We start from the raw sequence: 57203 nt of genomic DNA, 5'->3' as shown, positions 1-57203 counted from the left end.
CCAGGCGCTGGGCATCATGCGCGAAAGTGGCGAGCACATCACCAGCATCCTCTCCGGCCTGCTTGACATCTCGCGCATCGAGGCCGGGCGGATCGAACTGCATGCCGATACCATCGCCCTGCCCGCCTTTCTGGAATCCGTGGCCCAGATGATCCGCCCGCAGGCGCAGGCGCGCGGGCTGGAGCTGGCATGGCGGCCCGGCTACCTGCCCGCCGTCGTCACGTGTGATGAGCACCGCCTGCGCCAGATCCTGCTCAACCTGCTGTCAAACGCGGTCAAGTTCACCCGGCAGGGCACGGTCACATTCGGGGCGAGGTGGCAGGGGCAGATTGCGGAATTCATCATAGAAGACACCGGCCCCGGCATTGCTGCGGAAGATCATGCCCGCATTTTCGAGCCCTTTGAACGCGGCGGCGCCAGCGCGGGCGTGCCGGGCACCGGGCTGGGGCTGACCATTACCCGGCTGCTGACCGAAGTCCTGGGCGGCGAACTGACCTTTACCAGCACGCCGGGCAAGGGATCGCGCTTCAGGGTGCGGCTCATGCTATCTGACCGGCAGGTGGAGCTACCGCCCCGCCTGCCCGCCTTCCCCACCGGCTATGAAGGGCCACGCCGCACGGTGCTGGTGGTGGATGACAATGCCGAGCACCGCCTGATCATGCGCGAAATCCTTGAACGCTGCGGCTTTGCCTTTGAAGGGGCGGAAAGCGGGGCGGAATGCCTCGACCGCCTGCCGCTGGTACAGCCCGACCTGCTGCTGCTCGACCTGTCCATGCCGGGCATGGACGGGCGCGACCTTGCCCTGCGCATCCGCAACTCCCCCCATGCCCGCGTGCCGATCATGTTCCTGACCGGCAACCTGGTGGAAAGTGCCAACCGCCATGTCCCCTCGCTTGAGGACTGCCCCGTGCTGGGCAAGCCGGTGAACCTGTCGGTTCTGGTCACAAAAATGGGCCAGATGCTCGGCCTTGAATGGATCTTTCCCGCCACCGGGGCTGACAGTGCGCCACTTCCCCCGCCCGACACACCCGCCACCCTGCCCGAGGCGGAGCGCGTGGCTCTGCTTGCCCTGCTTGATGGCGGCAACCTGCGCCACCTGCGCACCCACCTGGCCACCCTGCGCGCGCAGCACCCGGCCCTGGGCGGCGCGATCGAACCGCTGCTGGCTCTTGCCGCGTCCTACCAGCTTGAAGCCCTGCGCCACCACCTGGAGCGACCCACGCCATGACCGTGCCCGATCCATCCCGCAAATCCGTTCTTGTCATTGATGATGACCCGGCCGTTCTGGGCCTGATGGACGAGAAACTGACCGATGGCGGCTATACGGTGCTGCTGGCGCAGTCCGGCATGGCAGCGCTTGCCGTGGTGGCGCGCACGGTGCCGGACCTGATCATGGTCGATGCCCTCATGCCCGGCATGAACGGGTGGGACGTGTGCGCGGCCCTGCATGACGACCCGCGTCTGAGCCTCGTGCCCATCATCTTCATGACCGGCCTGACCGAGACCGAGCACGTGATCCGCGCGTTTGAGGCCGGTGCCGCCGATTACGTGACCAAGCCCCTGCGGCTGGAGGAAGTCATGGCCCGCATTGGCGTACGCATGGAATCCGCCGCACGCATCCGCGCGGCCCATGGGGCGCTTGACCATGCGGGCCGCTTCCTGCTGGCCACCAGCCAGGCGGGCGACGTGCTGTGGGCCACGCCGCAGGCAGGACTTGTGCTGGGCGAGCTTTCAGGCCCCGGCGATGCGGGCGCGGCCCTGCCCCTACCCACGCCCCTGCCCGCGCCCGGCAGCGTGCTCATGCGCCATAATGTGGGTGAAAACGAGCTTGTGCTGACCCTTGTGGGCATGAGCGGACCCGATGAACTGCTGCTGCGCATCAGCCGGCAGCCACTTTTCCCCCAGCGCATATTGCAAGACAGGCTGGGCCTGAGCGCGCGCGAGGCGGAAGTGCTGCTGTGGATCTCGCGTGGGAAGACCAGCCGCGACATTGCCGATATCCTGAAGGTCAGCCCGCGCACGATCGACAAGCATATCGAGCAGATCTACAACAAGACCGGACTGAGCACGCGGGCGGCTGCGGCGGCTACCGCATCGCGCCTGCTGCAGGAGCGCTAGGCGCGAAAGGTGCCGCCCTTTTTCAAAAAGGCGGTGTTTCCTGAAGCTTTTATATTTTAGGGCACGGCCCTTGCCGCATCATCCGAAAGGCGGTCCTGCTGCATGTCGGGCGTGCCGATTTCAGGGCACATTTTGCGCTGTTCATGGCCACGTATCACGGCCAGTTTCTGGCGTACCTGGTCAAGGCTGCGCTCGGTGGCATCCTCCCGGATCGAGTGGCCCGCTGGCGTAAGCGTCGCCCCTTTCATGATGCCAAAGCCCGGCACGGGATCGAATTTGACAAAAAAGCCCTTCTCCGCCGGGGCTTTGTCCTGCGCTTCGGCCTGGGCTTCGCTGTGGCTGAGGGCCGCCAGCCGGTCCGACAGGCGCACATCCTCGGCCAGCAGGTGGCGACAATCCATTTTTTCAGGCGCGGGGGCGGCCTGTGCCAGGCCCGCGCCCATGATCCCTGCCAGCAGGGCAAGGCCATATGCGGCGTTTCGCTTGAGGGTCAGCATTCCGATCTCTCCTGGCGGTGGGTCAGCCCTGCCGCCTGATTAAATGACATGAACAGGCCAGCCGTTTTCAGTACTGGAACTGCATGCCCAGCAAAAAAGCCCCCACCGCGCGCGTGCCCATGGCCTTGTAGCGCACGTAATCGAACGTAAAGCGCAGGTTGTGGCCATCCATGACATAATTGCCGCCCACATCGAACTGGGTGGTCTTTGGGTGGCCGGGACCGTACATGTCCTTCTTGAAGCGGAACTGCTGGTAACGCACCAGCGGCTGGATGCGCCCCCAGCCCAGCCGGTAGGGAATGAGATACGCCGTGCTGGCCAGGAAGGCCGTGCCATCGTTCACGCCACCCACATTGCCATAATCGGCCGAGCGCTGCCCGTAGCCTGCCGCAATGTCCTTCACGCCGCCGGTATAATACTGGTAATACGCGCCCTCGAGCGTATAGACGCCGTATTTCGCACCCTCGCCAATGCGTTTTTCAAACAGGCCATCAACATTCCACGCCTTGTAGTCGCCCTTGTCCTGCGCGGTGCCCACGCCATCGGTTTCGTACTGGCCTGCAAGGCCAATGGCCAGGATGTCAGCCTTGCCGTAATACGTACTGGCCGTATAGTAGGCAGGCGACGGCTCGGGATCGAGGAAGTTGTATTCCATGCGCGCGGCAAAGAGCGGATGCTCGCCATAATTGGAGCCGCCGCGCACCCAGTTATGCCCGCGATAGACACCCGCCACGTAGCGGAAGCGATCCTTGAGCAGCCTGCCCCACACCGAGATGCCATCATCACGGCCCGACCACGCACCCGGATACTGCGATACTATTGGAAAGGCATAGGTGCTGAGGAAGTATGGCCCGTCAAGGTTCGAGCGGTCACTTGGCGTGAGCATGCGCCCGCCCCAGACATTGAACGCCTTCCACCGCTCGACCTGCAGGACACCGTCAAGCACGTTCCAGTTGCCATCACGCAGGCGCTCGAGGTTGAGCGTTGACTTGACGTATTTGTGGAACTGCGCGCCCATGTAGATACGCAGGTCACTGGCACTTGCCGCATCCTTGTTGCCGGGCATGGTGGTGTCGTGGCTCAGATACTGCGCCCGCACGCCCAGGCCCAGCGTAAAGAACTGGTCCTTGCCAAAATTGACCGTGGTGGCCGCGCGGGCATGGGGCATGCTGGCACCAAGCGCCACGCAGGCCGACAGGATACTGCCGCAACGCAGCAGCTTCTTCTTCCGGCTCATCCTGAACCGGGACACAAGCGCAATCATGAACATCCCCTTGTGGCTGCGGTCACCGACCGGCGACAGGGAAACATTACGCAATTGCACCATCAGGACGGGATGCGTGAAATTACTTATAATGGCCGTTTATGAGCTTATTCATGCCACCAACGCGGGGCAGCGCATGCCATCGTGCAATGATCGCTGGCACGCAGATACCAAAAAAGCCGCCTTTTTGAAAAAAGGCGGCCCGCAGGAATATTCATTATTTCAAAGAAATGTTTTTACAGGCCGCCCTGTTCAATGATGAAACGGGCAATATCCTCCACCCCCTCGCCTGCGCGGACATTGGCAAACACAAAGGGCCGCTGCCCGCGCATGCGCCTGCTGTCGCGGTCCATCACCCCAAGGTCAGCGCCGACATGGGGGGCGAGGTCGATCTTGTTGATGACCAGCAGGTCGCTGCGCGTAATGCCGGGACCGCCCTTGCGGGGGATCTTGTCCCCTGCCGAGACATCAATGACATAGATGGTCAGGTCAGCCAGTTCGGGGCTGAACGTGGCGGCAAGGTTGTCGCCGCCACTTTCCACCAGCACGAGGTCCAGCCCGGCAAAGCGCTCCGTCAGTTCCTCAATGCCTGCCAGGTTGATGCTGGCATCCTCGCGTATGGCCGTGTGCGGGCAGCCACCGGTCTCGATGCCCATGATGCGCTCGGGCGGGAGCGAGCCCGCGCGGGTCAGGAACTCCGCATCCTCGCGCGTGTAGATATCGTTGGTGATGGCGGCAATATTGTAATCATTGCGAAAGCGGCGGCACAGCGCATCCATCAATGCTGTCTTGCCCGTGCCCACCGGGCCGCCAATGCCCACACGCAGCGGGCCGTGCTTTGCCTTTGTCATGTTCTGAACAACCTCGTTTCCTGGGTTTCGTGATGCATGGCGGCGAGGTCGGCGGCAAAACAGGCTCCGCCCACATCGTCCAGCGTCTGGTGCCTGGCCTGCGCTGCGGCCTGTGCCAGTACGGTTTCAAGCCGGGCCAGCGCGTGCAGCCCGTCCGTCTGGCCCAGCGGCACCAGCCGCACGGCAGCCGACACCAGGGCCGCCACCGCCGCATACCCGCCCGACAGCACGGCCTGCCCCACGGCCACGCCGCCACGGCGAAACACCAGCCCCTGCACCACCGGCAGCGGCCAGCGCGTGCCTGCCAGCATGGCCTTGGGCGGCACGACATGCCACACCGCCGCCGCCCGCAAAAAGGCCTCGCCCTGATACACCGTCTCCTCATACCGCTCGCGCGAGGCGGCGGAGGCGCAGGCAAAACGGGCAATCTCGCGCAGGCGGGCATCATCCTCACCCGCCTGCCATGCCGCATGCACAATGATCAGGTCATTGCCAAGACTGCCATGGCGCAGCAACGCGCCAACCCACGCGCACAGGGTTTCCACATCACGCACGTCACCGCGCTCGACCGCCCATTCCAGCCCGTGGCTGTAGGCATACCCCCCCGTGGGGAAAGCGGGCGACACCCATGAGAGCAGCCGCAGGAAATCCTGCCCGGCCAGGCCAGCGGGTTCAGTCATGCGCGTGGTGGTGGCCGCCATGCTCATGCGTGTGGGCATGGTCGTGATGGTGGTCATGGCCGTGTGCTGTGCTGCGCCCTGCATAGGCCCCGCTTTCGGGGTCAAAGGCTGCCCTGACGTGGCGCACATGCCCGCCAAGGCCCGTAATCATGTCGGCAATCACATGGTCATGCCGCACGAGGATGCGCTCGGCCCCAATAGCGGCGGGCAGATGCCGGTTGCCCAGGTGCCACGCCAGCCGCAGCAGGTGCAGCGGGTCATGGGCGGTGACCTCCATCAGGTCTTCCGGCAGGGCTTCGACGCGAACGATGCGGCCATCATCAAGCACCAGCCCATCGCCATCAGCCAGCAGGCGGGCGTGCTCAAGTTCAAGCAGCACGCGCGCACCCGAGCGCAGGGTGAGCATCATGCGCCTGCGGTGGCGGCCTTCATAATCGGCGGCGAACACATCCGCGGCCTCGGCCACGGGCCAGCTTCCCGCTGGCAGGATTTTGGTGACACGGGTCATCAGAACAGGAAATACCTCTGGGCCATGGGCAGGATGTCGGCGGGCTCGCATGTCAGCAGCACGCCATCGGCCCGCACTTCATAGGTTTCGGGATCGACCTCGATATGCGGCATGGCATCGTTATGGATCATGCTGCGCTTGCCAATGCCGCCGCGCGTGTCCGACACGGCGGAAAGGCCCTTCTGCAGCCCCAGCCTGCGCCCGATATCATCCTCCAGCGCCGCCTTTGACACGAAGGTCAGGCTGGTATGGGTCCGCGCCCCGCCGTAGCCGCCAAACATCATGCGGCCATGCACCGGCTGCGGCGTGGGGATGGAGGCATTGGGGTCGCCCATCATGGCATAGGCAATCGCACCCCCCTTGATGACCAGATCGGGCTTGACGCCAAAGAACGCAGGCTCCCACAACACAAGATCGGCCAGCTTGCCCACCGCGATCGACCCCACCTCATGCGACAGGCCGTGGGCGATGGCGGGGTTGATGGTATATTTGGCGATATAGCGTTTGACGCGGTTGTTGTCGGCCACGCCATCACCGGGCAGCGGGCCGCGCTGCTGCTTCATCTTGTGGGCGGTCTGCCATGTGCGCAGCGGCACCTCGCCCACCCGGCCCATGGCCTGGCTGTCGGATGACATCATGGACAGCACGCCCATGTCATGGAAGATATCCTCCGCCGCGATGGTCTCGCGCCTGATGCGGCTCTCGGCAAAGGCTATGTCCTCGGGCACCCTGGGGTCGAGGTGATGGCAGACCATGAGCATGTCCAGGTGCTCATCAAGCGTGTTGCGCGTATAGGGCCGCGTGGGGTTGGTGGAGGATGGCAGCACGTTGGGCAGCCCGGCCACCCGGATGATGTCGGGCGCATGCCCGCCGCCCGCGCCCTCGGTATGGAAGGCGTGGATGGTGCGGCCTTCAAAGGCTGCGATCGTGTCCTCCACGAAGCCGCTCTCGTTGAGCGTGTCGGTATGGATCATGACCTGCACGTCCATCCGGTCGGCAACACCGAGGCAGCAGTCGATGGCGGCGGGGGTCGAGCCCCAGTCCTCATGCAGTTTCAGGCAGCTTGCGCCCGCGCGCACCATTTCCTCCAGCGCCTCGGGGCGCGAGGCATTGCCCTTGCCCGCAAATGCGAGGTTGACCGGAAAGGCATCCGCCGCCTGCAGCATCCGCGCTAGATGCCATGGCCCCGGCGTGCAGGTGGTGGCCGCCGTGCCCGTGGCAGGCCCCGTGCCGCCGCCGAGCATGGTGGTGATGCCCGAGGCCAGCGCCTCCTCGATCTGCTGGGGGCAGATGAAATGGATGTGGCTGTCAATGCCGCCCGCGGTCAGGATCCTGCCCTCGCCCGCGATGATTTCCGTGCCCGGCCCGATGATGATGTCCACCCCGGGCTGGATATCGGGGTTGCCCGCCTTGCCGATGGCGGCGATGCGCCCGTCACGCAACGCCACATCCGCCTTGACGATGCCCCAGTGGTCGATGATCAGCGCATTGGTGATGACGGTATCCGCCGCCCCCTCCGCCCGCGTGGCCTGTGACTGGGCCATGCCATCGCGGATGGTCTTGCCGCCGCCAAAGCGCACTTCCTCGCCATAGATGGTGAAATCCTTTTCCACCGCCACCAAAAGGTTCGTATCGGCCAGCCGCACGCGGTCGCCGGTGGTGGGGCCGAACTGGCCTGCGTAATCATGCCGGGTCAGCCGCGTCATTGGTCCACACTCCCCATCACATCGCCCCTGAAGCCGATCACGCGGCGCAGGCCCCGCAGCGGCACCAGTGTGACGTCACGCTCCTGCCCCGGCTCGAAGCGCACCGCCCCGCCCGATGGCACGTCAAGCCGCCAGCCCAGCGCCTGCGCGCGCTCAAAGCACAGGGCCGGATTGACCTCGGCAAAATGATAATGGCTGCCGACCTGCACGGGGCGGTCGCCGGTATTGGTCACGCGCAGGGTGCGCCGGGGCTGGCCTTCATTGAGGGTAATCTCGCCCCCATCGGTCAGGATCTCGCCGGGTATGGCGCCTTCGGGCAGGGGGTCAGCGTATCGGGTCATGGACTGTCACCAGTTTCGTGCCATCGGGGAAGGTCGCCTCGACCTGAACATCATGGATCATCTCGGCCACGCCGGGCATGACCTGCGCGCGGGTCAGCACATGGCCGCCACTGGCCATGAGCTCGGCAACACTCAGCCCGTCGCGCGCGCCTTCCACCACATGGTCGGTAATCAGGGCCACGGCCTCGGGGTAGTTCAGCCGCACGCCACGCTCCAGCCTGCGGCGGGCCACGATGGCCGCCATGGCGATGAGCAGCTTGTCCTTTTCCCTTGGTGTCAGCTTCATGTCGTGCTCCGCCTCCTTGCCTGCCTGTGCTGTATCATGACCGCCATGTGGAGGGCATGGGCCGCCCCGCCCGCAATGCAGGCAGGATATGACGCAGCGCCCCCTCAAGCGCCCAGCCCCCCTTGCCCACGCCACGCACCACCAGCATGCCGTTCCACGCGGATGCGGCAAAGCCCGCGCATTGGGGCGCTGCCAGCCGTTCGCGCACCGGGGCCAGCAGGTCCATCGCCTGCGGGCTGGCCAGCACCAGTGTGGCCACCGCGCCCTGCCCCGCAGCCACGGCGGGCTGGGCCAGCAGGGCCGTGACAGTGGTGTTTTCCAGCCGCAGCATGTCTTCGAGCAGCAGTTCGCCCGCGCGCCTTATGGTCAGCCGGTCGCGCACATGCAGGCTAGAAAGCTGCTCGCCCGCGCCAAGGCGGCCGAATATCCGGCTCTCGAGAAAGAGGAAGGTGGCGGACTGCGCCATATCCACCACCATGTGGCGGCGCAGGCGGCTGCCATCAAAAAAGATCGTGCCATGCGGCAGCCATTCCAGCCGCGCCCCGGCATCGATATGGCAGGAAACCGCCATATCCGCCGGACTGTCTTCGGGGCGGGCGCGGTAGATCCGCTCGGCCGCCTGCGATGTGACCAGCAGCTCCGTGCCGGGACCACAGGACAGCCGCCCGTTGATACGGTCACCCGCCGCGATGCCGCCCGATATATTGACCGTGGCGGCTTCCAGCCCGTTGCCCTGCACGCGCGGAAACAGCAGGCGGCAGCAGCCTGCCTGCACCAGATCGGCCATGCGGGTGCGGGCGCCATCAGCCCTGACTTCCAGCCCGAACTGCCCCCTTGCGCGCTGGAGTGGGATTATGCCCGCGTTCATTTCCGTCCTGACAGCATTGGGGCCATCGTAGCAGCCGGGTGCGATACGTCCATTGCGTAGAATTACGTAATCCGCGCCACACGGCCACGAGCATGCTTTTTTTCAACAAGGCCGCGTTTTTTGAAGGCTTTTTTTAAGTCTTCACCAGAAACTTTTCCATGCACGCGGTCAATCGGGCTGCGCGGCCTGAACCAGTTGGCCAAAGCGCATCATGTCCACATTCCCGCCCGATACAATCACGCCAATGCGCCTGCCCTGCCACCGGGGCGCTGCGGCAAGGGCGGCTGCCACGCCAAGGCATCCGGTGGGCTCGACAACAATCTTCATCCGCTCGGCGACAAGGCGCATCGTGGCGACCAGGGCCGCGTCATCCACCGTGACAATTTCGCGCAGATAACGGCGCATGATGGCAAAGGTCAGTGGCGAGATGGCGGTTGTCTGCGCACCATCGGCAAGGGTATGGGGCACCGGAATCCGTACGATATGCCCAGCAGCCAGTGACTGGCGCGCATCATCGCCCGCTGCCGGTTCCACGCCGATCACGGCGCAGTCCGGTGCGACCGTACTGGCCACGAGCGCGCAGCCCGAGGCCAGCCCGCCGCCACCAACGGGTACGAACAGCGCATCAAGCGGGCCGGTTTCCTCAAACAGTTCGAGTGCTGCCGTGCCCTGGCCGGCGATGATGTCGGGATGGTCGAAGGGGGGCAGAACGGTGGCCCCGCGCTCGTTGGCAATGGCAGTGGCTATTGCCTGGCGGTCCTGCGTGTAGCGGTCATAGAGAACCACTTCCGCGCCATAACCCTGCGTTGCGGCCCGTTTCATGGCCGGGGCATCTTCAGGCATGACGATGATGGCGGGTATGCCCGCATCACGCGCCGCACTGGCCACGGCCTGCGCATGATTGCCCGATGAAAACGCCACCACACCGCGCTGCCTTGCGGCCTGCGGCAGGGCTGCGATGGCGTTTGCCGCGCCCCGGAACTTGAAAGCCCCCACGCGCTGGAAATTCTCGGCCTTGAAAAACAGCGTCGCGCCGCTTGTGCTATCGAGATACCGCGATGTCAGGACCGGCGTGCGATGCGCCTGCCCTTTGATCCGTGCTGCCGCCGCGACCACATCTGCAAATACCGGTAGTGACTGCATCGCTCCCTCTCCCCCAACATGGCTAGGCCATCAGCATGGCCCGGTTCTGTCGCGGCAGCCAGAAGCAATGTCAGGACGGCCGCCCCCATCGCATGACGGAAGCGACCGGCGCCTGATGGCTCAGGGCGTATGGACGAGCTTACGGTTCAGGAATTCCTCGATGCCGAATTCCGAAAGTTCACGGCCATAGCCAGAGTTCTTGATGCCGCCAAACGGCAGGTCGGCCGCCGAGCCGGTCGCGCTGTTGATGAATACCATGCCCGTATCGATCCGGGCGGCAACGCGGCGGCCACGTTCCACATCGCTGGTCTGGATGGAGCCGCCAAGGCCATATGGCGAATCATTGGCCAGTGCTACGGCTTCATCCTCACTATCCACGGAATGGATGATGGCGACGGGACCAAAGATTTCCTGGTAGAAGATGGGGTTGTCCTTGGTCAGGTTGGTCAGGATCGCGGCCTTCATGAAGAAGCCCTCGCGCTCGATGCGCTTGCCACCCACAACAAGGTTTGCCCCGTGCGCCACGGCCTTTTCCACCTGGGCTACGGCATGTTCCATCGCCACCTGGCTGCTCATCGGGCCATGGGTCACGCCCTGCTCGAGCGGGTCGCCGTATTTGAAATCATTGATCGCCACCTTGAGGCGCGAGGTGAATTCCTCAACGAGTGACTTGTGCACGATCATGCGCTTGGCTGCCGTGCAGACCTGGCCGTTATTGGACATGCGTGCCTGCACCGCAAGCGGCACGACCGTGTCGAGATCGGCATCATCAAGCACGATGAACGCATCGGAACCACCAAGTTCCATCGTGCTTTTCTTGAGCGCGCGGCCTGCCTGGCCAGCCACGGCGCTGCCGGCGCGCTCGCTGCCGGTCAGGGCGACGCCGCGGATTTCGGGGCGCCCGATCAGTTTTTCCGACTGGTCATTGGTAATGAACAGGTTGGTATAGGCCCCTGCAGGCGCACCAGCCTCACGGAACAGCTCTTCAAACGCCACGGCGCATTGCGGCACGCCCGGCGCGTGCTTGACCATGACCACATTGCCCGCCATCAGGTTGGGGGCTGCCACGCGGGCGAGCTGGTAATAGGGGAAGTTCCACGGCTCCACGCAGTAGATGATGCCCAGCGGCTCGCTGGTTACACAGGCATGACCCTGCGACACCGGCAGTTCGCGCGGGGCGAGGAAGGTCTCGGCCTTCTCGGCGTAATAGGCCAGAATATCGGCCGAAAGCGAGATCTCGGCAATGGCTTCGGGCAGGATCTTGCCCATTTCGATGGAAATCAGGCGCGCATGCTTTTCCTTGTCGCGGCGCAGGATCTCGGCCGCCTTGAGCATGATGTCACGACGCTGGGCGATGGTGCGGCGGCGCCAGTCACCCTCCCAGAACTGATGGGCGGTTTCGAGCCGGGCCAGCATTTCCTTGTCATTATGCAGGTCAAAGACCTTTTCCGTCTTGCCGGTGGCGGGATTAATGGTGCGATAGGGACTCATGTCATCATATCCTTACAGGGTGCGGGCATGGATGGCGTTATAGCCGGGCAAGGGTTGGTGTTGTGTGAACGCACCAACGGATTGCCACTCTTTGGTTGCAGATTGCGCCATGCCCTGCGTGTTGATGCAATGCTCCCTGTATCGTGACTATATTCCGCCGTAGCGTGTCAATGTCCGCGCCTGACAGGGCAGCCCTGCGCTCATACGCCTGTAAACGGGCTGGAATGGCTGGTTTCAGGGGGCTGGGCGGGCGCTTGCAGGGCGCATGGTGCGAGGTGGCATCACAAGAGTTTGAAGATGAGGGCAGGATCAGCTTGTTTCCTTCGCCTTACACGGTGACACACTGCACACGGTCCATTACGGAACTGCTACTAGTTTTCAGTAAGGCATCACGGATTGGTGGCTTTGGCGGGGACGTGGAATGTCCGATATTGGACAGTGAGATCAGAGAAATTACTATTCACGATTGTATCGATCTCGGTACAAAAACGGCGATGAAAAAATTATATTACGATATTTATTCGTCCTGAATCATCAGTTAAAATAATCAGATATGATTTTTAGGTTGGACTCGAAGGTTCTGATGGCTCTCTCACAGATACAGATTATCCGTTCGCTTGGAGATGCTTTAGGTTGGCTTGAAAAGGAAATCCAATGGGGAGTCAATCCTGCTGAATTACGGCATTTGACCGGACGAATTGGTGAATTGTATGTCGCCATGAAAACGCGTGGCCAGATGGCACCTGAAGTCAATCAGAAGGGCTACGATGTCGTTTCAGCCGAAGGAGAGCAGATATCTGTAAAAACAGTAACGTCTACCCAGCATATTAGATTTAACAGAAACACTTTCGATGTTGTTCATCGTGTCGTTATTCTGCGATTGAATTTTGATGATGATGACATATCAATTGAGGAGGTCACTGATATGTCTGCATCTGATTTCCTGCCCTTATGCCGTGAAGCGGAAGGCGTCTACATCTACTCCCCGCGTCAACAGAAGGCATTCGTACCCATAGATGACCAGAAGATCGTCAGGGAAGCTTCCTACGGTCCTTACAGAGTTATCGAATACGAAAGCGGTACAATCCAAGTGGAAAAGGACGGCGTTCCTGAAAGGGTTACAAAGCCTGCCTTGCGCGAACTAGCTGCATCATTGGGTGTCAGTTTTCTCAACAATACAGGCAATAAACGAAATACCCATCAGCTTGGATCTGAAGTGATTTCTGCTATCACAGCCTTGGAGAAACCATAAAATTAGAGGAATCATCGATATTGATAGCTAACCAAAACCGAATGGGTGGCTGAGAAAAAGACGGTCGGGCATCTATCGTTGCGCGTGACGACAGATGCCAATGCTTGCAGACTGAGCGTCGATCGGCAATCAAAGTCTCAACCTGATGAGCGGATAGTCCAGGTACGACTGCGGATGACCTGATTGTGTTCCTGCATCAATAACCATTCCGGGCGGTTTATCGCGCACCCAATATTATCCCGAATGCATTCGCGTACACAGTTCACGAGATCATCCGATCGACTGAACTAATGAGATGCCGACATAGAGACTGTTGTTTGAAATAATCTAGAAATTTCAAATCATATGAGTAATAAATATTTATTGTTCACAATAATATCTTCATGCAACGATTATTTTTAAAGAGAGTCTGTCCAGTATGAGGCGTAAACAGACCTTAATGTCACTCCTATCAGCAATTAAAAATCAGATGCCCGTTACAATCCGCTTTCATTTTAGCAGAGCCTTGCCTTCCCATATAGCCTTGGGAAGCGGCAATCCCAGATAAGAAATGACGATTTCGCATCAGTTCGTCCTACCCACCCGGCAACCGGGTGGGTTAAACAAAACTGATCAGGGCGCAGGATTGCAATGCACCTGATGGATCGCGTTGATCTTGGCCTCGAGTTCCGGCGTAATGACCAGATCAACCGAACCGAGAATGGTCCTGAGCTGTTCGATACTCGTGGCGCCAATGATGTTCGAGGTCACGAACGGTCGCGACGTGACAAAGGCAATGGCCATCTGCACCGGGTCGATCCCTTCCGCTTTTGCCAGCGCGATATAGGCGCTGACCGCTTCTTCCACGCCCGGCTTCTCGTAGCGCTGGGCGCGGTTGAAGAGCGTGGTGCGCGCACCTGCCGGTCGCGCGCCGTTCAGGTATTTGCCGGTCAGGTAGCCCTGCGCCAGGGGCGAATAGGCCAGCAGGCCCACCTTCTCGCGCAGGGCGATCTCGGCCAGGCCGATCTCAAAGGTGCGGTTGATAAGGTTATAGGCATTCTGGATCGACACCACGCGCGGCGCGCCGTGGCGGGATTCGGCCAGATATTGCGAAACACCCCATGCCGTCTCGTTAGAGAGGCCGACATGGCGGATCTTGCCTTCGCGCACCAGGTCGCCCAGCACGCCCAGCGTCTCGGCAATGGGCACCTCGTCAGCCTCGGGCAGGGCGGTGAATGTAGTGCCCCCTGCCCCGAACAGCCCCAGCTTGCGGTCCGGCCAGTGCAACTGGTACAGGTCGATGTAATCCGTGCCAAGCCGGCGCAGCGAGCCATCAAGCGCGTAACGGATCTGCCTGGGCGTCAGCCGGGTTTCCTCCCCGCCGGGGCGGAACCATGGCGATGTGCCCCGACCCACCACCTTGCTGGCAATGACCAGCCGGTCACGGCCGCCACGCGCCCTGAGCCAGGTGCCGATGATGGTTTCGGTAGCACCCTGGGTCTCGGCACGGGGCGGGATGGAATAAAGCTCGGCGGTATCGATGAAGTTGATGCCGTGATCAAGTGCGAGATCAAGCTGGGCGTGGCCTTCGGCTTCCGTATTCTGCTGGCCGAAGGTCATGGTGCCAAGACAGATCTCACTGACCATGATGCCAGTGCGACCGAGTTCACGTTGCTGCATGTAAAAAACCTGCCTGGTTGGTGGGGCGCGGCACGGGCCGTCTGTCAGGGCAAGTGTTGCAAAAGACAGACGGTAGCGCAATCACGCAGGGCCAGGCAGGGATCAGGCAGGCGCTTCAGTCAAACGTGCCGCCACGGGGGCGGATGATGGGCAAGATATTGCCGGTAACAGAGTAATAGACGCGCTCGGAAATATTGGTGGCGTGGTCGCCAATGCGTTCAAGGTTCTTGGCAATGAACAGCAGGTGGGTGCACGGGCCGATATTGCGCGGGTCTTCCATCATGTAGGTTACGAGTTCGCGGAAGAGCGACACATAGAGTTCATCCACCGCCGTATCGGACTGCCAGACAATGCGCGCGAGTTCGGGGTCGCGCTGGTCCATCGCATCAATGGTGCGGCGCAGGTTTTCCTGCACCAGCCGGCCCATGCTGTGCAGCCCCGTGAGTGATATGGGGCATGACAGCAGTTCGTTGCGCATGGCCCGGCGCGCGATGGAGGCCGCACAATCCCCGATCCGCTCAAGGTCGCCCGACATTTTCAGCGCCGCCACCACCTCGCGCAGGTCGCCCGCCATGGGCGCGCGCAGAGCCAGCAGGCGAATGACCAGCGCCTCGGTCTGGCGTTCGAGTTCATCGACATGCGGGTCCATTTCTGGCGCGTCCAGGGCTGCGACCTCATCATGCTCGACCACCGCCGTAATGGCCTGCGCCACCTGGCGCTCGACCATGCCGCCCATCTTGTTGATGAGCGAACGAAGCTGTTCAAGTTCCTGTTCGTAACTTTGAACAGTGTGCATTGATTCCTGTGGCATCATCACGTCTTTCGTCATCAACCGAAGCGGCCGGTAATGTAATCCTGGGTGCGTTTTTCATGCGGTGCGGTGAACATCTTGTCCGCCGTGTCCACTTCAACCAGTTCGCCCATATAGAAAAAGGCCACGCGATCCGCGCAGCGGGCCGCCTGCTGGAGGTTGTGGGTGACGATGGCAATCGAGAATTCCTGCTTGAGCTCATCAAGCAGTTCCTCGATCCGGGCAGTCGAGATCGGGTCGAGCGCGCTGGTCGGTTCATCCAGCAGGATGATCTCGGGCCGGGTGGCAATGGTGCGCGCAATGCACAGGCGCTGCTGCTGCCCGCCCGACAGGGCGGCGGCGGAGGCATTGAGCCGGTCCTTGACCTCGCCCCACAGGGCCACGCGGCGCAGCACGTTCTCCACGCGCTGGTCCATGTCAGCGCGTGAGAGGCGCTCATGCAGCCGCACGCCAAAGGCGATGTTGTCATAGATCGACATGGGGAACGGCGTGGGCTTCTGGAACACCATGCCAATGCGCGAGCGCAGCACGTTCACGTCGATGCCGGGTGAGAGGATGTTGCGACCATCGAACAGCACCTCGCCCATGGCGCGCTGGCCGGGGTAGAGGTCATACATGCGGTTGAGGATGCGCAGCAGCGTTGACTTGCCACACCCCGAAGGCCCGATCATGCCGGTCACCTGCCGGGTGGGGAAATCAAGCGAGATGCCGCGCAGCGCATGGTTTTCGCCGTACCAGAAATCAAGGTTGCGGATGGCGATGGCCGGGACCGACGACTGTGCCGGGGCGGGCCTGTTATCCATGGTGAGGGTATTCATGATGATGCGGTTCCATTACGCGAGAGCCACCAGCGGGCGAAGATGTTGGTTGCCAGCACCGCAACCGTAATCAGCAGCGCGCCGGTCCAGGCCATCTGCACCCAGTCATCATAGGCCGAACCGGCATATTGATAGATGGTGACAGGCAGGCTCGCCATCGGCGCGTTGAGGTTGGTGGACCAGTTCAGGTTGCCAAGCGAGGTGAAGAGCAGCGGCGCCGTCTCGCCCGAGATGCGGGCCAGCGCCAGCAGGATGCCGGTCATGATGCCGCCGCGCGCCGCGCGCAGGCAGATGCTCACGATCACCCGCCACCCCGGCGCGCCCAGCGCATAGGCCGCCTCGCGCATGGCGCGGGGCACGAGGTGCAGCATGTCTTCGGTCGTGCGCACCACGATGGGAATGAACAGAATGGCCAGCGCCAGCGTGCCCGCAATGCCCGAGAAATGCCCCGCGGGCTCCACCACCACCAGGTAGACGAACAGCCCGACAAGGATGGAAGGCACGGACAGCATCATGTCCGACACAAAGCGCACGAACGAGACAATCTTGCCGTCATGGCTGAATTCCGACAGGTAGATGCCGGTCAGCATGCCAATGGGCGTACCGAGCAGGGCGGCGAGCAGGGTCTGCTCGCAACTGCCGATAATGGCGTTGGCAAGCCCGCCCCCGCTGCCGGGGGCTGCCGTGCTGTGCACGAAGGTTGCAAGCGACAGCCCCGCCGCGCCGCGCGTGACCAGCGTCCATAAGATCGAGAACAGCAGGAACAGGACAACCACGGTGGCGATGGCGCACAGCACGTTGACCAGCCGCTCGACAATCCTGCGCCGCACGGCCTGCGCGCCACCGCGCTGCCACCCGTCGGTGGCCACGGCCTGTACTTTCTGGGCTGACATGTAAGGCTACTTCCCTAGTTCTTTATGCCGCGCTGGAGGAACATGCGCGAGCAGGCCAAGGTAATGAATGAAATGACCATCAGGATCGCGCCCAGCGCCAGCAGCGCGGAGAGCTTGAGGCTGCCAGCCGAACTTTCGGGGAACTCAAGCGCAATCAGCGAGGCGATGGTGTTGCCCGGCGCGAACAGCGACCAGCCCAGCCGGTTGCTGTTGCCAATGACAAAGGTCACGGCCATCGTCTCGCCCAAAGCGCGGCCCGTACCCAGCATGATGCCGCCCATCACCGCCTGCCGCGACCACGGCAGCACCACCTTGCGCATCACCTCCCACCGGGTCGCCCCCAGGCCAAAGGCGCTTTCCTTCAGCACGGTGGGGATGGAGACGAACACATCGGCCATGACCGAGCAGATGAAGGGCGTGACCATGATGGCCAGGATGAGGCCGCCGGTCAGCAGCCCCGTGCCATAGGGCGCGCCACGGAACAGCAGCCCGATGCCCGGCACATGGCCCAGATAGTGCGTGGCCACCGGCTCGACATAATGCGCCATGAACGGCACCACGATGAAGAACCCCCACATGCCGAAGATGATGGACGGCACGGCGGCGAGAAGCTGCACGGCCGTCTCGATCACGCGGGCGAGTGCCGGGGGCGCCATTTCAACCAGCCAGAACGCCACGCCAAAGGCGAAGGGCACGGCAAACACAAGGGCTACGACCGTTGTGACCAGCGTGCCGAAAATGGATGTCGCCGCGCCAAAATTGTGCGTAATGGGGTTCCATGCCTTGCTGGTGACGAACCCCGGCCCGAAGGTGGCAAAAGCCTGCCACCCGCCACTGACCAGCACGATGATGATGCCCGCCATGACCAGCAGGATGGACCACCCGGCCAGCCGGGCCAGCACGCCGAAGGCGATATCGCCCGCATTGCCCCCTGCGTTGCGCCCGGAGGCGGCCGCGCCAGGGCCTGTGGTGGTGGATGGCACTTCCATCATGTAGTTCCTGATATGCATGACATGAATGCAGCACTAAGCGGATTAACTGACTCGTGACAATAATAACGTGTGGCATTTTTCATGAAGTTTTTATGACACCTGCCATTACATGCATGTATGCCTGATATCTACTTGCGGCACGTCATATAAAGTTCACATATTTCGGGTTGAAGCCGCGCGGAAAAATGCGGCATAGCACCCGCAACGGGAAGGCCGGGAAAGACGGGCTGCCCTTAAAACAACAGGCAGGAACGAGCCTCATGTTTGAATCCAGCGTTATTGAAATCGATGGCGTGTTCATTGGCATCGTATTTCAGGATGGCCCCGATGCGCCCTATACCTTCCGCGCCATGCACGAACGCGTGACCCAGATGGATGGCGATATCCTCCCCTCCTATGAAGATGCGGTGGCCCGCGCACGCACGCGCTTCCGCCTCGGGCGCTGCAAGCCTGCCCGCGGCATGGACGCCGCCCGGCACTATGCCTGAAAGCAGTATTCCATATTCATAAATATGAATATTATATTAAATAAGAATGATTATTATTTATTTTAAGGAACTTTTTATTTAAATTGGCATGACAATAACTTCTGGTGTTGTTTCATGCTTCATTTCGCACCCTATTCAACCTTTTCCATCCTGGCGCTGGTCGTGTGCTTCGCGCTGGTGTGCGTATTCGAATTCGTCAACGGTTTTCATGATACGGCCAACGCGGTCGCCACCGTCATCTACACCAAATCGCTCAAGCCCCGCACTGCGGTGATCTGGTCGGGGCTGATGAACTTCGTGGGCGTGGTGCTGGGTGGCATCAGCGTGGCCTACGGGCTGGTGGAACTGCTGCCTGCCGATGTGCTCTCGCCCCCCAATGGCGACCCGGCGGTGCCCATGCTCATCGCCTTGTTCGGCACGGCGCTGGCGTGGAACCTGTTTACCTGGTGGTTCGGCATCCCCAATTCCAGTTCGCACTGCGTCATTGGCGCGCTGATCGGCATTGCCATTGGGGATGCATTGCTGCACACGCGCGCCATTGGCAACAGCGTTGACTGGTCACAGATCTGGAAGATCCTGCGCGCGCTGGCCATCTCCCCCCTGCTGGGGCTGATTGGTGCGGGCGGGCTGTATTTCATCCTCAAGCACCTGGTGCATGACCCCGAACTGTATCAGCCGCCGCAGGGCGACAAGCCGACCCGCGGCTGGGTGCGCGGGCTGCTGATCCTGACCTGCACCGGGGTCAGCTTCTCGCACGGCAGCAATGACGGGCAGAAAAGCATTGGCCTCATCATGCTGACCATCATCGGCATCCTGCCCGCGACCTTTGCGCTCGCCCCTGACAGCAAACCCCAGATCAGCCATATCGCCCAATACGCTACCGACGCGGCCCCCCTGATCACGCAATATGACCATGACGGCCTGCGCGAGGAAGCCATCGCCTCGGTCAACCGCCTGACCCAGACCACGCCCGATACGGTCGTGCCCTCGCAGCTGCGCGCCGACCTGTATGAGGTCGTAGCCGGGCTGAAGGCCGTCTCGCTCAACACGCAGGCCTCCGCCCATGACCGCGCCACCGCCAAAACCCTGAGCAACCAGATGCGCCCGGTAGTGGAATACGCGCCGTGGTGGGTGCGCCTGCTCAGCGCGCTGTGCCTGGGCATTGGCACCATGATTGGCTACAAGCGCATCGTGCACACACTGGGCGAGAAGATCGGCAACACGCACCTCACCCCCGCACAGGGCGCCTCGGCCGAGCTGGTGGGCGCGGGCCTGATCGCAACGGCGGGCTATACCGGGCTGCCGGTCAGCACCACGCACATCATCACCGCCGGCATCGCGGGCACCATGCTCGGCTCGGGCTCGGGCATCAACCGCGGCATGCTAGTCAAGATTGCGCTGGCATGGGTCTTTACCCTGCCTGTCACCATCACCATCGCCGCCGGCCTGTTCTACGTGCTGAGCTGGTAAGGCGCACTGCAAATGGGAACGCCCCCTGACATGAACGACACCTGCAAGACCCCGTCAGACCGCGACCGCCTGCGCGAGGAGGTGCTTGATGACATTGACGAGGAAATTGAACTCGAACTCGATGATGCCCGCCTCGGTGCGGAAAACGGGGCGGACAACCCCGATTTCAGGAAAACCTATTTCCGCGAACTGCTGCGCCTGCAGGGCGAACTGGTCACGCTGCAGGACTGGGTGAAGGAGACCGGCCACCGTCTGGTCGTGATCTGCGAAGGGCGTGACGCGGCGGGCAAGGGTGGCGTGATCAAGCGCATTACCCAGCGCCTCAATCCGCGCATCTGCCGCGTGGCCGCCCTGCCCGCCCCCAATGACCGCGAGCGCACACAGTGGTATTTCCAGCGTTATGTGGCCCACCTGCCCGCCGCTGGCGAGATCGTGCTGTTTGACCGGAGCTGGTACAACCGCGCGGGCGTCGAGCGCGTGATGAATTTCTGCACGGATGAGGAATATGACGAGTTCTTCCGCGCCGTGCCGGAATTCGAGCGCATGCTGGTGCGCAGCGGCATACAGATTGTGAAATACTGGTTTTCCATTTCCGATGACGAGCAGGAACTGCGCTTCCGCGCCCGCATGGAAGACCCGCTGAAGCAGTGGAAACTCAGCCCGATGGACCTTGAAAGCCGCCGCCGCTGGGAATCCTACACCCTGGCCAAGGAGATCATGCTCGAGCGCTCGAACATTGATGAAGCCCCCTGGTGGATCGTGCGCGCGGACAACAAGAAGAAGGCCCGCCTCAACTGCATCAGCCACCTGCTCTCGCAGGTGCCATACCATGAGGTTCACAAGCCTGAAGTGCGGCTGCCCGAGCGGGTCTACAGCCCGGACTACATCCGCCAGCCCGTGCCCGAGACCATGTTCGTGCCGGAGAAATACTGAAAGTTTTTGGGTGCCGCCTTTTTTCAAAAAGGCGGCGTTCTTCGAAGCTTTCTGAAAAAAGCTTCACCAGAAACTTCTTTATGATTCCTGTATGTTTTCGGGGCCAACTTTTTAAATAGTCTATAAAAGATGCAGCCTTTTAATAAAAAAGGCTGCATTTTTATTACGCTGGCTTTACAGGATACCGCCTGCAATCGGCAGGTTGACGCCGGTCATGTAGCTGGAATCATCACCAAGCAGGAATTCCACCACGCCGGGAATTTCCCTGATATCGCCATAACGGCGCATCGGCACGGAATTGATCATCTGCTCGGCCACGACCTTGGGGTCGGTCGAGAAATACTGGCTGCCCGCCTTGGCCTGAAGCTCCACCTGCCGCTCCCACATGAAGCCGGGGCCCATGAAGGCGGGGCTGATGGCATTGACGCGGATATTATAGGGCGCCAGATCTTTCGAGGCCGTCTGGGTCAGGCCGACAATGGCGAATTTCGAGGCCCCATAGGCCGCCATGTTCGGCGGGCCGCCCACGCCCGCCATGCTGGCCGTGTTGACGATACGGCCGAATTTGCGCGCCACCATATGGCGCGAGACCGCGCGCAGCACATGAAACGCGCCACACACGTTAATGGTCATGACGCGGGCGAAATCCTCCACCGGGTAATCCTGCACCGGCGCGAAGGCACCCTGATAGCCCGCATTGTTGAACAGAAAATCGATCTGGCCAAAATCAGCCGCCACCCGATCCACCACCGCCTGCACGCCTGCTGCATCCGTTACGTCGCAGCCATAGCCGCGTGCCGTAACCCCGGCAGCGGCTACCGTGCGCACGGCCTCGTCAAGCTTGTCGCCCGCAAGGTCGAGCAGGGCGATGGCCGAGCCTGATGCCGCCAGCCGCTGCGCCGTGGCCAGGCCAATATTGCCTGCCCCCCCTGTTACCAGCGTGACCTTGCCGCCAAACCGTTTGCTGTCTGTCATGTGCCGTGCTTCCTCCGTTCATGCATCTGGCAGCACGGCATGGCGCAGGTCCTGCGTGCTGCCTCGTGGCATCCATCATAGCGCTTTGGCTCCACGCGGGTTCAACAGCTTTTTCAATGCTGACCTGCCGGGCTGGCAACAGGCGGGTTTACGAAGGCATCACGTTTTTTACAGATCGGCGCTGATCGAGAACTTGAAGGTCTCCGGATCACCCATGACCAGATCGCTCTGGTAAACCGAGGCCCAGTAGCGCTGGTTGCCGATGTTATCGACCTCGAAACGCGCGGTCAGTGGTTTCTTCGCCGCAAGGAAGGTATAGCGCGCGCCAAGGTCGAAGCGTGACCATGCCGGCAGGTGCGTCGTGTTCATGCTGTTGAACTGCTGCTTGCCGGTGCTGATGACGCGGCCCACCAGCGTCAGCCCCTTCACGAACGGCACGTCGTATTCAAGGTTGCCGTTGATGGTATAGTTCGGCACGCCGATCACGGTCTTGCCGTCATACGCGCCGCCTGCGGTATGCATCTGTTTGGCGTCGATCAGTGTCAGCCCACCATTGAAGCGCAGGCCGCGCAGGATCTCGCCATTGAAGGTCAGTTCCATGCCCCGGTTCCGCTGCCTGCCGTCCTGCGTGTAAATCTCCTGCCCGGTATTTCCGTAGGCTTCGGTCATGCCCTGTGGCATGGCAGTCTGGAAAAATGCGACACCGGCCGCGAAACGACCCACGTCGTACTTGGCGCCGACTTCGTACTGGGTGCTCTGGTACGGGGCGAAGACCTGCCCGGCATTGACGTAAGTCGCCCCCACCGTCTGCCCCGCCGACAGGCCCTGAATACGGTTGAAATACAGGGCGGCATGTTTGACCGGATGGATGACAAGGCCAATGACGGGCGAGAACGCCGCCGCATCGTAATGGGTGCTCAACGTGCCGGTGCCATAGGCAAAGGAATCCGACAGGATATCCTGATACCGGAAGCCCCCCGTCAGCGCGATGCGGTCGTGCCAGAACGTCATGGTATCGGACAGGAACAGGCTGTACAGCTTGTTCCACGCCACCCGACCAGGATTGTTCAGGATGCCACCACTATAGGTTTCCTGCGGGGTAAACTGCGTGGGGTGATAGATGTTGCCCGCCTGTGACGTCAGACTCATGGAATAGGCGGCGTCTGATTCTTCCCATATCGCGGACCCGCCAGCATTGATCTCGTGCTTGATGGGGCCGGTGGTGACATGCGCATGAATGCCGGCCTGCGTGGCCTCGTTCATGACGTTGTACGCATCCGCCATGGCCCCCACCCCACCGGCTCCGGTGCGGGAGTTGGTCAGCGTGGTGGTGGCGTAATTGCCCATTTCATTGCCGCCCTGCGCACCGAATTTGCCGTAAGCGGTAATGTGGCTGCCAAAATCATGTTCGATGTTCAGCGTGCCGAACAGGTAGCTCAGATCGGTATAGGCCCAGCGCTGCCCCCAGTTTTCCGACGGCGCGGTCGCCTTTGGCGCGGGCATGCCATCCGCCAGGCTGGAGACGATGATCGCGCTGCGTCCGCCATAAACCTGCTGTTTCTGGTAATTCATGTTCATGTCGATGCGCGTATCGTCGTTATGCCAGTCTAAGGCCGCGCCAAGGGCTACGTCATCACGTCGCTCGCCCTTGATCGGGGTTTCCCCATCCATGCCGGCGGCATTGAAACGGAAACCAAAGGCATGGTCCTTGCCAAACCGGCGGCTTATGTCAAACGCGCCACCGCCCTGTCCACTACTGGTGTAATCGCCGGTGATGCGTGTGATATCCGTTGCCGTCGCCCGTTTGGGGATCAGGTTGACATTGCCGCCAATGGCCGAGCCACCAGGGGCAGCGCCATTCAGGAATGCGCTGGCACCATTGAGCACCTGCACTGAATCATAAAGCTGGGGCGAGACAAGCTGGCGGGGGGTGACACCATACAGGCCATCAATCGCGACATCATCGCCATACAGCGTAAAACCACGGATCTGGAAGAGCTGGGCATAGTTGCCGTAGCCCATGGTGGTGCGCACGGTGGGGTCATTGAGCAGCACATCGCCCAGTGTCTGTGACTGCTGGTTGAGGATCAGGCTGGAATTGTAGCTGCGGATGTTGAAGGGCACATCCAGCCCCTTCTTGTTGCCCAGCGCGCCAAGATCGCCCCCGCTGCTGACATACATGCGGTTGCGGCGCGCGGCGGTCACGACCATGTCCTCATGCCGCGCTGTTTCAGCGCCCGCATCGGGCGTGGGGCCTGGCGTTGCCGCGCCGTTCTTTTTGTGCACCGGGGCCGGTGTGACACCGGTTCTGCCCGCATCATCCGCCACGACGCCGGGCTGGTCCGCCGCCCGCGCCGCGGCCATGAAAACCGCAGGACCATAGCCCGCCGCCAGCAGCGGGGAGGCACAGATCGTGGTCAGGCATAGGGTGCGAAGACTCATTTCAAAGCTCACAAGGTCACGTTTCATACCCGCCTTATCAGGCTAATGATAATGAATTGCAATACATATGTACATGAATTGCATTCTCATAAACCATAGGCAAAACGCAGCCCCGCCTTTGGGAAAAGGCCAAAATACCCTGAAAAACAGAAGAAAAATTCTGACGCGGCTTTCCTCAAAAACCTTCGAAAAACCTCATTTTTTTGAAAAACGACGGCCCCGGAAACTTTTATCAAGCCAGGGCATCACCCCTCGCACGCCATCCCTTTGACAATCTCGGCATCAGGAAAGCGGATGGATATGAGAAAGCCCCGCTCCTGTTGCGGCAGGGGGGATGCAATATGCAGTGCGGCATCCATCTGCCCGGCAATGTTACTGGCAATGGCAAGACCGAGCCCACTGCCATCCGTGGTGGCTGAACCGCGCACGAACGGGCTGGTCAGCCGCGCCAGGACAGGCCCCGGCAAGGGCGGGCAGTCATTGGCAATATCCACCGTGCCGTCATCACGCAGGCTGATGCGTGCGCAATCTGCCCCCGTGCCATGCAGCAGGGCGTTTTCAATCAGGTTGCGGAACAGGATGCCGGTGGCATCCATGTCGCCATGGACAAATATGCTTTCGATGTCCCCCGCCTCGATTTCCACGCGATGCGGGCCTTGTGAAGCATTGTCCATGTCATCAAGCAGAATGTGAAGAACAGCCAGCAGGTCAAAGCGCTCGCGCCTGAACGCCACGCCGGACATGGCCCTTGAAAACTGCAACAGCTTTTCCACCGTCCGGCCCAGCTGCCGGGTGCGCCCGGCAATGACCTGCACACGCGCCGCCATGGCCGAACCCGGCGCAAGGCTGGCTTCGAGCAGCTGGATCTGTGCCTGCAGCCCTGCAATGGGGTTACGCAGTTCATGCGCGGCACTGCCCGCAAAGGCGCGCTCGGTTTCCAGCGCCTTTTCTAGGCGGAGCAGCAGGGTGTTGAGCGATGTCTGGATGGAAATGAGTTCCACCGGCAGGTCAAGCGGGGGCACGGGGCGCAGGTTCCCGCTGCCACGTGAGTGCATCTCGGCATTGAGCCGGTCGAGCGGCTGCAACGCGCGGCGCACCGTCAGGCGCACCAGCAGCCAGATAACCGGTATGAAGATGGGAATGGGCAGGAGATGGATGATCATGGCCCGCCGGATTGCCCCATGCCGGTGGCGCATCGGCTCGCCAATCATCACCCGGTAGGATGTGGCATCGGGCCCCGCCACATAAACACGAAAGTGCTGCGTATCGGCAAAGCCCGCCTGCGCGGGCCATACAAAAGCCGCCACCGGCGCATTTTGCGAGCGCAGCACCACATGGCCCCCGGCATCCACGATCTGATAGGCCAGCGCCCATGCCCCTGCCCCCGGCACCACCGCAACCGTGCCGGTAGGGGCCGCATGAAGCTGGGTGACGATCGCGCTCTGCAACCGCTCCGACACCTCCTGCAGCGAGTTGTCCAGCCGCTCGATCATTTCATGGTGGGTAAAAAAACCGATGGCGACGCCAAGGGCGAGCAGACTGATGATGACAACAGCCAGCACGCCGCTGATGATGCGGTTGGCGAGGCTCCAGCTTTTCATGCCGGCGTTCCCACAGCCAGGCGGTATCCGCGCCCGCGCACGGTGCGGATGACCGTGTTGCCCACCTTCTTGCGCAGGCGGCTGATGAACACCTCGATGGTGTTGCTCTCCACATCATCGCCAAACGCATACAGGGCGGTCTCGATCTGGCTGCGCGAATGGATCATGCCCGGCCTGCGCGACAGCAGTTCCATGATGGCCCATTCCCGCGCCGTCAGTTCAAGCAGCACGCCATTGCGCCGCACCACGCGGTTCTGCCGGTCAATCGCAACATTCTCCACGCATATCGGCGCTGCGTGCTGGCGTGGCGCGAAGCGCCGGGCCACGGCGGTGATCCGGGCCACGAGTTCATTGAGGTCGTAGGGTTTGACGATATAGTCATCCGCCCCGTCAGACAGGCCCGCGATGCGGTCGCTGATCTGGTCCTCGGCGGTGGTGATGAGCACTGCAATGTCGAGGCCGCGCGCCCTGACCGCGCGCAGCAGATCACGCCCGTTGCCGTCTGGCAGGCCGAGATCGAGCAGTATGAAGTCATAGGCCACCGTTGCCAGGGCGGCGCGTGCCTCCTCGATGGTGGCAAACCAGTCCACCGCATGGCCAGCCTGCCGCACGCGCTCGAGCACCGCGGCCCCCAGATCGGCTTCATCTTCAACAACGAGGATACGCATCAGCCCCGATCCTTCCCGCCCATGACCCGCGCAAGGAGTGGTGGCAGCAGGGCCAGAAATGTGGAGAAGACCAACCCGCCATTGGCATCCACCACGCCGGGCACGAGGCGCATCTGCGGCTTCACGGTCCAGTTCATGATGCGGTTCAGATCCATCAGCGTGCGACCCTTCCCCTTTATCTGGAACTGCATGATCTCGCCCATGCCTGTGGCCAGCGCCCTCATGCCCAGGCTCACGCCGGGCACCGAAATGGCGCCACGGGCCTGCTGCAGGCGCCCGTTCACGTGGGTGCGGTCAAGGTTGATGTCCATTTTCATTGAACTGCACATACACCACTGACACCCCTCAGCACGAAACGGAAAGCAGGTCGGGCATGCCCGGAATGCCACTCAGCCTGCCCTCGACGGGAAAGGTGATGCGCTTTTCCACCGCCTCGGTAGCAAGGCCGGGCACAAAAGCGATACCGGGCGGCGCATGCCGGGCCAGCGTTCATGGTGCAACGGGGCCTCCTGCCTTGATGCGGGCGGCCAGATCATCCCACATGCGCTGGGTGGCGAGGTTGATGTCATTCGAGACCGCAAAGGGCGACTGGCTGCGCGACAGGACGGACAGGCCCATCCGCTCCCCGATCACGAACTGCCCGCGCGAGAACAGCATGACCGAAATCGACCCCTGCTGCCCCTGCCCGATGGGGCGGATGACCGACACCCGCAGGTGCGGGGCGGGCTGCGCGATCCTGCCAAAGGCCGCCTGCGCATCGGGGCCCGTGGGGCAGGCTACGCTGCGCAGCACCGCCTGACGCAGGACGGAATGGGGATAGCCGCCATACAACCCATCAACATGCAGCCTGACCCCTGCCGCCTGGCCCGCGCAGACCAGGTCCGTCCTGGCTGCTGCAGGCGCGGCCCATCCCCACGCCACGAAGGAAGCCAGCAGAACCGGGAGATAACGTAGCTTTACGCGCATGATGGCCTGTCAGGCTCCCTCTGTCGATCAATGGTGCCGGGCACCGGTCAGGACAGTTTTAGGGCGCGAAGCTGACGTGAACCTGAACGCGGGCTGACAGGGGCGCATTGCGCGCCCGGCCCGGCCGCGCGCCTGGCCCGATTGGTGGCTTATGACAGATTATAGCCCCAGATCGGAAAGCCCCGGATGATCATCAGGGCGGCGACCGCCTGACCAGTGAAACAGCCGGTCAGCCGCCATAATCGGCAGGTCATTGATTGACGCGAAGCGGTACTGCATGAGTCCCGCCGCATCGAATTCCCATAACTCGTTGCCATAGGACCGAAACCACGCGCCCGTGGCATCATGCCACTCATAGGCGAAACGGACGGCCATGCGATTGTTGCGAAAACCCCAGAGTTCCTTGATCAGGCGGTACTCGTGTTCCCGGCTCCATTTGCGGGTCAGGAACGCGATGATGTCATCGCGCCCATGGATGAATTCCGTGCGGTTGCGCCACTGGCTGTCCGGGGTATAGGCCTGGGCCACCTGCGTGGGGTTCTGGCTGTTCCAGGCATCTTCGGCGAGCCGGACCTTAAGGGCTGCGGTCTGTGCATCAAACGGTGGCAGGGGAGGACGTGACATGCGGAAACTCCTGTATTCAATACAAAACAAGTGCGTGGGATGAGTGTGGTTCCTGAACCACATTGACGAAATGACAATGATCCCTCATTTCAGGCCATGACCCGTTCCATCGGCTTTGTGCTCTATCCCGATTTCCAGTTGCTTGATGCCGCCGGGCCTGCCACGGCGTTCGAGCTTGCCGGGCGTATCAGCGGGCAGGACTACGCGCTCAGAATGCTGTCGCGCCATGGCGGGCTGGTGCAGTCCTCTTCCGCAATAGCCGTGCAGACGCTGCCGCTCGATGCGGCGGAGGTATTTGACACCCTCATCACCGTTGGCGGGGAAGGCCACGGCACGGCCATGCACTGCGCTGACCTGCACGCCTTCCTTCAACGCCAGGCCCGCCGCACGCGGCGCATGTGCAGTGTCTGCTCCGGCGCGTTCGTGCTGGCCGCAGCAGGCCTGCTGCGGGGCCGGCGCGTGACCACGCATTGGCAGCAGGCGCAGAAATTCAGCCAGATGTTTGCCGATATCAGGCTCGAGCCTGACGCCATCTTCATCCATGACGGTCCTGTCTGGACCTCGGCCGGCATCAGTGCGGGCATCGACCTTGCCCTGGCACTGATAACACAGGACCATGGGGAAGATGTTGCCCGCCAGACGGCGCGGCAGATGGTTGTGTTTCATCGCCGCCCCGGCGGCCAGTCACAGTTTTCAGCCCTGCTGGAAATGGAAGGGGGCGCCGCGCGTTTTGATGCCCTTCTGGGCTGGATACGCGCCCACCTGTCGCAACGCCTGACCATAGAGGTACTGGCAGAGCGGATGGCCATGAGCCCGCGCCATTTTTCCCGTGCCTTTCAGGCCGCCGTCGGCACCAGCCCGGCAAAGGCGGTTGAACGCCTGCGTGTGGAGGCGGCGCATGAACGGATCGTGCATTCCACCACACCAATCGAGGCCATTGCGATCGCCACGGGGTTTCATGACCCCGAGCGCATGCGGCGGGCGTTCGTGCGTGTGTTCGGGTTGCCGCCACAGGCCATCCGTCGCGCGGCACGATGACCGGGGTTCCTGCGGATGGACATCGTGCATAAAAGACAGTTGAAGTGAGAGACGTTTTTTACAGTCCCCCTCCCCCACCCCAACCAGCCCCACCGGGACATCCGATGCGACAAGCCCCCCGTCTCGTGATCGTGGCACTCGCCTGTCTCGCACTGCTGCCAGCCGTGGCATATGCGCATGATCGCCCCCACCGGGACATGCCAGCCTTCAGCCCGGACGGGGGCTGGAACGAGCGGGTTTTCAACCTGCCGCTGAAGGATGGGGAACAGGTACGGGTGCTGTTGGCCACCCCGGCCCGACCGCGTGGGATCCTCGTCATGCTGCCCGGCGGGGCGGGTGATGTCGGCCTGGAAGCAGATGGCAGCATCCGGCACGGCGACAATTTTGTCGTACGCACGCGCAGCCTGTGGAACCAGCACGGTTACGCCGTGCTCATTCCCGATACGCATGACCATGCCAGCCTCAGGGGCCAGCGCAGTTCCCCCGCCTATGCCCGCATCATCACGGATCTCGTCGCCTTTGCGCACCAGCAGGGACCACAGGCTGTTTTTGTGCTGGGCACGAGCCAGGGCAGCATCGCGGCCGTCAATGGCGCGGCCCATGCACCGGCAGGCAGCCTTGCCGGTGTCGTGCTGACGGAATCCGTGTCCGTCATGGGAGGCAGCCGGGAAACAGTTTTCAGCGCCGACCCGCAAGACATCCGTACGCCTGTTCTTGTCGTTGCCAACCATGATGATCGGTGCAAAGTGGCGCCACCCCAGGCCGCCCGGCAGATCGCGGATGCCATGACGGCCAGCCGGGACGTGCATGTGCTGATGGTGGCGGGGGGTGCGACCCGATCAAAAAAAGACTGCGGATCGCTCACCCCGCACGGCTATTTCGGCATTGAAGGACAGGTGATTGACGCCATCAGCCACTGGCTTGATGCCCATGCCGGATAATGCGTGCCGGCATGCCCGGATGCTGCTTCCGGGCAGCTTGAAAATCATCCGGCGATCTGGGGTTAGGCCTTGATTTCAGGGCGAAATCAACTACCCGAAAAAATGCAGGGCGTCATATGAAATCAGCTGCAGAAAATGCATGACTGGATTTACCGACAAGCGCTGGTCTTTCCCTTCCTGAATCCATATCTGCGCCTGAATAATTTTTTCGTGAGCAATGCGGATGAAGAATACCGGTCTTTCGGCGGGGATGATGCTGGCGTTTGCGGCATACGCTTCGTTTTCGATCAGTGATGCCTATTCCAAGCTGCTGGCAGGCCGGATCGACCCGTTTGAGGTCGCGTTCTTCGGCGGTGTTTTCGGCCTGCTGCTCATTCCCTTTATCCGGGGGAAAAACGAATCCTACCGTGACCTGTTCGTGGTCCGGCAGCCGGTCTTGTGGCTGATGCGGGCAGCCGCCACCTTTGCCGCCACGGCAGCGAGTGTCGAGGCCTTCATGCTCCTGCCCATGCCGGAGGCCTTTTCGCTCATTTTCCTCATGCCGCTGTTCGTGACCGTGCTTTCGGTCGTGCTGCTGCGCGAGAAAGTGTCCACGCTGGGGTGGCTTTCGATCATCGTGGGCTTTATCGGCGTGCTGATCGTGCTGCGGCCCGGCCTGCGCGCGTTGCAGTTCGGGCATCTGTGCGCCCTGATCGCGGCTGTGGCCAACGCCGTGGGCGTCATTGCCTACCGCCTGTCGGGCCACAACACGCCGCGCCTGTCCATGTTCAGTTCCAGCCTGTGCGGCCCGCTGCTGGGCAATGGCGTGCTGATGGCAGCCCATGCAAGCTGGCCGCAGGGTGCCACGGTCTGGATGTTCCTGTTCGGCTATGGCTTCCTTGCCGCACTGGGGCAGTTGCTGATGATGCTGTCCGCCACCCGCGCCACGGCCAGCGCGATCGCCCTGCCGCAATACAGCCAGATGCTGTGGGCCGTGGCCTTCAGTTTCTATGTCTTTCATGAGCCGCTTGATAGCTGGACCTTTGTAGGCATTGCGGTCATTACCGCGTCGGGCCTGTTCAAATGGGCCTATCCGCGCCTGATTGGCCGGATGGTGCCCCTGCGGCACCAGCAGGCTGCGCAACCCCTATAAAAACCATTTGCAAACCACGCATTGATCAAAATTCTAGGGTGCCGCCTTTTTCACAAAAGGCGGCATTTTTCATGGTGGCGTGCCATGGGCTCTGTCGCCAGCAGCGGGACTGCTGCGCTCCCGGCATTTTGGCTCTTTCTTCTGCGCGGACGCCATCTTTCCAGACACGGCGGCGCAACCGGTCCCGCCCTGCGCGAAACGGGCAGCCTGCCCATGCATGCCCACAGGGCCATCACCTGTTCCGACAGCAGGCAGGACGTGGCTCGTCCTGGCGCCAAGCTGTTGCAGGATACCAAACGTATCCTGGCTGATCTGTCCTGCCTGTATGATCACAGATCCTTAGCCATTGCCTATACGCTGCACGCAATACCCGACCCCGGCCTGGACATTGACGCGAGGCTGCCCCCGACATTGCGCCTGCTATGGGAAATCATGAACGACATGCCGCCAGAAGCACAGGCCAGGCCAGAAATACACAGGTCGCAATCATAACGACCTCCGTACCTCATAATATGTGGCCAGGATAATTGATCAGGGTTTCGGAGCCTCGTCGCCCAAGCATGAAAATACGTATCTCCGCATCGTGACGCAGGCGCAAATACTGTGCAGGCAACAGGGAGATGTTGTTATACCGGAAAAAGGCGGCATGCCCGACATTATGAATAACAGGACAGCAGGATGAAAAAGCAGCCTAGGAAACATTCCGTCCTGCCCAAAAAAAACGCCGCCCTCAAAAGGCGGCATCCTGCAGCTTCTGTTATTTTTAAATCATCTCATCAGGCAAAAAGCTGACAACCAACTTTCCCGGACTGGCGCGCAAGGCAGGGGTCATGAAACCCCTGCCCTGCTCCGTATCAGATGCTCCTTGTGTTCCGATACGATGGCTCAGAAATCGAGCGACGTCTTGACGTAATACATGCCGCCATTGAACCCGTAGGGGGAATAGGACGCGTATTTGGCAAGGCCCAGCTGCGACTGGGCAATGCCCGGGGCAACGCGGGTCGGGTATTTGTTGCCAAGGTTGTTGGCGCCTACGCCAATGGTCCAGCGCGGCACGGGCTTGTAGTCAATTTCCATGTTGGTGATGAGGGCGGGGTTCTGCTCGAACGGCACGTCACCCGGGCCCGTGGGGGCTGCCATGTAGGTCATGGAGCCATAGCGCATTTCCTGTACGAAGACCGACCACTTCTTGTACTGCCAGTTTACGCTGATCTGCTCGCGGTTTTTAGGTGCCGCATGCAGCACCATTTCCTTGGTGTATTCGTTGACCAGGTTGCTCTTGCTCGAACGGATTTCGTTATCCGAGAAGTTGATGCCCATGGCAAAGCGGAACTTGCCGTAACGGTGGGTATTGAGAGTGTAGTCAGCGGTCAGGTCACCACCAAATGTCTGCGTATTATACAGGTTTGCATAGTAACTGATCGACGACACGGTACCCAGACCGTTGATATACTGGTCGACATCAAAACTCCTGGAGCTACCCATCCGGTCATTAATGGCGATGTAATACAGGTTACCTGCCAGGTGAAAACCATCTACGGGTGTTGCATCAATACCAATGGTATAGCTGCGCGAATACTCACCCTTCAGAGTGGTCGCACCATAGGACTTGGCCAGGGCACTGTTGGAGGGAACCTGATCCACGGTATAACCGGGATAGGGCGCCGAATAGAAGTACGAAATCTCACCCAGCGTCGGGGGGCGATAGCCGGAATTGATGTTGGCGCGGATGGCCCAGCGCTTGTTGAAGTTGTAGCGCGTGCCGACCGAACCGGTCTCGACGGTCGCCATGTTGCTGTAGTTGGAAACACGGCCGCCCAGGGTCCATTCCCACTTCTTGGTCACATAGAAATCAAGGTTGGCAAAACCTTCGTACACGTCACGGTTCGTGTTCGAAACGGCCAGCGCCGGGTTGCCGGGATGATCGGTTGCACCCTGCCCGCTCCATGAATTGGTCTCACCTTCGGTCATCTGGAAGGTATCGTGGCGATATTCCGCACCGAACCTCAGGTTGATGTTCCTGGGCAGGAAACCGGTATGGAACGAACGTGACCCCCTGAGCCCGGTAGTAAGCTCGGTCGAGATCGACTTGCCATCATAGAAGGACGTCTGGGTCGGGTCGTATGCATATCCGCCGCCAGACGCCAGCGAAGCGTTTTCTGAATCCTTGGTGCCGTATGTCTGCTGGTCGCGCCCGAATGTCACGTACGCATCCCATGCAAAGCCGAATTTGCGCGTACGGATGCCGTTATCGGTCTCGAAGTCGTACTGGTCCATGGTAATGTAGGGCTGGTCACCATTGGGGTAGAGCGACGGGTTGACCCATATATTATTATCCGCATTGGCGCGGAAGGTTTCAGCCACGTTGGCGCGACGGTGCGAGAAGGTCGACGTGCTGTAAAAGTTGAATCCATCCCCCAGGGGCACGGACATGTTTTCGCTCAGGGTTTCAAGCGTGCTCTTGGGCAGGCCCAGGCCACGCTGCACATTGCGGTCTGCCGTATTGTTACGCGCGCCATCGAACAGGTCGCCATAATAATCGCCGCCGCGCGTCGTGGGCAGCTGGTGGGTCACCTGTGCCGCAAGGTCAAGGTAGCCGCCCTTGTTGCCCAGCGCCATGGCGTAGCTGGCCGAGCCATCAAGCGCCTGGCCATCGCCCGCGTAATAGCCGCTGTTCTTGAAGTTGATGGTGCCACCATGCGTATCGCGCTTGAGCACGATATTGACCGCGCCCGCAATGGCATCCTGCCCGTACAGCGCGGAGGCGCCTTCGGTCACCACTTCAATATGGTCGATCGCGGTGATGGGAATGAGCGAGATGTCGGCCGGCTCGCTGCCCCAGTTGGTGCCTGCGTTGGCGTTGAAGTTGGCGCCAATATGGCGGCGATGGCCGTTCACCAAAATCAGCGTATCATCGGGCGACTGGCCACGCAGCTGCATGGTCTGCACGAAGGAGCTGGCACCGCCACCGGGCAGGGCTGCGGTGGTAATGGCAGGGTTGGCCTGCGCCAGCGCGGACAGCACGTTGCTCTGGCCGGTCTTGAGCAGTTCCGCGCCTGTTACGACCGTAACCTGCGTGGTGCTGTGCTGTGGCGTGCTGGGGGAAAAGACGGAATTTGTCTGGTGGCCGCCTACATGGATCTCTTCAGGGTGGCTCGAGGCCTGCAGGGCTGCGGGCATGGCGTGCCTGGGGGCGGGCGCCTTTTTATCGGCGGCAATCCGGTAGTGTTTTTGCGCCGACGAAACGGTAGCGGTCGCGGCATCACCCACGGCCGGCACGAATGTACCAAATGCCACCCCGGCCACCAGATATAACTTGCGCTTTGACAGGCCTGACATCTGCCTCTCCCCCCTGAAACTCGACCGAACGTTCCGTAATGAATATGTGCGATCTTATGATGCGCGTGCGTTATGATTTGGCGTCATATGAATTATTGATATGTTAGGAACCCGGATTGGTTCTTACTTTCACATGACAAATTATATAACTGAAAACGCTCTGATTTTTGCGAACGTGTTGCTTTTTTGCATAATAGTTTCAAGTATCAGGAAGCATGGCCGCACAGGCCTGCATGGGCCCCTGCAGCACCCTGCCGCGCCACCGGCCATATAGCCCGCATATGGTACAATATGTTGACAGTTAAAGAAAAATCCCTAATGTCAAGGTTATAAATTCATAGCTAATACATTTACGGAGTTCCCGTTGGATATACGCCGACTACAGGCTTTTATTAAGATTATCGACCTTGGCAGCATTTCGCGTGCGGCTGACCTGCTCAATATTGCCCAGCCCGCACTGAGCCAGCAGCTCGCCACACTCGAGAATGCTTTCAAACAGAAGCTTGTCATCCGCAGCAAGAGCGGCGTAACCCCCACCACCGCCGGGGCGGAACTGTACCGGCATGCACAGACCCTGACCAAGCAGTTCGACCGGGCCATGGTTGAAATCAGCCAGGGTGCTGGCCCGCTGGTGGGCAAGGTCTCGGTCGGGCTCTCCCCCTACAGCGCAGGGTCCACGCTTTCGGTCAAGCTGCTGCAGCTCGTACGCGAGCGCCTGCCCGACATTACCCTGCACCTGACCGAAAGCTTTGATGACATATACAGCGAACTGATCATGACCGGGCGGCTGGACATGGCGGTGATCCATGGCGCAGGCCCCATCAAGGGCGTTATTTTCACGCCGCTGATGAAGGAGGAATTCTTCCTGCTCGCGCCGCATGGCCTCGAATTCCCCCAGAATGAAAATGGGGCCGTGCAGCTTGCCGACATCGCCGACATTCCCCTCCTGCTGCCGCCCAAACATAATTTTGTCCGCAAGAGCGTGGACATGGCCTTCATACGCAAGCAGCTTGAACCCCGCATCGTGGCCGAAATCGAGGCGCTGATCACCCTGCAGGGCGCCATAGAGCAGGGCATTGGCAGCACCATCCTGCCCTGGTCCGTTGCCAGCCGCATTGTCGTGCCGGGCAAGTCACGCATCTTTCCGCTGCACAACCCCGTCATTCAGGAAGACGTTTCGCTCTGCATTCCTGAAATCATTCCCGAGACCGAGGCCTCCGTGGCCGTGCGCGAACTGCTTATCGACCTCGCCAAGACCATGGCCGCCTCACATAACTGGCCGGGCGCCCAGCCTTTCGGCTGAGAGGGCTCAGACCACAACACGCCCGATATTGGGGCGGGTCAGCGCATCGGGCTGCAACAGGGTCGCAAGCTGTTCGGGAGAAAGCAGCCTGTCCTCCACGATCAGGTCCGTCACCTTGCGGTCTTCGGCCAGCGCGCGCCTGGCAAGGGCCGAACAGGTATCATACCCCAGCACCGGCACCAGCGCGGTAATGATGCCGATATTCAGGTCAAACAGATACTGGCACCGCGCCCGATCAGCATAAATGCCGCTGATGCAGCGGTTGGTCAGGGTTTCGATGCCGGCGCGTAGTGTCGCGATGGACGTAAACAGGCAATAGCCGATCATCGGTTCAAACGGATTGAGCTGCAACTGGCCGCCATCGGCGCACATGGTAATGGTCAGGTCATGGCCCACGACCAGATAGGCCACCTGGTTGACCGCCTCGGGTATGACGGGATTGACCTTGCCCGGCATGATGGAAGACCCGGCCTGCACCGCCGGCAGCACGATTTCACCCAGGCCCGTGCGCGGCCCGCTGGAGAGCAGGCGCAGGTCGCTGGACATTTTTGACAGTTTGAGCGCCAGCCGCTTGAGCGCGCCCGAAAACAGCACGAAAGCCCCCACATCCGATGTCGCTTCAATCAGGTCGGGCGCACTGCTCATGGGCCGCCCAGTCAGGCCGCGCAGTTCCTCCATGACAGCAGGGGCATAACGCGGGTCGGTATTCAGTCCCGTGCCAATGGCCGTTCCGCCAAGATTGACCTGCTCAAAGGCCGCGGCATGGGCCCTGATGCTCCTGATTTCACCCGCCACCGCCGTGCGGAACGCCCCGAATTCCTGCCCCAGCGTCATGGGCACGGCATCGCGCAACTGGGTGCGGCCAACCTTCAGGATGGCATCAAACGCCTTTGCTTTTTCATCCAGCGCCGCGTGCAGCCCTTCAAGGGCCGCCACCAGCGGATCAACCGCGAGCAGCAGGCCCAGGCGGAGCGCGGTGGGATAAACATCATTGGTGGACTGCGCCATGTTGACATGGTCATTGGGGTGCAGCACGCCGTAGGCGCCCGGTTTTTCACCCAGCAGCCCCAAAGCGACATTGGCAATGACCTCATTGGCATTCATGTTTGTCGAGGTGCCTGCCCCGCCCTGCATGGCATCCACCACAAACTGCGCGTTATAGGCGGGGTCTTGCAGTATCTGCTGGCAGGCACCGTCAATGGCATTGGCGCGCGTGGGGTCGAGATGGCCCAGCGCAAGATTGGCCCGCGCCGCCGCCTGCTTGACCACAACCAGCCCCTGCACCAGTTCGGCAAAACTGCCGATCGTGATGCCGCTTATGGGAAAATTGTCCAGCGCACGCTTGGTATGCACGCCCCACAGCACGCCGGGGGGCAGCGTAACCTCGCCCAGAAGGTCGCGCTCGACGCGGGGGCCGAACTGCCCGCTCTCCACCGCCACAGGGCTGGCCTGGCCCGTCTGGGTGCAGGTCGCGTGATCTCGCGCCGGAGCGGGCATATTAATCATTTCGGTCTGTCCACGTTAAGAATAATGCCACGACGCGGGCGGAGCAGAACCCGCGCCACGCCAGTATTCGCATGTCATGACACGACATCAGGCCAGAAAAACGCGACGGATACGACCGGCGCACCGTCGCGACATCCGGCCCGGGCGTATCAGTCAGGCTGGATCTGCATGATCGCGGCGCCATATCCAACCAGCGCACCGGGCTGCCCCGTTACCTCGGCAACCGTGCCTGCCGCCGGTGCCAGAACAGGCACCTGCAGGCTGTCCAGCGTAAGGAGCGCTACAATATCACCCTGCGCCACCTTTGCGCCCACCGGCGCGAAAGCGGTGTCGCGCTGCGGATGGGTCAGGCACAGATGACCAAAATACGGTGTTTTCACCGCCACCAGCCCGCCCCCGGCTTCCGGCTGCGATGCAGGCGGGGCATGGGATGAGGCTGCCGCAGGTGCGGCCTGCCCCACGCGGATGCGCAGTTTCAGCCCTGCCGCCTCGTTGCACAGTTCCAGGCTTTCCAGCCCTGCCTGCGCCAGCCATGTCGCCATCTGGCCAATCTGTTCAGGCTCTGGCAGCCGATCAAAATGGGGCACCAGCTGTTCGGAGCGGTTGCTCATGAGGCCGTCCTTTTTGCAAGCCAGCGTTCGAGATAGTGGATATCCACCCCGCCGCGCGCGAACGCGGGGTCGGCCAGCAGGTCCTGATGCAGGGCGATGTTGGTTGATACCCCTTCCACCTTCATTTCCGCCAGCGCCACGCGCATGCGCGCAATCGCCTGCTCACGGGTCGCGCCGTAGCTGATAATCTTGCCGATCAGCGAATCATAATAAGGCTGCACCGTGTAGCCCGCCACGACATGCGTATCGACCCGGATGCCCGGGCCACCGGGCAGGTCCCAGCGCGTGATGGTGCCGGGCGAAGGCATGAAGGTGAACGGATCCTCGGCATTGAGGCGGCATTCGATGGCATGACCCTGCAGGCCGATATCCGCCTGGGCCATACCAAGCCGTGCGCCTTGGGCGATGCGCAACTGCTCGGCCACGATGTCGATGCCGGTTGTCTCTTCCGTAATCGGGTGCTCGACCTGCACGCGGGTGTTCATCTCGATAAAGGCGAACACGCCATCTTCGTACAGGAACTCGAACGTGCCCGCACCCCGGTAGCCGATACGCCTGCACGCCTCGGCGCAGCGTGCGCCAATTTCGGCAATGGTTTCGGGAGCGATGCCGGGGGCGGATGCCTCCTCCAGCACCTTCTGGTGGCGGCGCTGCAGCGAGCAGTCGCGCGCGCCCAGCCACAGCGCTGTGCCGTGGGTGTCGCACAGAACCTGAATTTCGATATGACGCGGCTTCTGCATGAAGCGTTCGAGGTAGAGCGTCGGGTTGCCAAAAGCCTGCTCGGCTTCCTTGGCAGTCAGCGTTACGGCCTGTGCCAGGTCTTCCACGCGCTCGACCACACGCATGCCACGCCCGCCGCCACCGCCTGATGCCTTGACGATAACCGGAAAGCCCACCTCCAGCGCAATGGCCCTGACGGCATCCATGTCAGCGGGTAGCGGCCCGTCCGATCCGGGCACGCAGGGCACGCCCGCCTCGCGCATGGCGCGCTTGGCGGTGATCTTGTCGCCCATCATGCGGATGGACGCGCCCGTGGGGCCGATGAAGGTCAGGCCCGCTTTTTCCACCGCATCGGCAAAATCAGCATTTTCCGACAGGAAGCCGTAGCCGGGATGAATGGCCTGCGCCCCGGTCAGCCGGGCGGCAAGCAGCAGCCCGTCGGGGTCGAGATAACTGCGGGCCGCGGCAGCCGGGCCAATGCACAGGGCCACATCGGCCTCGTGCACATGGCGGCTGTCGGCATCGGCTTCGGAATACACGGCCACCGTCTCCAGCCCGAGCTGGCGGCAGGCGCGCTGGATGCGCAGGGCAATCTCGCCGCGATTGGCGATCAGCACCCGGTTGAAACGTGGGGTCTCACTCATGCCAGCCGGAACAGGGGGGTGCCTGCCTCCACTTCGGTGCCGTCTTCCACCAGCACGGCGGCAATCCTGCCAGCCTGTGTTGCGCGCACGGCGTTGAACACCTTCATCGCCTCGACCAGCCCCACTTCCTGCCCGGCCTGCACGTCCTGCCCCACCGTAACAAACGGCGGCGCTCCCGGCGCGGGCGAAAGATGGAACACGCCATAGGACGGGGCGGCAATGACCGCCTCCTCCGCCACGGGTGCCGCCACCGGCTGCGCAACCGCTGCGGGAACGTGCGCCGCCACTGTGGGCAGCGCTGCGGGGGGCGCAGCCTCAGGCTGCGTGCTGCCGCCACGGGTGATGCGGATACGGCAGCCACCTTCCTCAACCTCCAGCTCCGTAACCGGAGCCGTGGCCAGCAGGTCGATCAGCCGCCTGACATGCGTGAGATCCACTGGTCTTACGCCGCGCCGGTTGTCTTTTTGGCGAAGTTCAGCCCGCCCACGACCTGCATGGTCGGCAGCACTTCCATGAAGCTGACATTCATGCGCTGCGGCGACATGACGGCGAAGGCGACGGAGTTGGCGATATCCTCAGGCAGCAGGGACTCATATTCATCAAAGAAACGCTTCTTCGCTTCTTCCATGTTGCCGATCAGGCGACCGAACACCTCGGTTTCGCAACGCGCGGGCGAGACTTCGGTCACGCGGATGCGGTGGCCGAACAGGTCGCAGCGCAGCTGCTGCGAGAGCGAATGCACGCCTGCCTTGGTGGCATGATAGACCGTATTGCCGCCAGCAAAGGCATAATGCCCGGCAATGGAGGTGATGTTGACGATATGGCCACGATCACGCTTGATCATGCCCGCCACCACCAGCCGGGTCAGCTGCAGCACGGCGCGCAGGTTCACGTCCACCAGCGCATCGATATCCTCGGGCGTCGTGTTGGTGATGTTGCCCGTGCGCGACTGCCCGGCATTGTTGACCAGGATGTCGATCTCGAGATCCTTGACCAGCGCCTCGATCCCGGCCTGGTCGGATACGCTGACGGCATGCACGACGCAGCCGGTTTCCTTCGACAGCTGCTCCAGCCGGGCCGCGTCACGCGCCAGGGCATGAACCTCGATGCCTTCCTGCGCCAGGCGGCGCACGATCTGCGCGCCAATGCCAGAAGATGCGCCAGTGACGAGGGCGGTACGATACGGCTGGTTGCTCATGGTAAGAAAACCCGATCCTGAACAGAAACACTAACACCACCCGGCCCCACAGCGGATACCGGATGCTCAGCTATTGATTTTCATGCTAACCACCATGGGCGACAAGCGCCAAGAGCACTTCGTTCTCACGCCATAACATAATATGATGGCCCGGCTATCATGCTGAGCCATAAGATTATTCAATAGCCTCACAACCACAATTGCACTGGCCATCGTTACGTAAACGGTCATACTCTTGCATCTGGCACTTCATGCCACGAAACCTATATTGTTACGGTTCAGGCTCAATAACCGGCGCCGTTCCAGGGACTGTGTATTTTGAACACGGATATAAAGAACGATGTGGCGCGCGATACGGCTGCGGCGCCTGCCATAAGCATGATCGGCACGCGCGCCATGCTGTTCGAGGCACCGGGTGATTTCACCATGGCCCACCAGCGCCGGGTCTGGGCGTTGATGGATGCAGCACAGGCGCGGCCCGACGTGCTTGAGCTCATTCCCGGCGTGACCAACCTCATGCTGATCTTTTCCGCGCCCCCCGAGCGCCCGCAGGCGGTGGCGGAGTGGCTGCGCCATGCCTGGAACACCCTGCCCGAGCGGCATATCGACGGGCAGCTGTTCGAGATCGGCGTACGCTATGGCGGCGCGCTGGGCGAGGACCTGGAAGCGGTCTGCGCCCATTCAGGCCTGTCGGCGCAGGAAGTCATTTCCATCCATCACGGGAGTGAATACACGGTCTGCGCCATTGGCAGCGCGCCGGGCTTTGGCTACCTGCATGGCCTTGACCCACGCATCGCAACGCCGCGCAAGACCGTGCCATCGCTGAACATGCAGGCCGGGACCGTCATCATCGGCGGCATGCAGGCGGGCATTTCCGCGCTGACGGGGCCGAACGGGTGGAACTCCATCGGGTTTACCGACCTGCGCGTGTTCGATCCCGCCAAGCAGCCCCCTGCCCTGTTTGCCGTTGGCGATCGCATCCGCTTTTACCCCGAAAGCATAGAGCTGTGATTACGATCCTTGAAACATCCGCCCTGAACACGGTGCAGGATCTCGGCCGCCCAGGCTACCGCAACCTGGGCGTGGGCACCTCGGGCGCGATGGACACGCTCGCCCTTCAGGTCGGCAATATCCTGCTGGGCAACCAGATGGATGATGCCTGCATCGAACTGCAGACCTATCCCTTCGTGCTGCGCTTTGACGCACCCGCCACCTTTGCCGTGACAGGCATTGACGCCCTGATCGAACTCGATGGCCGCACGGTCCTGCCCTGGATGGTCGAGACGGCGGCGGCGGGGCAGGTGCTGCGTATCGGGCCGCCCAAGGCGGGCGCGCGCGGCTATATCTGCGTTGCAGGCGGCATTGAGGTGCCAGTCGTGCTGGGCTCGCGCAGCACGCAGCTGCGTGGCAGCTTTGGCGGGCTCGACGGCCGCCCGCTGGAGGCGGGCGATACGCTCAGGACCTCGGGCACTGCGCTGGATGTGGCAGGCTATGGCGCCCTGCCCCCCGCCGCGGTGCTCGATACCATGGCGGGCGACAAGGATGCGAAGGTCATCAACCTGCGCGCGATGCCCGCAACCGATTACGCCCTGTTCACGCCTGAAGGCCAGAAGCGACTATGGGAGACCGCATGGCGCATCACGCCGCAGAGCAACCGCGTGGGCTACCGCCTCTCGGGCGCCCCGCTTGAACTGCGCCACCGGGTTGAACTGCGTTCCTATGGCGTGATTGCCGGTATCGTGCAGGTTCCGCCCGCGGGCGAGCCTATCGTGCAGTTGGCTGACGCCAATACCGTGGGCGGCTACCCGCGCATCGCCACCGTGATCGAGGCCGATCTGTGGCGGCTGGCGCAGGCACGCATCGGCATGCGCATCCGCCTGCATGAATGCAGCTTTGCCGAAGGCGTCGCCGCCATGCAGCCGGTCAACGCCTATCTTGACGACCTGCGCCTGATGGTTGCCCATTACCGCTCATCCGCCCGCTGCCGTGCTGGCATGAAACCTGGAGCCAAGGCATGAAGATCGACCTCAATTCCGACATGGGCGAAGGTTTTGGCCGCTGGAGCATCGCTGATGATGACGGGCTGATGGACACCGTCTCGTCAGCCAATATCGCCTGCGGCTTCCATGCCGGTGACTACGCCATCATGGACCGCACCGTGCGGCTGGCGAAGGAAAAGGGCGTGGGCATCGGCGCCCATCCCGGCCTGCCCGACCTGATGGGCTTTGGCCGCCGCGCCATGGCCGTATCGGACGCGGATATGGAATCCATGATGTGCTACCAGATCGGCGCGCTGCAGGGCATTGCCGCCCGCCACGGCCACCGGGTCACCCATGTCAGCTATCATGCCGCCTTTGGCAACATGGCCAATGCGGATGAAGGTCTGGCCCTGCGCCTGACCCGTGCCATCGCGGCCCTTGACCGGAACCTGAGCGTGTTCTGCATGCCTGGCCAGGCGACCGAACGCGCCGCCGAGAAGGCCGGCCTGCGGGCGCAGACCCTGTTCCTGGCCGATCGTGCCTATACTACCGCAGGCACGCTGGTGCCGCGCGGGCAGCCAGGCGCGGTCATCCATGACCTGGCGGGCGTGCGCGCGCGCGTGCGGCAGTTCCTGCAGGACGGATCGGTCACGACCATTGACGGCGCGCGCCTGCCGGTCAGGGCGCAGTCCATTCTGGTGCACAGCGATACGCCCGGATCACTGGAACTCGCCCGCGCCATCCGCGCGGAAATCGAGGCGAGCGGCGGCGTGCTGACGCCCGCCTGCCAGCTTTAGGAACCGGAGCCTCCCTCCATCCATAAGAATTTCCTATTGCACCGCAACGAACGCCTATGACCCGGCCCCAGCCCCCTGCGTTACGGTGCCGTAACATGACGCGCGTGGGGGCATCCGGCAGCATTGATTGATGAAGCGCGCCGCTGTCCATGTCGTGCATTGAGGTACGGATAAAATGAAGCATGACCTGAAACGTGGCGCCCTTCTTCTGGCATCGGCAACATTTTTTACCGCTGCCCTCAATGCCCTGCAGAAACTGACCGGCTCCACGCTTCCCGCGCTCGAGATCATTTTCTTCCGCAACCTGTTTTCGCTGCCCTTCGTGCTGCTGATTGCCTCGCGCTCCGGCATTGTCCTGAAAACACATCACTTTGGCGGCCATGTCCTGCGCTCGGTCGTGGGGCTGATCAGCATGATCATGGTCGTGATCACCGTGACGCGCCTGCCACTGGCCGAGCAGCAGGTGCTGTCCTACACGCAGCCGCTGTTCCTGGTCCTGCTCTCGATCCCGCTGCTGCATGAGCGGCCCTCGCTCCAGCGCTGGGTTGCGGTCTCGATCGGGTTTTCGGGCGTGATCGTGGTGGCTCTTGGCAAGGGGCTGCTGCATGGCCACGGCGCGACAGGCGCTGCCGTGCCGAGCTGGGCCTATTTCGTAGCCCTGGCGCAGGGGGCCGTGGGCGCCCTGACCACCATGCAGATCCGCCAGCTTTCGGCCACGGAATCCAGCACCACCATCGCCCTGTGGCAGGCCATTCTCATGACCATCATGACCGCGCTGCCGCTGCCCTTCATCTGGACCACACCCGGCCTGACCGAAGCGGGCTGCCTTGTTGCCGTGGGGGCATTCGCCGGCATTGCGCAGGTGCTCCAGACCGAGGCCTTCGCCTCGGCGCAGGTCTCCGCCATTGGCCCGTTTGCCTATTCCGGCCTGCTGTGGGCCGCGCTGATCGGGTGGTTCGGGTTTGGCGAGATGCCCGGCATCGCCATGGGCATTGGCGGGCTGCTGATCATTGGCTCCGGCGTGTGGATGCTGCGCAATGACCGCCCGGCCAAACAGAAAGCGGTGGCGGAAGGCACGATGGATGCCGCCACCGGCACCCCGCCCTGATCGCGGCACACCCTGGGCCCCGCCCCCTTCCCTCTCGTAATTCATGGCACACCAGGAGTCCTACAGCGTGACAACAGGTGAAATGACCACCGACGCACGAAGCAGGCGCGCAATTCCTGCCCGCTACGTGTTCTTCTTTCTTGTCTTCCTGATGTACGCCATCAGCTATGGCGACCGCGCGGCGCTCTCCATCGCCCTGCCCACGATGGGCAAGGAGTTTTCGCTGACACCGGTGCAGATGGGCTGGGTCTCGTCAAGTTTCCTGTGGTCGTATTTCCTGCTCAACCTGCCCTCGACCATCGTGCTCGACATGGTTGGCGCGCGCGCTATTGGCAGCCTTGCCGTGGGCGTATGGTCATTTGCCATGCTGCTTGGTGGCATGGCGCAGAACATTACCCAGTTCCTGATGACCCGCGTGCTGCTTGGCGTGGGTGAGGCGCCGACCTTTGGCGTGGGGGCCACGGTGGTGCGCAACTGGGCGCAGCAGCGCGAGCGCGGCTCGGTCATGACCATGCTGCTCACCGGCATGCAGCTCGGGCTGGCAGGCGGCACGATTGCGGGGGCCTACCTGATCACGTTCTTCGGGTGGCGGTGCGAGTTCATGGCGCTGGGCGGCATAGGCATCGCCTGGGCGCTGGTGTGGTGGCTGGTGTACCGCAACCCGAAGGAAAAGCCCGACGCCGCCCCGCGCAGGCCCATTTCGGCCCGCGAGATCAGGAACCTGTTCCGTTCCTCCTCCTTCCTGGGAATACTGGCGGTGCAGTGCACCCAGAACTACCTGAACTTTCTGGTCATGTCATGGATGCCGCTGTACCTGATCCATGAGCTGCACATCAACACGACCGGCACGGGCAACAGCACGGCCCTGTGTTATCTGGCCGCGGCCATTGGCGCGGTGGTTATCGGGCGCATTCTGGAGCATCTGGTCTTTCGCAGGGGCATTCATCCGCCCAACCGGCGTTTTGTTGTCGCAACCTGCCTGCTGGGCGCCGCCACGATCGGGCTGCTACCGCATTTCCATACCATGATGCCCATCCTGCTCGTGCTTTCTGGCGCGCTGGCGTGCCTGATGGCGGCCAATGGCGCCAATACCGCGCTGCTGACCGATATGGTGGAAGACGGCGGCAAAATGGGCGCCGTAACGGGGGTGACCCTGACATGCAGCAATTCGCTGGGGCTGCTCTCGCCTATCCTGACCGGGTATATCGTGTCCTGGACCGGCAGTTTTGACATGGCGTGGTATATATGCGCCGCCGCCCTGCTCGTTGCAGGCGGGCTGTCACTTGCCATGGTGCGCAACCCGATCCGGATGGACGGGTAAGGGAAACACGCTGGCCTTCATAGGATTGTTGTATGGGGCCAGACGGTTTTCACCGCTATCTAACCTGTAGCGAAACGATCTACGATCGCTATGAACATCCAACATGCTGTTGCATTGAGTGAAATTGGAGAACGTGTCTGATGCCCGGGTTTGCTGATCGACTGAATGGAATTGGGATTTCGGCCTCGGCCGCGATGACCGACAAGGCATCGGCACTGAAGGCCGAAGGGATGAAGATCATCAGCCTGTCATCGGGCGAGCCGGACTTCCCCACGCCTGAGCATGTGGTGGATGCAGCCATTGCCGCAGCCCGCGCGGGCGATACCAAATATCCTCCGCAGGACGGCAAGCCCGCGCTGAAAAAAGCGGTCCAGGCCAAGTTCCAGCGTGAAAATAACCTTGATTACGCCCTGAACGAAATTCTGGTGGCCAACGGCGCCAAGCAGATCATCTATGATGCCATGATGGCAACCATCAACCCCGGTGACGAGGTGGTCCTGCCCACCCCGAGCTGGATCAGCTATGCCGATATCGCCCGCCTTGCCGGGGCCTCCATCGTCTCCGTGCCCTGCCCTGCCGAAGGCGGGTTCCGCCTCTCGGCCGCGGCCCTTGAGGCAGCCATTACGCCCAAGACCAAGTGGCTGGTGCTCAACTTCCCCGGCAACCCCACCGGCGCATGCTGCCCGCGCGCGGACATGGAAGCCATTGCCGCCGTGCTGATGAAGCATCCGCAGGTCTGGATCATGACCGATGACATCTATGAGCACCTGATCTATGACGGCTTCACCTTCTGCACGATTGCCGAGGTCGAGCCACGCCTGAAGGACCGGGTGCTGACCGTCAATGGCGTGTCCAAGGCCTATGCCATGACCGGCTGGCGCGTGGGCTATTGCGGTGGTCCGCGCGCGCTCATCGCCGCCATGAACAACATGCAGGGCCAGTCGACGAGCGGCATCAACACGCTGGCGCAGGCAGCCGCGGTCGCGGCGCTGAATGGCCCGCAGGACTTCCTCAAGGACCGGGCGGCTGAATACCAGGCCCGGCGCGACCTGGTGGTTTCCCTGCTCAACGCCATTCCTGGCGTGCAGTGCCATACGCCGCAGGGGGCATTCTATGTCTATCCTGACATCAGGGGCTGCATGGGCAAGACTTCGGCAGGCGGTCGCCTGATCGCAACCGATGCTGATTTCGTCATGGCCCTGCTCGAAGAGCAGCAGGTTGCCTCCGTGCAGGGCGCTGCCTATGGCATGAGCCCATTCTTCCGCATTTCCTACGCCACCGACACGGACACCCTGCGCGAAGGCTGCCGCCGCATCGCAGCCTTTGTGGACGGGCTGAAGTAAAGCTTGGCCCAGACCAGATAAAACCGGCATGGGGCATAAGAAAACCGATACGGTACCCCATGCCGCTGAAGACTTTCAACAGCCAGCCTTGCGCCATGGGTGCGCATATCTTCGCGTACCATTGGCACACCGGCATTTCCCTGCTGTCAGGGAATACAGGGTATCGTGGCCCGCATGCTGGCATGCTGAAACTTTCGCCGTATATCGATGAACGGCATGGCCGCGACATTGCCATGAGACTGCGGTTGTCAAACCCTTATTCAGAAGCCTGAGAACAGAACGGCTCCGGTGCCAGAGCCCGCACTGGCGTAATGCGCCCCGATGCTGACTGGTTTTGCCCAATACGCTAGAAGAGAAACAAACCACTCCTGCATGACAGCAGGGCAAGAGGCGCTACAGGCACCGCAATCGGATCAGGCTTACATCTGTACTTAAACAACCCCTGATGAACCTGAAAAGCGCATGGTTATACCTGTATCTTATAACCATGCACAATTCATGCATTGCAGATACTGCCCCCTGCCCCAGTCTGGTGGACTGAAAATCAGGGGAACAGGCCCGCTCAGTAATGGATGACAGAGCGGATGGACTTGCCGTCATGCATCAGGCGAAACGCCTCATTGATATCTTCAAGCGGCATGGTGTGTGTCACGAAAGGCTCAAGCTGGATATCGCCCCGCATTGCGTCTTCCACCATGCCCGGCAACTGGCTGCGTCCTTTTACGCCACCAAATGCGGACCCTTTCCAGGACCGTCCCGTAACAAGCTGGAACGGACGGGTGGAAATTTCCTGCCCGGCACCGGCCACACCGATGACAATGGACTGCCCCCATCCACGATGGGCGGATTCAAGTGCTGCCCGCATGACATTGACATTGCCAATACATTCAAAGGTATGATCCACGCCCCAGTCCGTCATTTCCACGATAACCTGCTGGATCGGCTTGCTGTAGTCGTTCGGGTTAAGGAAATCCGTCGCGCCAAACGCCTTTGCCAGCTCGAACTTGTCTGGATTGGTGTCAATGGCAAAAATCCGCCCGGCCCTGGCCTGCCGCGCGCCCTGGATGACAGCAAGGCCAATACCGCCAAGACCAAATACAGCCACAGAATCACCAGGCTGTACCTTGGCTGTATTATGCACGGCACCAATACCGGTGGTGACGCCACACCCCATAAGGCATACATGGCCGGGATTGGCCTGCGGGTTGATCTTGGCCACGGATACTTCGGCCACAACCGTATATTCACTAAATGTAGAACAACCCATGTAATGATACAGCGGCTTTCCCTTATAGGAAAAACGCGTCGTGCCATCGGGCATGAGCCCCTTGCCCTGCGTTGCCCGGACCGAGACACACAGGTTTGTCTTGCCGGATTTACAGAACAGGCACGTGCCACATTCCGCCGTATAAAGCGGAATGACATGGTCACCCGGCTTTACACTGGTCACACCTTCGCCTACTTCCATGACAATGCCGGCACCCTCATGCCCCAGCACTGCGGGGAAAAGCCCCTCCGGGTCATCACCGGACAGGGTAAAGGCATCGGTATGGCATACACCCGTATGGGTGATCTTGATCAGTACTTCGCCCGCACGCGGCGGCTCAACGTCGATCTCGACAATTTCAAGGGGTTTCCTGGCTTCAAACGCAACAGCGGCACGCGATTTCACGCATTCTCTCCTTATTGAAACAGGTCATCCTGCCATGGAAAACGGGCAGGAAACATAAAGCGGGACATATCGGGACAGGTATAAAATGATGATCGGCCCATCCTGTGCCCGGTCATCTTTTCAGGCCACCAATATTTCCCATACGGTGTAACTTCTGGCGGCAACCCGGCCTGCAGATGATGGGGCCGGGCGCATCATGTTGAAAGTATACAGTATTTCCATTCATATGGAAAAACTAGATCACCAGACGGCGCAGAAAATTCTCACACTCCGCCAGTTGCTGCAACGAAATAAATTCGTCTGCTTTATGCGCCTGCACGATCGAACCGGGACCACACACCACGGCGTCCATGCCAACCTGCTGGAACAGCCCGGCCTCCGTTCCGTATGACACGCAGCGACATTGCCGGTTTCCCAGCCTGTCCTTTATGTCATCAATCGCCGTGCATTGCAGCCCGGCCAGGGCAGGCACGTTGGCGCGCCGGAACAGGGTCACGCCCGCATCAGGGTCGTCACGCCGCATGGCGGGAATGATGTCATGATCGATATAGCCGCGGATCTCCTGTTCTATGGCCTCACCATCCTCGTGTGGCAGGCAACGGAACTGGAAGCTGAAATCACACAGGTCCGGCACCGTATTGGTGGACAGGCCCCCTTCAATCGTGCCGACCGAAAATGTAGTGTATGGCGGATCAAAATCCGGGTCCTGCATTTTTTCATAACGGAAGGTTGTCGCCATGCCATCAAGAAAGTTTATGATTTTGGCGGCATAGTTAATGGCGTTCACCCCATCGGCCGGAGATGAGGAATGGCACGCCCGACCATGCACGCGGCATTCAAACACCCGCGATGCCTTGTGTGCGGTAACCGGGGCCATGTCCGTGGGTTCCCCCACAAGGCAGACACGCGGGCGGTAGCCACGCGCCACGATATCACGGATCATGAGCGGCGCGCCAATGCAGCCCAGTTCCTCATCAAACGACAGGGCATAATGAAGTGGATATTGCAGGGATTTTTGCGCGAATTCCGCTGCAAGGGCGATGGCGGTGCCCAGAAAGCCCTTCATGTCGCAGGCACCGCGGCCATACAGCTTCCCGTCACGGATCGTGGCCACGAACGGGTCCGATGTCCAGTCCTGCCCCGCCACGGGCACGACATCCGTATGGCCGGACAGCACAAGCCCGTTATGCAGGCTGCCCTCGCGCCCCGGCAGGGTTGCAAACAGGTTGGCCTTTGTTCCCACTTCATTGCGCGTCAGCAACACCTCCATGCCCAGTGCACGAAAATGGGCGGCGACTTCTGTCACAAGCGCCATGTTGGAGCAGGAGGAAATACTCTCATGCGCGATCAGGCGCGCGATCCAGTCAAGGGCGTTCTGGCTTGGCAGGGCGGTCATGAAAAGGCACGGGCTCCCGAGACAATAAAAAAGCCGGCATATGCCACGCGGGCATATACCGACTGCTGTTACTGATCCTGCGCGATATCAGAAGCTCGCGCTAAGCGAACCAAAGAACATCCGCGGTGCACCCACCAGGAAGGACTGGTAGGCATCCGCTCCCTGGGACAGGCTCAGCGGGTTGCCGTTTTCACCCATGGTGGAAATGTAGTGCGAGTTCGACAGGTTGGTTACGCTGAAGGAAAGGATAAGGTCCTTGGCCGGAGCGAGCTTGCGATGCACCGAACCGATCTTGCTGAGGTTGTACTGCACGCCCAAATTGGCCAGCCAGTAGGACGGCACCTTTACATCACCCGTATAGCTGTAGTTGCGGTGGCTGGTGAAGGTCGCGTCAACATAGGCCGTCAGCCCCTTGTAGTCATAGGACAGGCGGGTCTTGTACATGAAGCGCGGGTAATTGATGACCTGCACGCCCTTGGTGTGATAGCTGACGCCGCCATCCACAAGGTTGCTGTCATAGGTGGCATGGTTGTAGCTGAAGCTGTTGGTGAACGCCAGGCCGTGGATCGGCATGAGGGTCAGGGCGGCATCCACGCCATCCATGGTGACACCACCCACGTTTGCTACGGTAGACAACGGATTGATTGATGATCCCGAGGTGATCTGCTGCAGGCGATTGTTGAAGTTCGTGCGGTAACCATATAGTGACAGCCCGGCATACTGGCTGGAATAGCGATAACCCAGCGCATAGGTCCAGTCCGTTTCAGGGCGGATGGAATTGCGCTCGGCATTGAACGCAGCCTGCGTTACCGCAAACGGTGAGGCGCAGAGATTATAGCCGCATTGTGCATAGGTATGTACGTTTTCCGAAATATCGAAATACAGTTCATGATGCTTCATGAAATGCCAGTCCGCGCTGATATGCGGCAGGAACGGCTTGGCGGTGGTCAGGCCCACGCCACTGGCAAGCTGCGTGCCCGCGGCATAATAATCCTGGTTGGCGTAACCATTGCCAACGCGCGTGGTGCTGAGAACGGACTTGAAGCCAAAATGCAGGGCAAGGTGCCTGATCGGGCGGTAGGTATCCTGCACGAAGGCCGTAAAGGTGTTGGTGTTGTAATCCTGGTTATAGATCTCGGCGAACGGGTTCTTCCAGTAATTGAGCGGGTTGGGCAGGGACTGCGTCAGCTGGCCGTTGACGATGTTGGGCATCTGGAAATCGTATTCAGGCGACTGGTAGCTATTGTTTTCATACCATACACCACCGGCCAGCTGGTTCTTGGCGGTATCGTAATGCACCTGTGAAATGATGCCGAAACGACGGATGCCCGGTGACTTGCGCAGCTCGGACAGCGGCGAGCCGTTGGGCGAGGGGTAATAGGGCGTGGTCCATGTGGACTGGGTCGTCTCGCCATGGCCATAGGCCGTGGTGTCCCATGTCACGTCACGCGAGAGCTTGATATGCGCCTTTACGCCGCCAAAATAGTCCTCGCTGTTGAGAACCGCGTCATAATAAGCGGAATCCTCAGGGTCGGCCAGGCCGGAGAAGGATGAGGGGAAAATGCCATTGGCCGCATTGATCGCAGCCTGCAGGCCGCTCTGCTGGCCGTTATAATAGTTGGTTACGTTGTAACCCGCCTTGCGGATGACTTCAGGCGAGGCATCGGGCGTGGAGAACTGGTGCATGTCGGCCCAGTCGAAATAGGCGGACAGGGAGCTTTCCTCACCCAGCGGCTGCACCAGCTTGGCATTGACCTGCTGGACGAACTGCTCGCCCGTTCCCTTCCAGATCTGGCCATCCTGGCGGCTGTAGGATGCATAGAAACGCGTGCCGGTGCGGTTCAGGTCACCACTCTCCAGGCGCACGAACGTATGATAATTGGCAAAGCTGCCAAAGCCCTGGCTGACCATGCCACCCATCTTGTGCGACGGATCGCGCGAGACATAGGCCATCGAGCCGCCAAGGTTGTTGGTAGCGGCGATATCTTCCGCACCTGCGGACTGGGAGACATCGATACGCCCGACATTTTCAGATGAAATGGCAAGCAGCGCGTTGAAGCCGTTATAGTTTCGCAGCGACTGCTCGCCCAGCGGCATGCCATCGAGCGTAAAGCCGATCTCCTGCTGCTGGAAGCCGTGCATGAAGATCTGCTCGGACCAGATATCCACGCCCTGCGCATCGGCGGACTGGAACATGACACCGGGCAGCTGCCCAAGCGTCTTGAGCGGGTTGGTGCCCGCCGGTGCCTGTGACAGCAGCTTCTGGCCGACGGTGACCAGCGCGCCGTGCGAGACATGCTTGGACTTGACGTTAAATGTTTCCGACGTGGAGCTGACATAGACCGCCTCCTTGCCGGCGGCGGGCGCTGTCGCATGCGCGGCGGTGCGGCCGGCGGCATGGTGCGCCCGGTCGCCTTCCTTCTCGGCAGCCTGCGGTACCGCCTGCGCCGAAGCCACGCCGGTTCCGATTGTGACGAGCGTGGTGGAAAAGAGACATAATTTTGATAACGAAAAATTCCGTATCATTATTGACCCCTACTTACGACGCATAACCGCAGGCAATAGCCACGCCCCGTTAGCATGAAATGGTGAAAGATGTTCAGCCCGGAGGCCATTGTCTGTCCTGAAAACAGGCTAGGTTGTCTATACGAGTACAGTCAATAAGATTCGTATCGAAAATGTAATCACTCCGTCGTTTTCCCCTGCCCTGTGTTCCGCATGGCCACGGCATATACCAGCCCTGTCAGGGCAAGCCCGAATACCCATGACAGGTCCGCCCCCCCGAAGGCATGGGCAAACGGTCCCATATACAGTTCGTTAGCCAGAAACGGCACCTGTACTACCAGCCCGAACAGGTAGGACAGCATCGCCCTGAGGTTGAAGCGGCCATATACGCCCCCATCTGCTGCAAAGAAAGATGGCAGGTCATAGTTGCCATGGCGCAACAGATAATAGTCAACCAGATTGATGGCCGACCATGGCACCATGATCGCCATGAGGAGCTCGAGGAAGCCTGCATAGGCCTTGTCGAACTGATCGGACATGATGACCGCCAGCATGGTCGCCACCATCAGCAGCGTGATCGAGATCGCCACGCGCCACCCGCGCCCGAAATGCCGGTGGGGGGCCAGGGTCTGGAACACGGTAATGGAGGAAAGCGCCCCGCAATAAAGGTTCATGGCATTGGCAATGATGATGCCCAGTGACAGCACGCCCAGAACCGGCGCGGCCAGCCAGCCGAGTTCAGTGCCCAGCACGGCGGCAACATTGGCGCCCGTTACAACGCCGATCAGCATGGCGACGAACGACCCCAGCACGCAGCCCCAGTACGTGGCATGGAAGGCCTGCCGCTCCCCTGCCCGGCTGCTCGGCAGGTAGCGTGAATAGTCCGAAACATAGGGCGCATAGGCAATCTGCCACAGGGCCGCAAGCGACATCGCCCCCAGGAAACCCGGCACCGTGTCATGCCCGTCACTGACCCACCACGCGCCGGTGAGCGGTATGTGATACAGCGCCACCACAAGGCATGTCAGCACGGCCGCGCCGCACAGCACCGAGGCGATCCGGGTGGCGCCATGGATGGCCCTGTAGCCAAGCACTGCCGGCACCAGCGAGAGGAACGCCACGATCAGCATGCCCGCCGTGCCGCCCATATGCCCGTTCATCGTGGCCAGCCCCTGCGCCCCCAGCACGAGGTTGGAGGCGGAGAACCCCAGGAACATGATGACGATCAGCGCCGTCATGGGGGCGGCGCCAATCATGCCGAACTGCGCGCGCGACTGCACCATCTGCGGTATGCCCAGGTGCGGCCCCTGCGCCGCATGCAGCGCCATGAACAGCCCGCCTATCAGGTTGCCCACGATGGCCGCAATAACGGCGGTGAGAGGGGTCAGGTGGAATGTCCCGCGCATGACGCCGCCCGTCGTTACGGTCAGCATGGTCATGTTGGCGCCAAACCACAGGGCCAGCAGGTCGCGCGCACGACCGTGCCGCTCCGATGCCGCAACCGGATAGATCGTCTGGAATTCGACGCTTTGCCGGGGCAGGAAATCTTCGGGCAGTTCGGTATGCTGTTCGGTCGTTGTGCCTTGCGTGGTCATCATGAATCAGCCCTATAGGAAAAACGGTTCTGGTCAGCCATGGGCGACCTCCATGAAGGTCTGGATGCGCGGCGGCGCGTTGGGGCCGAATATGTCGGCCGCCGCCCCGCTCTCGGCTATGCGGCCGCCTTCGCAGAAGTGGACCGTATGGGCGATCGAGCGCACGAAACGCATCTCATGCGTCACGATCAGCATGGTCATCCCCTCCGCCGACAGGTCGCGGATCACGCCCTGCACCTCCTGCACGAGTTGCGGGTCGAGTGCGCTGGTCGGTTCATCAAACAGGATCAGCGCAGGCGACATGGCCAGCGCGCGCGCAATGGCGACCCGCTGCTTCTGCCCGCCCGAAAGCTGGTCAGGATAGAAATCCGCACGCTCGAGCATGCCCACCCGCGCCAGGCAGTCACGCGCCCGGTCGCGGGCCTCGGCCCGGCCACGCCGCAGCACGACTACCTGCCCCTCCACCACGTTTTCCATGACCGTACGGTGTGAAAACAGGTTGAAGTGCTGGAACACCATGGGCATGCGTGCCCGTGCCGCCTGCAAGACGCGCGGCGGGGCGATGCGGAAGATGTTGCTGTTGCCATCTTCCGCGCACAGATACTGCCCGAAGAACGTGATCTCCCCGCCATCGGGCTGCTCCAGAAAATTGAGGCAGCGCAGGATGGTGGATTTGCCCGTGCCGCTCGGGCCGATCAGGCAGGCGATCTCGCCTTCATGCAGCGACAGGTCCACGCCCCTGAGCACGGCATTGCCCTGAAAGGTCTTGCGCAACTGGCGCACGGTCAGGACGGGAGGCTTCGGCCCGGTCATCGCGCGCCCTCCTTGTCCATGGTCAGTGGCACGCTGAGGGTGGCCCTACGGTTCGATGGGGTCAGCCACACTTCAACGTAGCGGATGATGCGCGCGCTGATAAAGCTCATCATGAAATAGATGATCGCCACCATGATGTATGTGTCCATGCTGTCAAACGTGTCGGAGATGACAATCGTGGCATGACGCAGCAGTTCATTGACCGAGATGAACGAAACGAGCGAGCAGTCCTTGAGCAGCGCGATGAAATACCCCCCCAGCGTTGGCAGGGAGGCCAGCGCCGCCTGCGGAATGATGACCCGGCAATAAACGGCCACGGGCGACATGCCAAGCGAGATGGCGGCCTCACGCTGGCCTTTGTCAACCGCCACGATCGCCGCGCGGAACACCTCGGACAGGTAGGCGGCGAGGTTGAGCGTAAGCCCTGCGATGCCCGCCCAGAATGCACTCAGCACGATTCCGGCCTCGGGCAGGGAAAAATAGATCAGCAGCAGCTGCACGATCAGCGGTGTATCACGCACGACCTCGACAAACGCATCAAGCGGCCAGCGTAGCGCGCGCCGGGCCGACAGCCGGCCCACCGCCAGGAAAAAACCCAGCAGCGTGCCCAGCAGCATCGAGATCAGCGAGAGTTCAACCGTAACCAGCGCGCCCTGGAGCAGGAAGGGAAAATGCTCCGGCACCGCGTAAAAGAAAAAATTGTACATGCCGCCCGCTCAGTCCTGTCCGGATGTTTTGAGGAGATGGTCCTGCTGCGGTTCCCACACGCCATAACGCTTCAGGATCGTGCGGATCGTACCATCTTCATGCATGTCCTCCAGGGCGTGGTTGATCACGGCGAGCAGGTCGGTGCAGGCTGGCCGCACCACGATCCCCTCGCTCCCCAGCCTGTAGGGGGCTGCGGCCTGCGCGCTGGCCCATTTGGGCTTGGCTGTATAGAAAATCGGCCCGCCCACCGTGCGCAGGCCCGCAAAATGCGCCTGCTGCGCGTGCAGCGTGCCCTGATCGACCACGACTGCATCGACCTGCCGGTTGTGCAGGGCCAGGAAGGGGTCGCCAAACGTGTCGTAATCCGCGACGGCGGCCCCCATCCCCTGCTCCACCAGGCGGTGGGCCGTGGCGGAATCGTTGGTGCCCAGCACGGAGCCGATTGTCTTGCCCTTCAGGTCGGCAAGGGAATGTATGGGCGAATCCTGCGGTACGATCACGTAGTCGTACAGCATGAAATACGGCATGGAAAAGCGCACATGCCCCATCACTTCACGCTCCTGCGTGATATGGACATCGGACAGCACGATATCCCACCGCCTGGCCTTGAGGCCCGGCACGATGGTTGACCATTCCGTAATGACAAACTCCGAGCGGGGCAGCCCCATGCGCCGTGTCAGTTCGGCCAGGAGGTCGGCGTCAATGCCATGATAGACCCCATCATGATCCTGCCACAGGGAGGGGTGCGCGCCAAGCAGCCCGTTGCCCACCCGCATGACCCCTGCCTTGCGGATATCATCCAGACACCCCGCCCTGGCCCCTGCCGGCACGCCAGCCGCCAGGAGGCCCAACACAAGCAGGAGGGGCGCCCTCACGCCGGCGCCGTGTAAAGGACGGGAAAATCAGGCCCTGCCAGCGGCTCGCCATCCTTCAGGGCAAGATGCGCGAAGGGGGGCGAGCCCTTTCCCCCGCGTGAGGCGAAGACCGCATCATCCCCCACCAGCCGCGCCGAGAAAACGCGCCGCCGGTTGACCGCCCCCGTGGTCGCGGCGGCGCCATGAACGGTGCCAAAGTCGAACGCCACGGCATCACCCGGCGCCATGTCCCAGCTCAGGATGGGATAATCCCCGCGCGCCGAATCGATATCGGGCATGGGCGGGCTGTCATCAACCGCATAAAGGGGCGTGCC

At 61.5% G+C, this 57203-nt stretch carries 54 protein-coding genes and 1 pseudogene (2 of these 55 running past the window's edge); 18 read left to right on the top strand and 37 right to left on the bottom strand.

Features of this window, described 5'->3' with window-relative positions; all coding sequences use genetic code 11:
- Nucleotides 1-1228 carry the 3' end of a hybrid sensor histidine kinase/response regulator gene (locus OQZ28_RS04975; RefSeq protein ID WP_458135346.1) on the top strand. Its footprint begins 2084 nt before the window's first position, so the window shows 1228 of its 3312 coding nt (coding positions 2085-3312); the start codon falls outside the window, past its left edge; the stop codon is at nt 1226-1228.
- On the top strand, nt 1225-2118 hold the full coding sequence (locus tag OQZ28_RS04970; RefSeq protein WP_458135345.1) for a response regulator: 894 nt from the start codon (nt 1225-1227) through the stop codon (nt 2116-2118). The genes OQZ28_RS04975 and OQZ28_RS04970 overlap by 4 nt, the downstream gene beginning before the upstream one ends.
- Before the next feature lie 56 nt (nt 2119-2174).
- Here the strand turns inward: OQZ28_RS04970 and OQZ28_RS04965 are convergent, their stop codons facing one another.
- On the bottom strand, nt 2175-2615 hold the full coding sequence (locus OQZ28_RS04965; protein WP_458135344.1) for a hypothetical protein: 441 nt from the start codon (nt 2613-2615) through the stop codon (nt 2175-2177).
- 67 nt (nt 2616-2682) lie between these two features.
- A complete protein-coding gene (locus tag OQZ28_RS04960) occupies nt 2683-3633 on the bottom strand; it encodes a porin (protein ID WP_207303492.1) in 951 nt (316 codons plus the stop codon).
- 244 nt (nt 3634-3877) lie between these two features.
- Here OQZ28_RS04960 and OQZ28_RS04955 point away from each other — a divergent pair, with 244 nt between their 5' ends.
- A complete protein-coding gene (locus tag OQZ28_RS04955; protein ID WP_458135343.1) occupies nt 3878-4138 on the top strand; it encodes a hypothetical protein in 261 nt (86 codons plus the stop codon).
- On the opposite strand, the gene ureG is transcribed toward OQZ28_RS04955, so the two are convergent.
- The 9 genes from ureG to OQZ28_RS04910 form a co-directional block, all read right to left on the bottom strand.
- Nucleotides 4116-4730, bottom strand: a complete 615-nt coding sequence (ureG, locus tag OQZ28_RS04950; RefSeq protein WP_458135342.1) for an urease accessory protein UreG — start codon at nt 4728-4730, stop codon at nt 4116-4118. The genes OQZ28_RS04955 and ureG overlap by 23 nt on opposite strands.
- Nucleotides 4727-5392 carry an urease accessory protein UreF gene (locus OQZ28_RS04945; RefSeq protein ID WP_458135428.1) on the bottom strand — a complete coding sequence of 222 codons (666 nt, stop codon included), beginning with the start codon at nt 5390-5392 and terminating at the stop codon, nt 4727-4729. The genes ureG and OQZ28_RS04945 overlap by 4 nt, the downstream gene beginning before the upstream one ends.
- 10 nt (nt 5393-5402) lie before the next feature.
- Nucleotides 5403-5918, bottom strand: a complete 516-nt coding sequence (locus tag OQZ28_RS04940; protein WP_458135341.1) for an urease accessory protein UreE — start codon at nt 5916-5918, stop codon at nt 5403-5405.
- Nucleotides 5918-7624 carry an urease subunit alpha gene (gene ureC / locus OQZ28_RS04935; protein ID WP_458135340.1) on the bottom strand — a complete coding sequence of 569 codons (1707 nt, stop codon included), beginning with the start codon at nt 7622-7624 and terminating at the stop codon, nt 5918-5920. The genes OQZ28_RS04940 and ureC overlap by 1 nt, the downstream gene beginning before the upstream one ends.
- Nucleotides 7621-7965 carry an urease subunit beta gene (locus tag OQZ28_RS04930; RefSeq protein ID WP_130732487.1) on the bottom strand — a complete coding sequence of 115 codons (345 nt, stop codon included), beginning with the start codon at nt 7963-7965 and terminating at the stop codon, nt 7621-7623. The genes ureC and OQZ28_RS04930 overlap by 4 nt, the downstream gene beginning before the upstream one ends.
- Complete coding sequence (locus OQZ28_RS04925) at nt 7949-8251, bottom strand: urease subunit gamma (protein ID WP_078527481.1); 303 nt, start codon at nt 8249-8251, stop codon at nt 7949-7951. Before OQZ28_RS04925 ends, OQZ28_RS04930 begins: the two co-directional genes overlap by 17 nt.
- 34 nt (nt 8252-8285) lie before the next feature.
- Nucleotides 8286-9119: an urease accessory protein UreD gene (locus OQZ28_RS04920; protein WP_458135339.1), complete on the bottom strand. Its 834-nt coding sequence runs from the start codon at nt 9117-9119 to the stop codon at nt 8286-8288.
- Between the two features lie 168 nt (nt 9120-9287).
- On the bottom strand, nt 9288-10262 hold the full coding sequence (locus OQZ28_RS04915; protein WP_458135338.1) for a threo-3-hydroxy-L-aspartate ammonia-lyase: 975 nt from the start codon (nt 10260-10262) through the stop codon (nt 9288-9290).
- Between the two features lie 120 nt (nt 10263-10382).
- Nucleotides 10383-11753, bottom strand: a complete 1371-nt coding sequence (locus tag OQZ28_RS04910) for an NAD-dependent succinate-semialdehyde dehydrogenase (protein WP_458135337.1) — start codon at nt 11751-11753, stop codon at nt 10383-10385.
- A gap of 583 nt (nt 11754-12336) precedes the next feature.
- Between OQZ28_RS04910 and OQZ28_RS04905 the strand changes: the two genes are divergently transcribed.
- A complete protein-coding gene (locus OQZ28_RS04905) occupies nt 12337-13005 on the top strand; it encodes a DUF6998 domain-containing protein (protein WP_458135336.1) in 669 nt (222 codons plus the stop codon).
- Between the two features lie 612 nt (nt 13006-13617).
- Here OQZ28_RS04905 and OQZ28_RS04900 read toward each other — a convergent pair.
- The 5 genes from OQZ28_RS04900 to pstC form a co-directional block, all read right to left on the bottom strand.
- Nucleotides 13618-14664 carry an aldo/keto reductase gene (locus OQZ28_RS04900; RefSeq protein ID WP_458135335.1) on the bottom strand — a complete coding sequence of 349 codons (1047 nt, stop codon included), beginning with the start codon at nt 14662-14664 and terminating at the stop codon, nt 13618-13620.
- A 115-nt stretch (nt 14665-14779) separates the two neighbouring features.
- Nucleotides 14780-15475 (bottom strand): phosphate signaling complex protein PhoU, encoded by a 696-nt coding sequence (gene phoU / locus OQZ28_RS04895; protein WP_205836730.1) that lies wholly within the window; start codon nt 15473-15475, stop codon nt 14780-14782.
- Between the two features lie 17 nt (nt 15476-15492).
- Nucleotides 15493-16293 (bottom strand): phosphate ABC transporter ATP-binding protein PstB, encoded by an 801-nt coding sequence (gene pstB, locus OQZ28_RS04890; RefSeq protein ID WP_242621910.1) that lies wholly within the window; start codon nt 16291-16293, stop codon nt 15493-15495.
- Complete coding sequence (gene pstA, locus OQZ28_RS04885; protein ID WP_130732492.1) at nt 16290-17186, bottom strand: phosphate ABC transporter permease PstA; 897 nt, start codon at nt 17184-17186, stop codon at nt 16290-16292. The genes pstB and pstA overlap by 4 nt, the downstream gene beginning before the upstream one ends.
- A 14-nt stretch (nt 17187-17200) precedes the next feature.
- The gene (gene pstC, locus OQZ28_RS04880; RefSeq protein ID WP_458135334.1) at nt 17201-18178 is read right to left on the bottom strand and encodes a phosphate ABC transporter permease subunit PstC; all 978 of its coding nucleotides are present in this window, start codon (nt 18176-18178) and stop codon (nt 17201-17203) included.
- 260 nt (nt 18179-18438) lie between these two features.
- On the opposite strand from pstC, the gene OQZ28_RS04875 reads away from it, so the two are divergent.
- The 3 genes from OQZ28_RS04875 to ppk2 all read left to right on the top strand — a co-directional run bounded on the left by OQZ28_RS04875 (nt 18439) and on the right by ppk2 (nt 21069).
- Nucleotides 18439-18666 (top strand): hypothetical protein, encoded by a 228-nt coding sequence (locus OQZ28_RS04875; RefSeq protein ID WP_130732614.1) that lies wholly within the window; start codon nt 18439-18441, stop codon nt 18664-18666.
- A 114-nt stretch (nt 18667-18780) separates the two neighbouring features.
- The gene (locus tag OQZ28_RS04870) at nt 18781-20136 is read left to right on the top strand and encodes an inorganic phosphate transporter (protein ID WP_130732615.1); all 1356 of its coding nucleotides are present in this window, start codon (nt 18781-18783) and stop codon (nt 20134-20136) included.
- A gap of 30 nt (nt 20137-20166) precedes the next feature.
- On the top strand, nt 20167-21069 hold the full coding sequence (gene ppk2 / locus OQZ28_RS04865) for a polyphosphate kinase 2 (protein WP_130732632.1): 903 nt from the start codon (nt 20167-20169) through the stop codon (nt 21067-21069).
- Nucleotides 21070-21243: 174 nt separating this feature from the next.
- Here ppk2 and OQZ28_RS04860 read toward each other — a convergent pair whose 3' ends face one another.
- The 7 genes and pseudogenes from OQZ28_RS04860 to OQZ28_RS04830 form a co-directional block, all read right to left on the bottom strand.
- Nucleotides 21244-22044: an SDR family NAD(P)-dependent oxidoreductase gene (locus tag OQZ28_RS04860; RefSeq protein WP_458135333.1), complete on the bottom strand. Its 801-nt coding sequence runs from the start codon at nt 22042-22044 to the stop codon at nt 21244-21246.
- Between the two features lie 168 nt (nt 22045-22212).
- Nucleotides 22213-24486: a TonB-dependent receptor gene (locus OQZ28_RS04855; RefSeq protein WP_458135332.1), complete on the bottom strand. Its 2274-nt coding sequence runs from the start codon at nt 24484-24486 to the stop codon at nt 22213-22215.
- Nucleotides 24487-24731: 245 nt separating this feature from the next.
- Nucleotides 24732-26087: a sensor histidine kinase gene (locus OQZ28_RS04850; protein ID WP_458135331.1), complete on the bottom strand. Its 1356-nt coding sequence runs from the start codon at nt 26085-26087 to the stop codon at nt 24732-24734.
- The gene (locus OQZ28_RS04845) at nt 26084-26755 is read right to left on the bottom strand and encodes a response regulator transcription factor (protein ID WP_458135330.1); all 672 of its coding nucleotides are present in this window, start codon (nt 26753-26755) and stop codon (nt 26084-26086) included. The genes OQZ28_RS04850 and OQZ28_RS04845 overlap by 4 nt, the downstream gene beginning before the upstream one ends.
- 17 nt (nt 26756-26772) lie before the next feature.
- Nucleotides 26773-27205 (bottom strand): annotated as a pseudogene (locus OQZ28_RS04840) (efflux RND transporter permease subunit); the annotation flags it as partial.
- A 39-nt stretch (nt 27206-27244) separates the two neighbouring features.
- Nucleotides 27245-27721 carry a hypothetical protein gene (locus OQZ28_RS04835; RefSeq protein WP_458135329.1) on the bottom strand — a complete coding sequence of 159 codons (477 nt, stop codon included), beginning with the start codon at nt 27719-27721 and terminating at the stop codon, nt 27245-27247.
- A 159-nt stretch (nt 27722-27880) separates the two neighbouring features.
- Entirely contained in the window at nt 27881-28345 is a 465-nt protein-coding gene (locus OQZ28_RS04830) for a nuclear transport factor 2 family protein (RefSeq protein WP_458135328.1), read from the bottom strand.
- Nucleotides 28346-28441: 96 nt separating this feature from the next.
- Here OQZ28_RS04830 and OQZ28_RS04825 point away from each other — a divergent pair, with 96 nt between their 5' ends.
- From OQZ28_RS04825 to OQZ28_RS04815, 3 genes are all read left to right on the top strand, one after another.
- Nucleotides 28442-29383: a GlxA family transcriptional regulator gene (locus OQZ28_RS04825; protein WP_130732621.1), complete on the top strand. Its 942-nt coding sequence runs from the start codon at nt 28442-28444 to the stop codon at nt 29381-29383.
- Nucleotides 29384-29487: 104 nt separating this feature from the next.
- A complete protein-coding gene (locus OQZ28_RS04820; protein ID WP_458135327.1) occupies nt 29488-30324 on the top strand; it encodes an alpha/beta hydrolase in 837 nt (278 codons plus the stop codon).
- A 223-nt stretch (nt 30325-30547) separates the two neighbouring features.
- Entirely contained in the window at nt 30548-31456 is a 909-nt protein-coding gene (locus OQZ28_RS04815) for a DMT family transporter (protein WP_458135326.1), read from the top strand.
- Nucleotides 31457-32341: 885 nt separating this feature from the next.
- On the opposite strand, the gene OQZ28_RS04810 is transcribed toward OQZ28_RS04815, so the two are convergent.
- Entirely contained in the window at nt 32342-34795 is a 2454-nt protein-coding gene (locus OQZ28_RS04810) for a TonB-dependent receptor plug domain-containing protein (RefSeq protein ID WP_207303501.1), read from the bottom strand.
- Nucleotides 34796-35159: 364 nt separating this feature from the next.
- On the opposite strand from OQZ28_RS04810, the gene OQZ28_RS04805 reads away from it, so the two are divergent.
- Entirely contained in the window at nt 35160-36098 is a 939-nt protein-coding gene (locus OQZ28_RS04805) for a LysR substrate-binding domain-containing protein (RefSeq protein ID WP_458135325.1), read from the top strand.
- A 6-nt stretch (nt 36099-36104) separates the two neighbouring features.
- Here the strand turns inward: OQZ28_RS04805 and OQZ28_RS04800 are convergent, their stop codons facing one another.
- The 5 genes from OQZ28_RS04800 to OQZ28_RS04780 all read right to left on the bottom strand — a co-directional run bounded on the left by OQZ28_RS04800 (nt 36105) and on the right by OQZ28_RS04780 (nt 40777).
- On the bottom strand, nt 36105-37604 hold the full coding sequence (locus tag OQZ28_RS04800) for an aspartate ammonia-lyase (RefSeq protein ID WP_458135324.1): 1500 nt from the start codon (nt 37602-37604) through the stop codon (nt 36105-36107).
- 149 nt (nt 37605-37753) lie between these two features.
- A complete protein-coding gene (locus tag OQZ28_RS04795; RefSeq protein ID WP_458135323.1) occupies nt 37754-38215 on the bottom strand; it encodes an acetyl-CoA carboxylase biotin carboxyl carrier protein in 462 nt (153 codons plus the stop codon).
- On the bottom strand, nt 38212-39579 hold the full coding sequence (gene accC / locus OQZ28_RS04790; RefSeq protein ID WP_130732626.1) for an acetyl-CoA carboxylase biotin carboxylase subunit: 1368 nt from the start codon (nt 39577-39579) through the stop codon (nt 38212-38214). The genes OQZ28_RS04795 and accC overlap by 4 nt, the downstream gene beginning before the upstream one ends.
- Complete coding sequence (locus tag OQZ28_RS04785) at nt 39576-40016, bottom strand: acetyl-CoA carboxylase biotin carboxyl carrier protein (protein WP_458135322.1); 441 nt, start codon at nt 40014-40016, stop codon at nt 39576-39578. Before OQZ28_RS04785 ends, accC begins: the two co-directional genes overlap by 4 nt.
- Nucleotides 40017-40021: 5 nt before the next feature.
- Entirely contained in the window at nt 40022-40777 is a 756-nt protein-coding gene (locus tag OQZ28_RS04780; RefSeq protein WP_130732628.1) for an SDR family oxidoreductase, read from the bottom strand.
- A 378-nt stretch (nt 40778-41155) separates the two neighbouring features.
- Between OQZ28_RS04780 and pxpB the strand changes: the two genes are divergently transcribed.
- The 7 genes from pxpB to OQZ28_RS04745 all read left to right on the top strand — a co-directional run bounded on the left by pxpB (nt 41156) and on the right by OQZ28_RS04745 (nt 47597).
- Complete coding sequence (pxpB, locus tag OQZ28_RS04775; protein ID WP_458135427.1) at nt 41156-41788, top strand: 5-oxoprolinase subunit PxpB; 633 nt, start codon at nt 41156-41158, stop codon at nt 41786-41788.
- Nucleotides 41785-42795, top strand: a complete 1011-nt coding sequence (locus tag OQZ28_RS04770) for a 5-oxoprolinase subunit C family protein (protein ID WP_458135321.1) — start codon at nt 41785-41787, stop codon at nt 42793-42795. The genes pxpB and OQZ28_RS04770 overlap by 4 nt, the downstream gene beginning before the upstream one ends.
- Nucleotides 42792-43553 (top strand): LamB/YcsF family protein, encoded by a 762-nt coding sequence (locus OQZ28_RS04765; protein WP_130732630.1) that lies wholly within the window; start codon nt 42792-42794, stop codon nt 43551-43553. The genes OQZ28_RS04770 and OQZ28_RS04765 overlap by 4 nt, the downstream gene beginning before the upstream one ends.
- 175 nt (nt 43554-43728) lie before the next feature.
- Nucleotides 43729-44661: a DMT family transporter gene (locus OQZ28_RS04760; protein WP_130732631.1), complete on the top strand. Its 933-nt coding sequence runs from the start codon at nt 43729-43731 to the stop codon at nt 44659-44661.
- 82 nt (nt 44662-44743) lie between these two features.
- Nucleotides 44744-45982 (top strand): MFS transporter, encoded by a 1239-nt coding sequence (locus OQZ28_RS04755; protein WP_458135426.1) that lies wholly within the window; start codon nt 44744-44746, stop codon nt 45980-45982.
- A gap of 140 nt (nt 45983-46122) precedes the next feature.
- Entirely contained in the window at nt 46123-47325 is a 1203-nt protein-coding gene (locus OQZ28_RS04750) for a pyridoxal phosphate-dependent aminotransferase (protein WP_458135320.1), read from the top strand.
- Between the two features lie 59 nt (nt 47326-47384).
- On the top strand, nt 47385-47597 hold the full coding sequence (locus tag OQZ28_RS04745) for a hypothetical protein (RefSeq protein ID WP_458135319.1): 213 nt from the start codon (nt 47385-47387) through the stop codon (nt 47595-47597).
- A gap of 290 nt (nt 47598-47887) precedes the next feature.
- On the opposite strand, the gene OQZ28_RS04740 is transcribed toward OQZ28_RS04745, so the two are convergent.
- The 8 genes from OQZ28_RS04740 to OQZ28_RS04705 all read right to left on the bottom strand — a co-directional run.
- On the bottom strand, nt 47888-48997 hold the full coding sequence (locus OQZ28_RS04740; RefSeq protein ID WP_458135318.1) for an S-(hydroxymethyl)glutathione dehydrogenase/class III alcohol dehydrogenase: 1110 nt from the start codon (nt 48995-48997) through the stop codon (nt 47888-47890).
- A 235-nt stretch (nt 48998-49232) separates the two neighbouring features.
- Nucleotides 49233-50393, bottom strand: coding sequence for an acetylornithine deacetylase (argE, locus tag OQZ28_RS04735; protein WP_458135317.1), 1161 nt, complete (start codon nt 50391-50393; stop codon nt 49233-49235).
- A gap of 87 nt (nt 50394-50480) precedes the next feature.
- On the bottom strand, nt 50481-52850 hold the full coding sequence (locus tag OQZ28_RS04730) for a TonB-dependent receptor (protein ID WP_242621932.1): 2370 nt from the start codon (nt 52848-52850) through the stop codon (nt 50481-50483).
- Nucleotides 52851-53077: 227 nt separating this feature from the next.
- The gene (locus tag OQZ28_RS04725; RefSeq protein WP_458135316.1) at nt 53078-54496 is read right to left on the bottom strand and encodes a purine-cytosine permease family protein; all 1419 of its coding nucleotides are present in this window, start codon (nt 54494-54496) and stop codon (nt 53078-53080) included.
- Between the two features lie 30 nt (nt 54497-54526).
- Entirely contained in the window at nt 54527-55306 is a 780-nt protein-coding gene (locus tag OQZ28_RS04720; protein WP_130732607.1) for an amino acid ABC transporter ATP-binding protein, read from the bottom strand.
- Nucleotides 55303-56013: an amino acid ABC transporter permease gene (locus OQZ28_RS04715; protein WP_130732606.1), complete on the bottom strand. Its 711-nt coding sequence runs from the start codon at nt 56011-56013 to the stop codon at nt 55303-55305. Before OQZ28_RS04715 ends, OQZ28_RS04720 begins: the two co-directional genes overlap by 4 nt.
- A gap of 9 nt (nt 56014-56022) precedes the next feature.
- On the bottom strand, nt 56023-56889 hold the full coding sequence (locus OQZ28_RS04710; protein ID WP_207303500.1) for a substrate-binding periplasmic protein: 867 nt from the start codon (nt 56887-56889) through the stop codon (nt 56023-56025).
- Nucleotides 56886-57203, bottom strand: partial view of a phytanoyl-CoA dioxygenase family protein gene (locus OQZ28_RS04705; protein WP_130732605.1) — the 3' portion only. It continues 498 nt past the right edge of the window; 318 of the gene's 816 nt are visible here — the last part of the coding sequence; its start codon lies off the right edge, out of view; its stop codon occupies nt 56886-56888. The genes OQZ28_RS04710 and OQZ28_RS04705 overlap by 4 nt, the downstream gene beginning before the upstream one ends.

Source organism: Komagataeibacter sp. NFXK3 (genome assembly GCF_054182245.1).
The sequence above is the reverse complement of the archived record's forward strand: the minus strand, read 5'-3'. Positions and strand labels throughout refer to the sequence as shown.

What these genes read in the sequence shown, in the direction of transcription:
- OQZ28_RS04970 (WP_458135345.1), top strand. Translation starts at nt 1,225, where the DNA reads ATGACCGTGCCCGATCCATCCCGCAAATCCGTTCTTGTCATTGATGAT.
- OQZ28_RS04965 (WP_458135344.1), bottom strand. Translation starts at nt 2,615, where the DNA reads ATGCTGACCCTCAAGCGAAACGCCGCATATGGCCTTGCCCTGCTGGCA.
- OQZ28_RS04960 (WP_207303492.1), bottom strand. Translation starts at nt 3,633, where the DNA reads ATGGGCGCGCAGTTCCACAAATACGTCAAGTCAACGCTCAACCTCGAG.
- OQZ28_RS04955 (WP_458135343.1), top strand. Translation starts at nt 3,878, where the DNA reads ATGAACATCCCCTTGTGGCTGCGGTCACCGACCGGCGACAGGGAAACA.
- ureG (WP_458135342.1), bottom strand. Translation starts at nt 4,730, where the DNA reads ATGACAAAGGCAAAGCACGGCCCGCTGCGTGTGGGCATTGGCGGCCCG.
- OQZ28_RS04940 (WP_458135341.1), bottom strand. Translation starts at nt 5,918, where the DNA reads ATGACCCGTGTCACCAAAATCCTGCCAGCGGGAAGCTGGCCCGTGGCC.
- ureC (WP_458135340.1), bottom strand. Translation starts at nt 7,624, where the DNA reads ATGACGCGGCTGACCCGGCATGATTACGCAGGCCAGTTCGGCCCCACC.
- OQZ28_RS04930 (WP_130732487.1), bottom strand. Translation starts at nt 7,965, where the DNA reads ATGACCCGATACGCTGACCCCCTGCCCGAAGGCGCCATACCCGGCGAG.
- OQZ28_RS04925 (WP_078527481.1), bottom strand. Translation starts at nt 8,251, where the DNA reads ATGAAGCTGACACCAAGGGAAAAGGACAAGCTGCTCATCGCCATGGCG.
- OQZ28_RS04920 (WP_458135339.1), bottom strand. Translation starts at nt 9,119, where the DNA reads ATGAACGCGGGCATAATCCCACTCCAGCGCGCAAGGGGGCAGTTCGGG.
- OQZ28_RS04915 (WP_458135338.1), bottom strand. Translation starts at nt 10,262, where the DNA reads ATGCAGTCACTACCGGTATTTGCAGATGTGGTCGCGGCGGCAGCACGG.
- OQZ28_RS04910 (WP_458135337.1), bottom strand. Translation starts at nt 11,753, where the DNA reads ATGAGTCCCTATCGCACCATTAATCCCGCCACCGGCAAGACGGAAAAG.
- OQZ28_RS04905 (WP_458135336.1), top strand. Translation starts at nt 12,337, where the DNA reads ATGGCTCTCTCACAGATACAGATTATCCGTTCGCTTGGAGATGCTTTA.
- OQZ28_RS04900 (WP_458135335.1), bottom strand. Translation starts at nt 14,664, where the DNA reads ATGCAGCAACGTGAACTCGGTCGCACTGGCATCATGGTCAGTGAGATC.
- phoU (WP_205836730.1), bottom strand. Translation starts at nt 15,475, where the DNA reads ATGCCACAGGAATCAATGCACACTGTTCAAAGTTACGAACAGGAACTT.
- pstB (WP_242621910.1), bottom strand. Translation starts at nt 16,293, where the DNA reads ATGAATACCCTCACCATGGATAACAGGCCCGCCCCGGCACAGTCGTCG.
- pstA (WP_130732492.1), bottom strand. Translation starts at nt 17,186, where the DNA reads ATGTCAGCCCAGAAAGTACAGGCCGTGGCCACCGACGGGTGGCAGCGC.
- pstC (WP_458135334.1), bottom strand. Translation starts at nt 18,178, where the DNA reads ATGATGGAAGTGCCATCCACCACCACAGGCCCTGGCGCGGCCGCCTCC.
- OQZ28_RS04875 (WP_130732614.1), top strand. Translation starts at nt 18,439, where the DNA reads ATGTTTGAATCCAGCGTTATTGAAATCGATGGCGTGTTCATTGGCATC.
- OQZ28_RS04870 (WP_130732615.1), top strand. Translation starts at nt 18,781, where the DNA reads ATGCTTCATTTCGCACCCTATTCAACCTTTTCCATCCTGGCGCTGGTC.
- ppk2 (WP_130732632.1), top strand. Translation starts at nt 20,167, where the DNA reads ATGAACGACACCTGCAAGACCCCGTCAGACCGCGACCGCCTGCGCGAG.
- OQZ28_RS04860 (WP_458135333.1), bottom strand. Translation starts at nt 22,044, where the DNA reads ATGACAGACAGCAAACGGTTTGGCGGCAAGGTCACGCTGGTAACAGGG.
- OQZ28_RS04855 (WP_458135332.1), bottom strand. Translation starts at nt 24,486, where the DNA reads ATGAGTCTTCGCACCCTATGCCTGACCACGATCTGTGCCTCCCCGCTG.
- OQZ28_RS04850 (WP_458135331.1), bottom strand. Translation starts at nt 26,087, where the DNA reads ATGAAAAGCTGGAGCCTCGCCAACCGCATCATCAGCGGCGTGCTGGCT.
- OQZ28_RS04845 (WP_458135330.1), bottom strand. Translation starts at nt 26,755, where the DNA reads ATGCGTATCCTCGTTGTTGAAGATGAAGCCGATCTGGGGGCCGCGGTG.
- OQZ28_RS04835 (WP_458135329.1), bottom strand. Translation starts at nt 27,721, where the DNA reads ATGCGCGTAAAGCTACGTTATCTCCCGGTTCTGCTGGCTTCCTTCGTG.
- OQZ28_RS04830 (WP_458135328.1), bottom strand. Translation starts at nt 28,345, where the DNA reads ATGTCACGTCCTCCCCTGCCACCGTTTGATGCACAGACCGCAGCCCTT.
- OQZ28_RS04825 (WP_130732621.1), top strand. Translation starts at nt 28,442, where the DNA reads ATGACCCGTTCCATCGGCTTTGTGCTCTATCCCGATTTCCAGTTGCTT.
- OQZ28_RS04820 (WP_458135327.1), top strand. Translation starts at nt 29,488, where the DNA reads ATGCGACAAGCCCCCCGTCTCGTGATCGTGGCACTCGCCTGTCTCGCA.
- OQZ28_RS04815 (WP_458135326.1), top strand. Translation starts at nt 30,548, where the DNA reads ATGAAGAATACCGGTCTTTCGGCGGGGATGATGCTGGCGTTTGCGGCA.
- OQZ28_RS04810 (WP_207303501.1), bottom strand. Translation starts at nt 34,795, where the DNA reads ATGTCAGGCCTGTCAAAGCGCAAGTTATATCTGGTGGCCGGGGTGGCA.
- OQZ28_RS04800 (WP_458135324.1), bottom strand. Translation starts at nt 37,604, where the DNA reads ATGATTAATATGCCCGCTCCGGCGCGAGATCACGCGACCTGCACCCAG.
- OQZ28_RS04795 (WP_458135323.1), bottom strand. Translation starts at nt 38,215, where the DNA reads ATGAGCAACCGCTCCGAACAGCTGGTGCCCCATTTTGATCGGCTGCCA.
- accC (WP_130732626.1), bottom strand. Translation starts at nt 39,579, where the DNA reads ATGAGTGAGACCCCACGTTTCAACCGGGTGCTGATCGCCAATCGCGGC.
- OQZ28_RS04780 (WP_130732628.1), bottom strand. Translation starts at nt 40,777, where the DNA reads ATGAGCAACCAGCCGTATCGTACCGCCCTCGTCACTGGCGCATCTTCT.
- pxpB (WP_458135427.1), top strand. Translation starts at nt 41,156, where the DNA reads ATGATCGGCACGCGCGCCATGCTGTTCGAGGCACCGGGTGATTTCACC.
- OQZ28_RS04765 (WP_130732630.1), top strand. Translation starts at nt 42,792, where the DNA reads ATGAAGATCGACCTCAATTCCGACATGGGCGAAGGTTTTGGCCGCTGG.
- OQZ28_RS04760 (WP_130732631.1), top strand. Translation starts at nt 43,729, where the DNA reads ATGAAGCATGACCTGAAACGTGGCGCCCTTCTTCTGGCATCGGCAACA.
- OQZ28_RS04755 (WP_458135426.1), top strand. Translation starts at nt 44,744, where the DNA reads ATGACCACCGACGCACGAAGCAGGCGCGCAATTCCTGCCCGCTACGTG.
- OQZ28_RS04750 (WP_458135320.1), top strand. Translation starts at nt 46,123, where the DNA reads ATGCCCGGGTTTGCTGATCGACTGAATGGAATTGGGATTTCGGCCTCG.
- OQZ28_RS04745 (WP_458135319.1), top strand. Translation starts at nt 47,385, where the DNA reads ATGCCGCTGAAGACTTTCAACAGCCAGCCTTGCGCCATGGGTGCGCAT.
- argE (WP_458135317.1), bottom strand. Translation starts at nt 50,393, where the DNA reads ATGACCGCCCTGCCAAGCCAGAACGCCCTTGACTGGATCGCGCGCCTG.
- OQZ28_RS04725 (WP_458135316.1), bottom strand. Translation starts at nt 54,496, where the DNA reads ATGATGACCACGCAAGGCACAACGACCGAACAGCATACCGAACTGCCC.
- OQZ28_RS04720 (WP_130732607.1), bottom strand. Translation starts at nt 55,306, where the DNA reads ATGACCGGGCCGAAGCCTCCCGTCCTGACCGTGCGCCAGTTGCGCAAG.
- OQZ28_RS04715 (WP_130732606.1), bottom strand. Translation starts at nt 56,013, where the DNA reads ATGTACAATTTTTTCTTTTACGCGGTGCCGGAGCATTTTCCCTTCCTG.